The sequence below is a fragment of the Sphingobium sp. WR1 genome, assembly GCF_059693745.1.
Window position 1 is genome coordinate 54004 of sequence record NZ_JCATID010000001.1, and the last position, 56105, is coordinate 110108.

Annotated in this window: 57 protein-coding genes (1 of these 57 running past the window's edge); 23 read left to right on the plus strand and 34 right to left on the minus strand. The window is 66.4% G+C overall.

Going from position 1 to position 56105, the window contains the following annotated elements; all coding sequences use genetic code 11:
• Positions 1-700, minus strand: partial view of a TonB-dependent receptor gene (locus AC58EF_RS00310; protein WP_497273666.1) — the beginning only. The gene continues 1661 nt to the left of window position 1, outside the view; the window shows 700 of its 2361 coding nt (coding positions 1-700); it begins with the start codon at positions 698-700; its stop codon lies off the left edge, out of view.
• Positions 701-859: 159 nt separating this feature from the next.
• Between AC58EF_RS00310 and AC58EF_RS00315 the strand changes: the two genes are divergently transcribed.
• The gene (locus tag AC58EF_RS00315) at positions 860-1483 is read left to right on the plus strand and encodes a TetR/AcrR family transcriptional regulator (RefSeq protein WP_497273667.1); all 624 of its coding nucleotides are present in this window, start codon (positions 860-862) and stop codon (positions 1481-1483) included.
• Positions 1484-1507: 24 nt separating this feature from the next.
• Positions 1508-2038: a PilZ domain-containing protein gene (locus tag AC58EF_RS00320; RefSeq protein WP_497273668.1), complete on the plus strand. Its 531-nt coding sequence runs from the start codon at positions 1508-1510 to the stop codon at positions 2036-2038.
• A gap of 24 nt (positions 2039-2062) precedes the next feature.
• On the opposite strand, the gene metW is transcribed toward AC58EF_RS00320, so the two are convergent.
• Both metW and metX read right to left on the minus strand, forming a co-directional pair.
• The gene (metW, locus tag AC58EF_RS00325) at positions 2063-2656 is read right to left on the minus strand and encodes a methionine biosynthesis protein MetW (protein WP_497273669.1); all 594 of its coding nucleotides are present in this window, start codon (positions 2654-2656) and stop codon (positions 2063-2065) included.
• Positions 2653-3804 carry a homoserine O-acetyltransferase MetX gene (metX, locus tag AC58EF_RS00330; RefSeq protein WP_497273670.1) on the minus strand — a complete coding sequence of 384 codons (1152 nt, stop codon included), beginning with the start codon at positions 3802-3804 and terminating at the stop codon, positions 2653-2655. The genes metW and metX overlap by 4 nt, the downstream gene beginning before the upstream one ends.
• Positions 3805-3879: 75 nt before the next feature.
• On the opposite strand from metX, the gene AC58EF_RS00335 reads away from it, so the two are divergent.
• Positions 3880-4830, plus strand: a complete 951-nt coding sequence (locus AC58EF_RS00335; RefSeq protein WP_497273671.1) for a 2-hydroxyacid dehydrogenase — start codon at positions 3880-3882, stop codon at positions 4828-4830.
• A 90-nt stretch (positions 4831-4920) separates the two neighbouring features.
• Here the strand turns inward: AC58EF_RS00335 and queG are convergent, their stop codons facing one another.
• Positions 4921-5967: a tRNA epoxyqueuosine(34) reductase QueG gene (gene queG, locus AC58EF_RS00340; RefSeq protein WP_497273672.1), complete on the minus strand. Its 1047-nt coding sequence runs from the start codon at positions 5965-5967 to the stop codon at positions 4921-4923.
• A gap of 22 nt (positions 5968-5989) precedes the next feature.
• Here queG and AC58EF_RS00345 point away from each other — a divergent pair, with 22 nt between their 5' ends.
• Genes AC58EF_RS00345 through msrB form a run of 3 tightly spaced genes read left to right on the plus strand, consistent with a single transcriptional unit; the run spans position 5990 to position 8653 of the window.
• The gene (locus AC58EF_RS00345) at positions 5990-6970 is read left to right on the plus strand and encodes an ABC transporter ATP-binding protein (protein ID WP_497274154.1); all 981 of its coding nucleotides are present in this window, start codon (positions 5990-5992) and stop codon (positions 6968-6970) included.
• Positions 6967-8157: an ABC transporter permease gene (locus AC58EF_RS00350; RefSeq protein WP_497273673.1), complete on the plus strand. Its 1191-nt coding sequence runs from the start codon at positions 6967-6969 to the stop codon at positions 8155-8157. Before AC58EF_RS00345 ends, AC58EF_RS00350 begins: the two co-directional genes overlap by 4 nt.
• Positions 8158-8176: 19 nt before the next feature.
• Positions 8177-8653, plus strand: a complete 477-nt coding sequence (msrB, locus tag AC58EF_RS00355; protein WP_497273674.1) for a peptide-methionine (R)-S-oxide reductase MsrB — start codon at positions 8177-8179, stop codon at positions 8651-8653.
• Here the strand turns inward: msrB and AC58EF_RS00360 are convergent.
• The 11 genes from AC58EF_RS00360 to htpX all read right to left on the minus strand — a co-directional run bounded on the left by AC58EF_RS00360 (position 8634) and on the right by htpX (position 20943).
• Entirely contained in the window at positions 8634-10409 is a 1776-nt protein-coding gene (locus AC58EF_RS00360) for a hypothetical protein (protein ID WP_497273675.1), read from the minus strand. The two genes, msrB and AC58EF_RS00360, sit on opposite strands and share 20 nt — an antisense overlap.
• A gap of 13 nt (positions 10410-10422) precedes the next feature.
• Positions 10423-10842, minus strand: coding sequence for a GtrA family protein (locus tag AC58EF_RS00365; protein WP_497273676.1), 420 nt, complete (start codon positions 10840-10842; stop codon positions 10423-10425).
• 2 nt (positions 10843-10844) lie between these two features.
• The gene (locus AC58EF_RS00370) at positions 10845-12371 is read right to left on the minus strand and encodes an NAD(P)/FAD-dependent oxidoreductase (RefSeq protein ID WP_497273677.1); all 1527 of its coding nucleotides are present in this window, start codon (positions 12369-12371) and stop codon (positions 10845-10847) included.
• A 212-nt stretch (positions 12372-12583) separates the two neighbouring features.
• Positions 12584-12916: a UrcA family protein gene (locus AC58EF_RS00375; protein WP_497273678.1), complete on the minus strand. Its 333-nt coding sequence runs from the start codon at positions 12914-12916 to the stop codon at positions 12584-12586.
• Positions 12917-13092: 176 nt separating this feature from the next.
• A complete protein-coding gene (gene purH, locus AC58EF_RS00380) occupies positions 13093-14682 on the minus strand; it encodes a bifunctional phosphoribosylaminoimidazolecarboxamide formyltransferase/IMP cyclohydrolase (RefSeq protein WP_497273679.1) in 1590 nt (529 codons plus the stop codon).
• 245 nt (positions 14683-14927) lie between these two features.
• The gene (locus AC58EF_RS00385; RefSeq protein WP_497273680.1) at positions 14928-15494 is read right to left on the minus strand and encodes a DUF1993 domain-containing protein; all 567 of its coding nucleotides are present in this window, start codon (positions 15492-15494) and stop codon (positions 14928-14930) included.
• A gap of 103 nt (positions 15495-15597) precedes the next feature.
• Positions 15598-17346 (minus strand): heparinase II/III family protein, encoded by a 1749-nt coding sequence (locus AC58EF_RS00390; protein WP_497273681.1) that lies wholly within the window; start codon positions 17344-17346, stop codon positions 15598-15600.
• A gap of 14 nt (positions 17347-17360) precedes the next feature.
• The gene (gene rpe, locus AC58EF_RS00395) at positions 17361-18023 is read right to left on the minus strand and encodes a ribulose-phosphate 3-epimerase (RefSeq protein WP_497273682.1); all 663 of its coding nucleotides are present in this window, start codon (positions 18021-18023) and stop codon (positions 17361-17363) included.
• An 89-nt stretch (positions 18024-18112) separates the two neighbouring features.
• A complete protein-coding gene (locus AC58EF_RS00400; protein ID WP_497273683.1) occupies positions 18113-18604 on the minus strand; it encodes a PAS domain-containing protein in 492 nt (163 codons plus the stop codon).
• Between the two features lie 53 nt (positions 18605-18657).
• Positions 18658-19965, minus strand: a complete 1308-nt coding sequence (locus tag AC58EF_RS00405) for an RsmB/NOP family class I SAM-dependent RNA methyltransferase (protein ID WP_497273684.1) — start codon at positions 19963-19965, stop codon at positions 18658-18660.
• Between the two features lie 48 nt (positions 19966-20013).
• The gene (htpX, locus tag AC58EF_RS00410) at positions 20014-20943 is read right to left on the minus strand and encodes a zinc metalloprotease HtpX (RefSeq protein ID WP_497273685.1); all 930 of its coding nucleotides are present in this window, start codon (positions 20941-20943) and stop codon (positions 20014-20016) included.
• 88 nt (positions 20944-21031) lie between these two features.
• Between htpX and AC58EF_RS00415 the strand changes: the two genes are divergently transcribed.
• The 3 genes from AC58EF_RS00415 (at position 21032) to AC58EF_RS00425 (ending at position 22788) form a co-directional block, all read left to right on the plus strand.
• Positions 21032-21205 carry a DUF1674 domain-containing protein gene (locus AC58EF_RS00415; RefSeq protein ID WP_497273686.1) on the plus strand — a complete coding sequence of 58 codons (174 nt, stop codon included), beginning with the start codon at positions 21032-21034 and terminating at the stop codon, positions 21203-21205.
• A gap of 167 nt (positions 21206-21372) precedes the next feature.
• A complete protein-coding gene (locus tag AC58EF_RS00420) occupies positions 21373-21822 on the plus strand; it encodes a hypothetical protein (protein ID WP_497274155.1) in 450 nt (149 codons plus the stop codon).
• 87 nt (positions 21823-21909) lie between these two features.
• Positions 21910-22788 carry a UTP--glucose-1-phosphate uridylyltransferase gene (locus tag AC58EF_RS00425; RefSeq protein ID WP_497273687.1) on the plus strand — a complete coding sequence of 293 codons (879 nt, stop codon included), beginning with the start codon at positions 21910-21912 and terminating at the stop codon, positions 22786-22788.
• Positions 22789-22806: 18 nt separating this feature from the next.
• Here AC58EF_RS00425 and AC58EF_RS00430 read toward each other — a convergent pair whose 3' ends face one another.
• The 6 genes from AC58EF_RS00430 to AC58EF_RS00455 all read right to left on the minus strand — a co-directional run bounded on the left by AC58EF_RS00430 (position 22807) and on the right by AC58EF_RS00455 (position 27590).
• The gene (locus AC58EF_RS00430) at positions 22807-22938 is read right to left on the minus strand and encodes a hypothetical protein (protein ID WP_497273688.1); all 132 of its coding nucleotides are present in this window, start codon (positions 22936-22938) and stop codon (positions 22807-22809) included.
• Positions 22939-23073: 135 nt separating this feature from the next.
• Positions 23074-23658 carry a single-stranded DNA-binding protein gene (ssb, locus tag AC58EF_RS00435; RefSeq protein ID WP_497273689.1) on the minus strand — a complete coding sequence of 195 codons (585 nt, stop codon included), beginning with the start codon at positions 23656-23658 and terminating at the stop codon, positions 23074-23076.
• A gap of 176 nt (positions 23659-23834) precedes the next feature.
• A complete protein-coding gene (gene feoB / locus AC58EF_RS00440) occupies positions 23835-25694 on the minus strand; it encodes a ferrous iron transporter B (RefSeq protein ID WP_497273690.1) in 1860 nt (619 codons plus the stop codon).
• On the minus strand, positions 25691-25948 hold the full coding sequence (locus tag AC58EF_RS00445) for a FeoA family protein (protein ID WP_497273691.1): 258 nt from the start codon (positions 25946-25948) through the stop codon (positions 25691-25693). Before AC58EF_RS00445 ends, feoB begins: the two co-directional genes overlap by 4 nt.
• 87 nt (positions 25949-26035) lie before the next feature.
• A complete protein-coding gene (locus AC58EF_RS00450; protein ID WP_497273692.1) occupies positions 26036-26698 on the minus strand; it encodes a COQ9 family protein in 663 nt (220 codons plus the stop codon).
• Between the two features lie 10 nt (positions 26699-26708).
• On the minus strand, positions 26709-27590 hold the full coding sequence (locus tag AC58EF_RS00455; RefSeq protein ID WP_497273693.1) for a DMT family transporter: 882 nt from the start codon (positions 27588-27590) through the stop codon (positions 26709-26711).
• A gap of 71 nt (positions 27591-27661) precedes the next feature.
• Here AC58EF_RS00455 and AC58EF_RS00460 point away from each other — a divergent pair, with 71 nt between their 5' ends.
• Entirely contained in the window at positions 27662-28753 is a 1092-nt protein-coding gene (locus AC58EF_RS00460) for an alkene reductase (RefSeq protein ID WP_497274157.1), read from the plus strand.
• Between the two features lie 207 nt (positions 28754-28960).
• Here AC58EF_RS00460 and ribH read toward each other — a convergent pair whose 3' ends face one another.
• From ribH to AC58EF_RS00490, 6 genes are all read right to left on the minus strand, one after another.
• Entirely contained in the window at positions 28961-29383 is a 423-nt protein-coding gene (gene ribH, locus AC58EF_RS00465) for a 6,7-dimethyl-8-ribityllumazine synthase (protein WP_497273694.1), read from the minus strand.
• 12 nt (positions 29384-29395) lie between these two features.
• Positions 29396-30679 carry a 3,4-dihydroxy-2-butanone-4-phosphate synthase gene (gene ribB, locus AC58EF_RS00470; RefSeq protein ID WP_497273695.1) on the minus strand — a complete coding sequence of 428 codons (1284 nt, stop codon included), beginning with the start codon at positions 30677-30679 and terminating at the stop codon, positions 29396-29398.
• Positions 30680-30764: 85 nt separating this feature from the next.
• Positions 30765-31382, minus strand: a complete 618-nt coding sequence (locus AC58EF_RS00475; RefSeq protein ID WP_497273696.1) for a riboflavin synthase — start codon at positions 31380-31382, stop codon at positions 30765-30767.
• A gap of 36 nt (positions 31383-31418) precedes the next feature.
• Positions 31419-32372, minus strand: a complete 954-nt coding sequence (gene ribD, locus AC58EF_RS00480) for a bifunctional diaminohydroxyphosphoribosylaminopyrimidine deaminase/5-amino-6-(5-phosphoribosylamino)uracil reductase RibD (protein WP_497274158.1) — start codon at positions 32370-32372, stop codon at positions 31419-31421.
• Positions 32373-32419: 47 nt separating this feature from the next.
• Complete coding sequence (locus AC58EF_RS00485; protein WP_497273697.1) at positions 32420-32941, minus strand: hypothetical protein; 522 nt, start codon at positions 32939-32941, stop codon at positions 32420-32422.
• 82 nt (positions 32942-33023) lie between these two features.
• Positions 33024-33716, minus strand: coding sequence for an energy transducer TonB (locus AC58EF_RS00490; RefSeq protein WP_497273698.1), 693 nt, complete (start codon positions 33714-33716; stop codon positions 33024-33026).
• Positions 33717-33921: 205 nt separating this feature from the next.
• Here AC58EF_RS00490 and AC58EF_RS00495 point away from each other — a divergent pair, with 205 nt between their 5' ends.
• The gene (locus tag AC58EF_RS00495; protein WP_497273699.1) at positions 33922-34479 is read left to right on the plus strand and encodes a hypothetical protein; all 558 of its coding nucleotides are present in this window, start codon (positions 33922-33924) and stop codon (positions 34477-34479) included.
• Positions 34480-34621: 142 nt separating this feature from the next.
• Here the strand turns inward: AC58EF_RS00495 and AC58EF_RS00500 are convergent, their stop codons facing one another.
• The 3 genes from AC58EF_RS00500 to AC58EF_RS00510 all read right to left on the minus strand — a co-directional run bounded on the left by AC58EF_RS00500 (position 34622) and on the right by AC58EF_RS00510 (position 40431).
• Positions 34622-35887: a DUF445 domain-containing protein gene (locus AC58EF_RS00500; RefSeq protein WP_497273700.1), complete on the minus strand. Its 1266-nt coding sequence runs from the start codon at positions 35885-35887 to the stop codon at positions 34622-34624.
• An 87-nt stretch (positions 35888-35974) separates the two neighbouring features.
• Complete coding sequence (locus AC58EF_RS00505) at positions 35975-39145, minus strand: efflux RND transporter permease subunit (RefSeq protein WP_497273701.1); 3171 nt, start codon at positions 39143-39145, stop codon at positions 35975-35977.
• A gap of 116 nt (positions 39146-39261) precedes the next feature.
• Positions 39262-40431, minus strand: a complete 1170-nt coding sequence (locus AC58EF_RS00510) for an efflux RND transporter periplasmic adaptor subunit (protein ID WP_497273702.1) — start codon at positions 40429-40431, stop codon at positions 39262-39264.
• A 242-nt stretch (positions 40432-40673) separates the two neighbouring features.
• Here AC58EF_RS00510 and AC58EF_RS00515 point away from each other — a divergent pair, with 242 nt between their 5' ends.
• On the plus strand, positions 40674-40922 hold the full coding sequence (locus AC58EF_RS00515; protein WP_497273703.1) for a GlsB/YeaQ/YmgE family stress response membrane protein: 249 nt from the start codon (positions 40674-40676) through the stop codon (positions 40920-40922).
• Positions 40923-40983: 61 nt separating this feature from the next.
• Here the strand turns inward: AC58EF_RS00515 and AC58EF_RS00520 are convergent, their stop codons facing one another.
• The 3 genes from AC58EF_RS00520 to AC58EF_RS00530 form a co-directional block, all read right to left on the minus strand.
• Complete coding sequence (locus AC58EF_RS00520) at positions 40984-41238, minus strand: GlsB/YeaQ/YmgE family stress response membrane protein (protein ID WP_298400306.1); 255 nt, start codon at positions 41236-41238, stop codon at positions 40984-40986.
• Between the two features lie 205 nt (positions 41239-41443).
• Positions 41444-41743 (minus strand): CtrA inhibitor SciP, encoded by a 300-nt coding sequence (gene sciP / locus AC58EF_RS00525; RefSeq protein ID WP_497273704.1) that lies wholly within the window; start codon positions 41741-41743, stop codon positions 41444-41446.
• Positions 41744-41846: 103 nt separating this feature from the next.
• The gene (locus tag AC58EF_RS00530; RefSeq protein WP_497273705.1) at positions 41847-42146 is read right to left on the minus strand and encodes a hypothetical protein; all 300 of its coding nucleotides are present in this window, start codon (positions 42144-42146) and stop codon (positions 41847-41849) included.
• 152 nt (positions 42147-42298) lie between these two features.
• On the opposite strand from AC58EF_RS00530, the gene mnmA reads away from it, so the two are divergent.
• Positions 42299-43405: a tRNA 2-thiouridine(34) synthase MnmA gene (mnmA, locus tag AC58EF_RS00535; RefSeq protein ID WP_497273706.1), complete on the plus strand. Its 1107-nt coding sequence runs from the start codon at positions 42299-42301 to the stop codon at positions 43403-43405.
• A gap of 4 nt (positions 43406-43409) precedes the next feature.
• Here the strand turns inward: mnmA and AC58EF_RS00540 are convergent, their stop codons facing one another.
• Positions 43410-43850, minus strand: a complete 441-nt coding sequence (locus AC58EF_RS00540; protein WP_497273707.1) for a GFA family protein — start codon at positions 43848-43850, stop codon at positions 43410-43412.
• Between the two features lie 125 nt (positions 43851-43975).
• On the opposite strand from AC58EF_RS00540, the gene hisG reads away from it, so the two are divergent.
• The 10 genes from hisG (at position 43976) to AC58EF_RS00590 (ending at position 56067) form a co-directional block, all read left to right on the plus strand.
• Positions 43976-44638, plus strand: coding sequence for an ATP phosphoribosyltransferase (hisG, locus tag AC58EF_RS00545; protein ID WP_497273708.1), 663 nt, complete (start codon positions 43976-43978; stop codon positions 44636-44638).
• The gene (gene hisD, locus AC58EF_RS00550) at positions 44628-45917 is read left to right on the plus strand and encodes a histidinol dehydrogenase (protein ID WP_497273709.1); all 1290 of its coding nucleotides are present in this window, start codon (positions 44628-44630) and stop codon (positions 45915-45917) included. The genes hisG and hisD overlap by 11 nt, the downstream gene beginning before the upstream one ends.
• 85 nt (positions 45918-46002) lie before the next feature.
• Positions 46003-46449 (plus strand): transcription antitermination factor NusB, encoded by a 447-nt coding sequence (gene nusB, locus AC58EF_RS00555; RefSeq protein ID WP_497273710.1) that lies wholly within the window; start codon positions 46003-46005, stop codon positions 46447-46449.
• Positions 46450-46550: 101 nt separating this feature from the next.
• Positions 46551-47465 carry a thiamine-phosphate kinase gene (gene thiL / locus AC58EF_RS00560; protein ID WP_497273711.1) on the plus strand — a complete coding sequence of 305 codons (915 nt, stop codon included), beginning with the start codon at positions 46551-46553 and terminating at the stop codon, positions 47463-47465.
• A gap of 248 nt (positions 47466-47713) precedes the next feature.
• Positions 47714-49837, plus strand: a complete 2124-nt coding sequence (locus tag AC58EF_RS00565) for a sodium-translocating pyrophosphatase (protein WP_497273712.1) — start codon at positions 47714-47716, stop codon at positions 49835-49837.
• Positions 49838-49929: 92 nt separating this feature from the next.
• A complete protein-coding gene (locus AC58EF_RS00570; RefSeq protein ID WP_497273713.1) occupies positions 49930-51870 on the plus strand; it encodes an alpha/beta hydrolase family protein in 1941 nt (646 codons plus the stop codon).
• 117 nt (positions 51871-51987) lie between these two features.
• The gene (locus tag AC58EF_RS00575) at positions 51988-53112 is read left to right on the plus strand and encodes an 8-amino-7-oxononanoate synthase (RefSeq protein ID WP_497273714.1); all 1125 of its coding nucleotides are present in this window, start codon (positions 51988-51990) and stop codon (positions 53110-53112) included.
• Entirely contained in the window at positions 53109-53738 is a 630-nt protein-coding gene (gene bioD, locus AC58EF_RS00580; protein ID WP_497273715.1) for a dethiobiotin synthase, read from the plus strand. The genes AC58EF_RS00575 and bioD overlap by 4 nt, the downstream gene beginning before the upstream one ends.
• A gap of 103 nt (positions 53739-53841) precedes the next feature.
• Positions 53842-55881, plus strand: coding sequence for a M13 family metallopeptidase (locus AC58EF_RS00585; protein ID WP_497273716.1), 2040 nt, complete (start codon positions 53842-53844; stop codon positions 55879-55881).
• A 51-nt stretch (positions 55882-55932) separates the two neighbouring features.
• Entirely contained in the window at positions 55933-56067 is a 135-nt protein-coding gene (locus AC58EF_RS00590; protein WP_497273717.1) for a hypothetical protein, read from the plus strand.
• Positions 56068-56105: the final 38 nt, after the last annotated feature.

The following is a 56105-nucleotide window of genomic DNA, read 5'->3' on the forward strand; positions in this document are numbered from 1 at the left end:
CCCAGATATCCTTGTTGTAATTTTCCTGCCCGGTGGTGAGGTTCTTGCCGAAACCGCCGCGCGACAGCCGGGCGAAGGCGCCGCCGACACGGATCAGATCGCCGATCGGCGCGGACGCGGTGACAATGCCGTCGGCCTGATCATAGCTGCCGTACGTGCCTTTCAGCTTGAGCGAAAAATCCTGCGGCAGCAGCTTGGTCACATATTTGACCGCGCCGCCGATGGTGTTGCGGCCATAGAGCGTGCCCTGCGGCCCGCGCAGCACCTCGATCCGCTCTACGTCGTAAATGTCGAGCAGCGCGCCCTGCGGCCGGTTGAGATAGACATCGTCCAGATAGATGCCGACACCTTGTTCGAAGCCCGAAACCGGGTCCTGCTGACCCACGCCGCGGATGAAGGCGGTCAGGGTCGAGTTGGTGCCGCGCGATGCTTCCAGCGTGGTGTTGGGCGTCACATTGGCGAGATCGGTGATGTCGATCGCGCCGCCGCGCTCCAGCGCCTCGCCGGAAAAGGCGCTGACCGCGATCGGCACGCTGACCAGGGTTTCCTCGCGGCGGCGGGCGGTGACGACGATCGCCGCGCCTTCATCGTCCGAAGCCGCCTGCGGCGCGCTGTCCTGCGCCAGCGTGGGCAGCGCGACGACGCCGCTCCAGGCGGCGGAGGCAAGGGCAAGAGCGCGGATGGTCTGATGGGCCTTCATCGGGTCGGTCCTCTCCTGAAAAGCGGCGCCCGGTCTGCCGGATCGCCTGCGACAGGCAATGCGATAATGAAAGTTGAACCGACTTTCAACTTCAAATAAAAGGACGGTGACGGGAACGCCCCGCTGCGGCAAAAAGAACACAGAATCTGGAGAGTGGAGATGGGTGACGACAAGGGGCTGGAGTCGGCGAAGGACGACAAGATGCCGCGCACCGCCCGTGGCGAACGCACCCGGCGCGCCCTGCTGTCCGCCGCTGCCGAGGAGTTTGGCGAAAAGGGGTTCCACGACGGTTCGGTCAGCGGCATCACCCGCCGCGCCGGCTGCGCGCTGGGCAGTTTCTACACCTATTTCGATACCAAGGACGACATCTTCCGCGCGCTGGTGAACGACATGTCGGGGCAGGTGCGCGACTATGTGTCACCGCGCATCGCAGAGGCCCGTGACGGCATCGACGCGGAACGGATCGGCCTTTTGAGCTTTCTGGAGTTCGCCCGCGCCCACAAGGAAATCTATCGCATCATCGACGAGGCCGAGTTTGTCGACCAGGCCGCCTATCGCGCCCATTATGAAAATACCGCCACCCGCATGGCCGCGCGCCTCGCCCGGGCGGCCGAACGCGGCGATGTGCGCGCCGATGTGGAGGAGGTCCATGCCTGGGCGATCATGGGCATGAACGTGTTCCTGGGGCTGCGTTTCGGCGTCTGGGACGATAGCCGCCCGGCCGAGGAGGTGGCGGCCATCGCCAACGCCCTGATCGAGAAGGGTATCGGCCCGCAGCGCTGATGGCGTGCCCCGCATCGCATCGTCATGGCCGACTCCGCGCCGAACCGAGTGTTGGGCGCGACGAACGCAGCTTTGGGATGCAACCAATCGGGCGATCCCGAACTCATTCCCCAGGTGCAACATCATGCGAGACGGATCATGGACCTGCCCCCACGCGCCAAGCGCTCCAGCGTCTTCATGGACGCCATCCTCGATTTTGGCGACCCATTTGCCGCGCCACGGGTGGCGCGCATCCGGGATATTTCCGAAGGCGGCGCGAAGATTCAGGGCAGGGCGCCCGATATCGGCGCGCGCGTCGTGATCAGCCGGGGCGCGACGGACATACCGGGCCGTGTGGTGTGGACCGCCGACCATCATTTCGGCGTGGCTTTCGATGAACAGATCGACGTGGAAGCGGTGCTGAAGGCCGCGCCGCCTAAAGCGCCTGACAAGCCCGTCTATGCCGCCGCGCTCACATCGGGGCTGGCGCAGGTCCGGCGCAATGGCCCCCGCGCCCGGCCCTTGTTCCAGTCGGATCGCGCGTCCTTCGGCCTGCGCCCGGCGCCCGGCCGTTAAACCGGCCAGAACCGCGCATCCGGCCTATTTCCGCAGCAGAAACACCGCATGTTCGGCGAACAGATTGGCGTTCGCATGGGTGGTTTCCCGGTCGCCCTTGAGGAACCACTGGCCATCGATATGCCAGCCGCGCTCCTTCACCAGCGCGCGGAAATCGTCGACGGTCACATGATGGATGTTGAGCGTGTCATACCAGGTGTCGGGCAGCAGCCGCGTCACCGGCATCCGTCCGCCCCACAGCAGCGAGACGCGCCCGCGCCAATGGGCGAAATTGGGGAAGGAGACGAAGGCCTGCCGCCCGATCCTCAGCAATTCCTCCACCACCAGGTCAGGCCGCCGCGTCGTCTGCAATGTCTGGCTCAATATCGCATAGTCGAAACTGGCGTCGGGATAATAAATAAGGTCGGTGTCCGCATCGCCCTGCACCACCGACAGGCCGCGCCCGACCGCCGCCGCGACGTTGGAGCCATCGATCTCCAGCCCGCGCGCGTCCACCTGGCTATGGTCGCGCATCGCCGCCATCAGCGCGCCGTCGCCGCAGCCCACGTCCAGCACCCGCGCGCCCTGCCGCACCGTCCGCGCGATCAGGGCCAGGTCCGGCCGCAACATTTCGCTCATGCCCGGCCGCCCCGCAGGAAGCCGTCGACCACCCGGTTGAGTTCGGGCGATTCGAGCAGGAAGGCGTCATGGCCGAAGGGGCTGGACAGTTCGACGAAGCTGGCCTGCGCGCCGCCGGCGTTGAGCGCGTGGACGATGATCCGCGATTCCGCCGTGGGATAGAGCCAGTCGGTATCGAAGCTCACCAGACAGAAGCGCGCGCTGGTCGCCGCGAAGGCCTTGGCCAGCGACCCGCCATGATCCTCGGCAATGTCATAATAGTCCATGGCGCGGGTGATATAGAGATAGGAGTTGGCGTCGAACCGCTCGACGAAGCTCAGCCCCTGGTGGCGCAGATAGGATTCCACCTGGAAATCCGCGTCGAAGCCGAAGGTCTTGGCCCCGTTCGGATTTTCTGGGCGCCCCTGCAGGCGCCGCCCGAATTTCTCGGTCAGGCCGGCTTCGGACAGATAGGTGATGTGGGCCGCCATGCGCGCGACCGCCAGCCCCGCGCTCGGCACCTGTCCGTCGGCATAATAGTCGCCGCCGCGCCAGTTGGGATCGGCCATGATCGCCTGCCGTCCGACTTCGTGAAAGGCGATATTCTGCGCGCTGTGCCGCGCGGTGGAGGCGATGACGACGCAGCTTTCGACCCGGTCCGGGAAGAGGGTGGGCCAGGTCAGCGCCTGCATCCCGCCCATCGACCCGCCGATCACGGCGGACAGGCGATCGACGCCCAGATGGTCGAGCAGCAGCGCCTGCGCCCGCACCATGTCGGCGATGGTCAGCATCGGGAAGCGCATGGCGTGCGGCTCACCCGTCGCCGGATCGGGGCTGGCCGGGCCGCTCGACCCCATGCAGCTGCCGATGACGTTGGAGCAGATGATGAAATGGCGCGCCGGGTCGACCGGCTTGCCCGCGCCCACCAGCCGCCACCACCAGCCCGGCTTGCCGGTGACGGGATGCTCGGACGCGACATATTGGTCGCCGGTCAGCGCATGGCAGATCAGGATGACGTTGGACCGGTCCGCATTCATCGCGCCATAGGTTTCATAGGCGATGTCGACCGGACCGAGTTGCGCGCCGCTCGACAGGCGCAGCGGCCCGGCAAGGCGGGCCTGCCGGCGCAGGCCGAAACGGCTGTCTTGTGTGAGCGGGACGCTGGCCATGGCCCTGCGGCGCTAGGACCGCCGTCTCTCTCTGTCAATCTGGCACGACGCCGGCATTATCCCTAGAGGGAAGGAATGACCGATGCCCCGCTCCCCCCTGTCGTCGCCTATGGCCCGCTCTATCCCTATCTGACCGATCAGCTCGCCCGCCGCTTCACCCTCCATGCCGTAGCGGCCGATGCCGATCTGACCGCCCTCGCACCGGACGTGCGCGAAGCCCGGGCGCTGGTCAGCTTCGGCGCGGTCGGCGCTCCCGCCGCGATCATGGACGCGCTGCCGAAGCTGGAGATGATCGGCCTTTTCTCCGTCGGCTATGACAAGGTCGATATCGATCATGCCCGCGCCAGGGGCATTCGCGTCACCAACACGCCCGACGTGCTGACCGACGATGTCGCCGACCTCGCCGTCGGCCTGCTCTACGCGACGGTGCGCAACATCGCCGCCAACGACCGGCTGGTGCGCGCGGGCGACTGGACGCGGGGCGTCAGGCCCGCTTTGTCAGGGCGGGTGACGGGATCGCGCATCGGCATATTGGGCCTCGGCCGCATCGGCCGGGCGATCGCGAAGCGGCTGGAGCCGGTGGCAGGCGAAATCCTCTATCACAACCGGCGGGAAGCGAAGGATGCGACCTGGCGCTATGTCGCCGATCCGCTCGCCTTCGCAAGGCAAAGCGACGTCATCATCGTCGCCACCTCGGGCGGGCCGGAGGCGGCGAAGCTGGTCGACGCGGCGATGCTGGACGCGCTGGGACCGCAGGGCGTCGTCGTCAATATCAGCCGGGGCGGCGTGATCGACGAGGCGGCGCTGGTCGCGGCGCTGGCGGACAAACGCATCGCCGGCGCCGGGCTCGACGTGTTCGTGAACGAACCCCATGTGCCCGAAGCCCTGTTCGCCATGGACCATGTCGTGCTGCAACCCCATCAGGGCAGCGCCACCATCCATACGCGCAAGGCCATGGCCGACCTCGTCCTCGCCAATCTCGACGCGCATTTCGCGGGAAGGGCATTGCTGACGCCGGTGGTATAGAGGTGGATGGTGGACATTCTTGCCCTCGCCCTTGAGGGAGAGGGATGTGGCTTATTTCGGTCGCCAACGGACAGAGCATTCTCTGCTCAATCAGCCCGACAATTTCCCGATAGCCCATGTCGCCGCCTCCGCCACCACCGGATCGTCATCGCCCGTCAGCGCCTGCAATCGCCCGAGCAACCGCGCGTCGCCGCTGTTCCCCGCCGCGATCGCGGCGTTGCGGACCATGCGGTTGCGGCCGATGCGCTTGATCGGGGAGCCGGAGAAAATTTCGCGGAAAGTCGCGTCGTCCAGGTCGAGCAGGTCGCCGATCGCGGGCGCGGCCAATTCTGCCCGGCCGACGAAGGCGCGGTTGGCCGCGCCCAAGTCGGCGAACTTGTTCCATGGGCAGACCGCCAGGCAATCGTCGCAGCCATAGACGCGGTTGCCGATGCCTGCGCGCAGATCCTCCGGGATCGGCCCCTTATGCTCGATGGTGAGGTAGGAGATGCAGCGCCGGGCGTCGACCACATAGGGGGCGGGGAAGGCGTCGGTCGGGCAGGCGGTTTGGCAGGCGGTGCAGCTGCCGCAATGGTCGCGCTCCGGCCCGTCGGCTTCCAGCGCCATCTCGGTATAGATCGCCCCCAGGAACAGCCAGCTGCCATGGTCGCGGCTGACGAGATTGCTGTGCTTGCCCTGCCAGCCCAGGCCCGCGCCCTGCGCCAGCGGCTTTTCCATCACGGGGGCGGTGTCCACGAAGACCTTCAGCGCGCCGGGCTGCTGCTCCACCAGCCAGCGGGCGAGGCCTTTAAGCGCCTTCTTGACGACGTCATGATAATCCCTGCCCTGCGCATAGACGGAGAAGCGCGCCCGGTCGGACACGTCCGCCAGCGCCAGCGGATCGCGCCCCGGCGCATAGCTCATCCCCAGCATGATGACGCTGCGCACGTCGGGCCACAGCGCCCTGGGCGACCCGCGCTGCTCGGCCCGCTCCTCCATCCACAGCATCTCGCCATGATGGCCCGCATCGAGCCATTCGCGCAGCCGCGCACCCGCCCCGGGCGCCGCGTCGGCGGGCGCAATGCGGCAGGCAGCGAAGCCCAGCCGCGCGGCCTGCGCTTTCAACCGCTGTTCCAAGGTTTCGGTTTTCACGGGCATGGGTCCAGACTATCAGGGCGGGATGATCGGCGACACTCCGGCATCGTCCACCGCTCCGACACCTGCCTATGCCGTTGAAGGCCATGGGCTTGTCAAGACATTCGGCAGTTTCCGCGCGGTCGACGGCGTCGATATCGCGGTGCCTGCCGGATCGATCTATGGCGTCCTCGGCCCCAATGGCGCGGGCAAGACCACCCTGCTGCGCACGCTGCTGGGCATTGTCGACCCGGACGAGGGGCATCGCACCCTGCTGGGCGCAGAGCAGCCCCTGCGCATGGCGCCCGAGGTCGGCTATCTGCCCGAGGAACGCGGCCTCTATCCGTCGATGAAAGCCTATGAGGCGATCGCCTTCATGGGCGCTTTGCGTGGCCTGCCGCTCAAGATCGGGCGGGAGCGCGCGAAGGCGATGCTCGACGGCCATGGCATGGGCGCGTCGATCGACAAGCCGATCCGGCAATTGTCCAAGGGCATGGCCCAGACGGTCCAGCTGTTCGGCACCATCGTCCACGAACCGCGCCTGATCGTGCTGGACGAACCCTTTTCCGGCCTGGACGCAATCAACCAGGAGAAGCTGGAGGCGTTGATCCGGCAGCAGGCGCGCAGGGGCGTCACCATCCTCTTTTCCACCCATGTCATCGCCCATGCCGAGCGGCTGTGCGAGCGGATCGCCATCGTCGCGGGCGGCCGCATCCGCTTCGAGGGCACACCCGGCGCGGCGCGCGAGCGGCTGCGCCCGCAGGTGCGGCTGCGCACCCGGACCAGCGATGGCGCCTGGCGCCGGGCGCTGCCCGCCGACACCGTGGCGGAGGATGGCGTCTGGCATTTCGCCCTGCCCGACGGGGGGATAGAGCCGCTGCTGCGCGCGCTGATCGACGATCGGGCGGGGATCGAGAGTCTGTCGATCGAGCGGCCCGGCCTGCACGACGCCTTCGTCGCCATCGCCGGCGCGGCGGTGGTGCGGCAGATGGAGCAGGACGAAGCCCTGGTGGAGGAGGAGGCATGAAACAGCTCTGGCGCGCCGCCTTCGTCATCGCCCGGCGGGATTTTACCGCCGTGGTGCTCTCACGCACCTTCATCCTCTTCCTGCTCGGGCCGTTGCTGCCGATCCTGATCGGCTTCGCCTTTGGCGGGCTGGGCGAGAAAATCTCCAGCACCGATTTGCGCCCCGTCGTCGGCGTCGCCATGTCGGCGCAGGATAGCGCCGCGCTGGACCGCGCGCATGACCGGCTGACCGAGCGTATGGGCGATCAGGCGCTGCCCCGCCTGCGGCGCGTGGCCGCCAGTCCCAGCCCGCGCGTCCAGCTCGCCCGTGCCGATTCGGCGGTGGTGGCGATCCTGTCCGGCACCGTCGCCCGGCCGGTCCTGACCGGCAAATCGGAGGATCTGGATCGGTTGCAGGGCGACCTCAGCCTGATATCCAGCGCGGCCAAGGCCGAACATACGCTGCAACTGGTGAAGGTGGACCGGCAGGAGGTCGCCACCAGCCTGGGCGCGCAGGCGCAGGCCCGGCTGGTCATCGGCCGCGTCGCGCAGGTCGTGATGTTCTTCCTCACCATCCTGCTCGCGGGCATGATCCTGTCCAATCTGGTCGAGGAAAAAACCAACAAGATCATCGAGATATTGGCCGCCGCCATTCCGATCGACGCGATCTTCCTGGGCAAGCTGATGGCGATGCTGGCGATGAGCTTTGTCGGCATCGCCTTCTGGGGCGGCACGGCGTTCGGTATCTTCCTGCTGCTGGGGGGGCACGCGACCGGCCTGCCTGCGCCGGCGGTGGGATGGCCGGCCTTCTTGCTGCTCGCCATCCTCTATTTCGCCATGGCCTACACGCTGCTCGGCTCGCTGTTCCTCGGTATCGGTGCGCAGGCGGCGACGGTGCGGGAGGTGCAGACGCTCAACATGCCGATCACCATGGGCCAGATGCTGATCTTCTTCTTCGCCAGCTATGCGGTCGACCATATGGGATCGGCGGCGGAGGTCGCGGCCTGCATCTTCCCCTTCAGCTCGCCCTTCGCGATGATCGCCCGCGCGGCGCAGGACGCTAGGCTGTGGCCGCATCTCGTCGCGCTGGTCTGGCAGGCGGCCTTCGTCGCGCTCATCATCCGCGTCGGCGTGCTGCTGTTCCGCCGCCATGTGATGCAGTCGGGCGGGCGCTGGTGGCAAAATCTGTTCAGGCCGGCGACAGGCTGAACTGGCTATGGATCGTCGCATGAACCGGCGGCATTTCCTGGGTGGCGTCGCGACCGGCGTCACCGCTCTGGCCCTGTGGCAACTCCGTCCCGCACGGGCGGAGGCGGCCTATCCTTTCACCCTGACCGACGCGCAGTGGCGCCAGCGCCTCAGCCCCTGGGCCTATAAGGTGCTGCGCCAACAGGCGACCGAGCATCCCTTCACCAGCCCGTTGAACGACGAGCATCGCAAGGGCCTTTTCGCCTGCGCCGGCTGCGGGCAGAGGCTGTTCAGCTCCAGCACCAAGTTCGACAGCGGCACCGGCTGGCCCAGTTTCTGGGCGCCGTTGCCCAGGGCGGTCGGCACCAGCCGCGACCTGGGCCTTGGCGAGGTCCGCACCGAAGTTCATTGCGCGCGGTGCGGCGGGCATCTGGGCCATGTCTTCGACGATGGACCACGGCCCACCGGCAAACGCTACTGCATGAACGGCGTGGCGCTCAGCTTCCAGCCCGGTTGACCCGGTAGATGCGCAGTGGCCCCTTGCCGGGCAGCGGCGTCAGCCAGGCCGGCACCCGGCCATGCGAAAGCTGCGCGGCGAGGCCGTGGGGGGCGCTCTTGGCGTAGAGTATCGTTTCGTTCATGCGTGGACACAGCAGCAGATAATCCGCGCCGCGTCCGCCGCCCACCGCCACCACGTCCGCGCGCGCCGCCTGCGGGCTCGCCAAAAAGGCATGGGTCACGGCGTTGATGCCGATGACGTTGCGATGATGGCCGGTGCCGATAACGCTATGGCGCGTATGCGCCAATATGTCGGGGCCGATGTCGAGCGGCGCGAACAGCAGCGATGGCGGAAGGGCGTCGAGTGGCGCGAGCGCGGCTGGCGTTCGGCAGCTGTCCTTCTTGACCGTGGCAGGTTCTAGCGACGCGTCGAAAGCAGCCCAGGCGGACGATAGGCCCACCGGCGTCAGCAACGCCAGCGCGACCGCCAGCGGCACGCGCAGCAACGGCGTCGGCAGCATGTGCACCCGGCGGGCCAGCATGATCAACATCCAGGCGATGCCCGGCAGCGCGAAGATGTGCGCGACCGTCATCGCCCGCATCACCATTGCGGATACCAGACCCGCGCCCAGCATCAGCAGCGCCATGACGCGCCAGCGCGTGCGCGCGTCGTTCTCCTGTGTCGCGCGCGTGGCCCAGATCGTCGCTCCCAGCCCCAGCAGCGAAGGCAGCAGGCTGATGCCCACGAGCGAGAAGCCCTGTTCCCATAGCGGCCGCCCTTCCATCACATGCATATACCATTGGTTGTAGGCGAGCGGAGTCAGCTGGTGGAACGGCCCTTTGGTCAGGCAATCTGCGCCCAGCCATAGCAGGACTCCGGCCGCCGCGACGCCGCCCAGGCCGGTCACGATCAACCGGCCGGACAGGTGGCGCTGGTCCACCAGCCGGATGCTCGTCACGATGATCGCCCCGAACAGCACCAGCGGCCAGACAAAGACCGCCGAGAGCGCATCGCACTGCGTCTGCGCCAGCGCGCCCGCACCCTTGGTCGCGAGCGCCAGCAACGGCGCCGCCCCGCCCAGCATCGCCGCGAAACCCTGAAGGCGGGCGCCCTCCCGCGCGTCGATCCAGTGGCGCAGCACGAACAGCCCGCCGAACAGCGCGGCATAGGGCAGTCCCTCGGTCGAGATCTGGAGCCAGCAGGCGATGGCGATGCCCGCTACCGCGCCGCCGCGCGCGCGTCGCGCATCGATCGCGCCGCACAGCGCCAGCGTCGCCATCACCGCCTGCCAGCCATGATGGTCGATGCGGATCGGCGCGAACTGGATCAGGATGGTGGGTGTCATGAGCAGCAACAGCACGGCCAGCACCGCCACCTGCTCGCCACCGAGCCGTCGCGCAGCGCGCCAGACGATGGCGCACAGCAGCCCCAGCGTCAGCAGCGGGACGATTGCGCAGGCCAGTATTTCGGCGCTTGCCTGCCCCAGCAGCGGCCGGCCCAGCAGGATGATCGTCGCGATCGGCAGATCGACCAGCCGGGACCAGTGCATCGGTCCGCCGGTGGGCGGATTGATGCGATGCTGGCTGACGTCGAACCAGCCCTGCCCGCCGATCCAGTCGCGCACCTGTTGCAGGCGCATCGCGTCGTCGGTGTCCATGAAGTTGAGCTGGCTGATGTCGCTGGCGTATAGCGTCAGCATGACCACAGCGCATAAGGCCCATGCGGCCACGGCCAGCCAATGGACGGGCCAGCGGCGCGGGGTGTTGCCGGTCATGGCGAAACTTGTCTCAACCGCGGGCAAAGACGACATATTTGCGCACCAGATAGACGAGGGTGAAGCTCAGCAGCACCGCCGCCATCTTGGCCGGCAGGGCGGGCGACCCGAGATAGGCCAGCGCGGATACGGTTCCGGTGGTGACGGCAAGGCCCAGTCCCGCGCTCAGCAGAAATCCGGCCCGCTGCCCGTGGGTCGGTCGGCCGCCAATCTGCTCGGCGAAGACGAAGCGGACCGACAGGAGCCAGTGGATGACGATGCCTAGCCCATAGCCCGCCAGCGCCGCCCATCCCGCCGGCATGACCCAGCGGGACAGCGCCAGGAAGAACATGGTGTCGATCGACAGGGCGCAGAGGCTCACCAGCAGGTAGCGCGCGAGCATCAGCCGCACGGCGACCGCGCGGAGCCAGTCCGCCGGCCGGGCGCGGATCATGATCAGGCCGCCTTCAACCGCGACGGCACGGCGCGGACGCTGGCCAGCGCGGCCTGCTCGTCGGCGCCGATCTGGCCTTCCTCGCCCGCCTCATGATATTCGGCGTCCTCATTGACCTGCCACACGTCATGGACGCGCTTGCCCGCGACGATGTTGCGGACGGTCAGCATCGCCGTCATCATCGCATGATCCTGGTTGTTGTAGCGGTGCATACCGTTGCGGCCGACCATGTGCAGCGTCGGATAACGCGCTTCCAGCTCGGTGCGCATCGCCAGCACATTGTCGGCATAGGCGTCGTCATAGACCGGATAGGCCTTTTCCTGTCGCACCACTGCGCCGCCGACCACATCCTTGGGATCGCACAGGCCCAGCGCCGCCATTTCCGTCTTGGCCAGTTCGACCAGATCGGCGTCGGACGAGGACCAGAGGCCGTCGCCCTCGAAGCAGAAATATTCCAGGCCCACGCAGGCGAGGTCGGGATCGGGCACCATTTCGGGCGACCAGCTGCGGAAATTCTGGATGCGGCCGACCTGCACCCTGGGATCGTGGATGTAGATCCAGTTGTCGGGGAAGATATCCTCGCCCTTCACCATCAGCGCCACAGTCAGGAAGTCGCGATATTTGAGGTCCATCGCCTGCGGCAGCGTCGCCGGCAGCGGATGGATGCGGCCCGCCAGCTCGCGCATCGGCGCGGAACTGATGACATGGGCGGCGGTGATGACGACGTCGCCGTCCGGCCCTTCGGCGATCAGGCGCCAGTTCCCATTGGCCTGATCCTCTTCCAGCCGCTTGAAGCTGTGCGCCATCAGCACCTGGTTGCCGCCTTCGACCACCCGGTCGCGCGCGGCTTCCCACATCATGCCGGGGCCGAGGCGCGGATAGCGGAACGTCTCCAGCAGCGTCTTGGTCGCCATGCCGTCATTGGGCTTCTTGTTGAGGCCGAGCGAGCGCTTGAGGCCATCCTTGACCGCGCCCCAGAGCGACAGGCCCTTGATGCGCTGCGCCGCCCAGTCCGCCGACATCTCGTCGCACGGCATCCCCCAGACCTTTTCGGTGTAGGTCTTAAAGAAGATGGAGAAAAGCCTGTGACCGAAGGCGTTGACCGTCCAGTCTTGGAAAGATTTGACGTTGCGGTTGGGGAAGAGCCGCGCCTTGGCGAAGCTCGCCATGCAGAGGGTCGAACGCCACACGCCCAAATTCCACAGCGCCTCGAACGCGCGCAGCGGATAGCTGTAGAATTTGCCCTCATAATAGATGCGGCTCATCCGCGGGCGCTGGATGAAATCGTCGGGCAATATCTCGTTCCACAGATCGACCACTTGGCTCGACTTGGAAAAGAAGCGATGCCCGCCAATGTCGAATCGGAAGCCGTTCAGTTCCACCGTGCGGCTGATGCCGCCGACATAGACGGGGTCTTTTTCGATGACGGTGACGCTGAACCCCTGTTTGGTCAGCAGATAGGCGGCGGTCAGGCCAGCGGGGCCGGCCCCGATGATGGCGACGTCCACGGGTCGATCGATACGCGGCATGGCAATGAGGTCCCCCAGATGATCTTCGTGACCCGGGATTGAAGTAAATCTTCTAAGGACTGGTTAATGGCTGGTAAGGACAATCTGTAACATATGGACAAAGGGCCGCTCCGCTTGCGCGGAACGGCCCCCGGCAATCCTCTTCGTGGGGGGAAAGCATCCGCGATGCCGCCTGTCGATGGACGCGCGATCGCGGGGAAATACAGCTTTGGTCAGCCCTGGCGCTGGGCGAGCGCATTCAGGTCGCTGCGCGCGCCGTCGATCGCGGCGCCGAAGCAGTTGCGATAGTCGTCGGTGGCCGGAATGACCGACCCGTTCACATAGCCGCACACCTGTTTGGAGGCGCGAATCAGCCGATAATCGGCCCGGCGCATCCCGCTGGCGCTGGCCAGGTTGAGATCGGCCACGGATACGGCGAGCGAACGGGTTTCCGCACCCGTGTTGCCGTCAACGATCACATCCATGTCGTTGCTGCCAGCGCTCGCCACACCAGGCAACGCAATGGCTATCGTGGCGGCCAGCGCCACCAGCGTCTTTTTGGTCATCCAATGTCTCCTGTCGAACAGATTTTTCTGTCTTCCGCCCCACGTCTGACGTGGAAGTAGGGTCACGCCCTAAATAGGCGTGCCCAGCGAAGTTGAAAAGAGGCCACTTCACAAAAAGTGGCGGATTTCTGCCATTTTGCGAGTGCGAAGGGAATGTCTTCGCACCCGCGCAACCGTTAATGGCGGAAGTGACGCATACCGGTGAAGACCATGGCGAGACCGGCTTCGTCGGCGGCGGCGATCACTTCATCGTCGCGGATCGATCCGCCCGGCTGGATCACCGCGCTCGCGCCGGCTTCCACCGCCACCAGCAGGCCGTCGGCGAAGGGGAAGAAGGCATCGGAAGCGACCGCCGAGCCGATCGTGCGCGGTTCGCTCCAGCCGGCCTTTTCGGCGGCGTCCTTGGCCTTCCACGCGGCGATGCGGGCGGATTCGAGGCGGTTCATCTGGCCCGCGCCGACACCCGCGGTGCTGCCGTCCCTGGCATAGACGATGGCGTTGGACTTCACATGCTTGGCGACGGTCCAGGCGAACAGGCAGTCCTTCAGCTCCTGGTCGGTCGGCGCGCGCTTCGTCACGACCTTGAGCGCGTCGGGATCGATCCTGCCATTGTCGCGGGACTGGATGAGGAAGCCGCCGGCGATCGATTTCATCGTGCGACCCAGGCGCGCGGGATCGGGCAGGTCGCCAGTCAGCAGCAGGCGCAGATTCTTCTTCTTCGCGAAGATCGCCTTCGCCGCTTCGTCCGCGTCGGGCGCGGCGACGACTTCGGTGAAGATGCCGCTGATCGCTTCCGCCGTGGGGCCGTCGAGCGGGCGGTTGACCGCGATGATGCCGCCAAAGGCCGACACGCTGTCGCAGGCGAGCGCGGCTTCATAGGCTTCGATGAGCGTTTCGCCGGTGGCCACGCCGCAGGGATTGGCGTGCTTGACGATCACCACGGTCGGCGGGCCGTCGCGAAATTCGCTGACCAGTTCCAGCGCCGCGTCGGCGTCATTGTAATTATTATAGGACAGTTCCTTGCCCTGGATCTGCCGGGCCTGGGCGATGCCGTTCACGCCACCCGCCGCCTGGGTGTAGAGCGCGGCGATCTGGTGCGGGTTTTCGCCATAGCGCAACTCGGCCTGCTTGATCATCGGCACGGCGACGCGATCGGGGAAACGCTGACCCTGGTCGACATGCGCGAACCAGCCGGCGATGGCGGCATCATAGGCGGCGGTGGCGGCATAGGCCTTCGCCGCCAGCATCCGGCGGAAATCATAGCTGGTCGCGCCGCCCTTTTCCGCCATTTCCGCGATCAGGCGGGCATAGTCGGCGGGATCGGTGACGATCGCCACGCTTTCATGATTCTTCGCGGCGGAGCGGACCATGGACGGGCCGCCGATATCGATATTCTCGATGATCTCCTCGCGCTCCGCCCCCTTCGCAACCGTCGCGGCGAAGGGGTAGAGGTTGACCACCACCAGGTCGATCGCGCCGATGGCGTGCTCCTCCATCGAGGCGACATGCTCGGGATTGTCGCGCACGGCGAGCAGGCCGCCATGGACCTTGGGGTGCAGCGTCTTGACACGGCCGTCCATCATCTCGGGGAAGCCGGTGAGGTCGGAGATGTCCTTGACGTCCAGGCCCGCGTCGCGCAGCGCCTTCGCGGTGCCGCCGGTCGACACCAGTTCCACCCCATGATGCGCAAGCGCCTGACCCAGTTCGATGAGGCCGGCCTTGTCGGACACGGACAGAAGGGCGCGCTTGATGGTGACGTCAGTCATGGGAAAGAGCTTTCTTAAGGCAAAGGGCAGGATGACTTTGCGCCAGCCCTTTAAGCCCCAGCGGCGAAAAAATACAGCCCCAGACGCGCTTGTCCAACCGGCCCTAGAGCATGATGACATTTTCTTGAATCGTCATTGCGAGCGCAGCGAAGCAATCCATGGCGCGACACTGGATTGGTTGGGCTTCGCCCGCCTTCGGCTCGCTGCGCTCGCAATGACGGGTGGATCAATGTGAAGTCATCACTCTATGCTACGGGCAGCGTGTCCGGACGCAGAAGGGGCAGCATGTGCGCGACATAATCGGCCTTGCCGAGCGCGACGCCTTCCGCGCGAAGGATCGCATAGGCGGTCATGACATGAAAGTAGAATTGCGGCAGCGTCCAGTCGCGGGCGTAACTGTCCGCCGTCAGGTCGAAGATCATCCCGTTGGGCAGTTCATGGGCGAGCGGCTGCTGCGGGTCCATGTCCAGCGCGTCCTGCGCCAGCCCGTCGAGCATGGCGATCGTGTCGCTGATCCGCGCGCGGGCGTCGGCAATGGAGCCGGGATGCTCGCCCGCCTGCCGCCCTTCGTCGAGAAGCGTCTGGACCAGGGGCGGAAGGGGCTCGTCCTGAAGGCGATGGGCCCCTTCCCATGCCTGCACGCAGGCGAAGCGGATCTGGGTCGCGAGCGGAAACATATCCGGGGCAAGGCGCGCGGAAAGGAGGGCGTCCGCCTCATCCTCCGGCCTTTGCGCCTGCGCCTTTTCGAGCCAGGCGGAGAGCGCCTGAAGCATCTGCCGGTAGGTGGGAATGAGAAGGGAGGTCAAGGACATGGGCTGCTTTCTCGCTATGGCTGGGGCGGTTCCTTCGCCCCGCGACTGTTAGGCTTTGTTCCGGCCGGACGCCATGGCCAATCCCGGCCGACCGGTCGTGCCGTCACCCCATCCGCTTGAACAGCCAGCCGATGCTCGATCCACCGGGCAGCGCCTCGCCCGTCACCACCAGCTGCTTGCCCGGATGGGGACGGCCGTCGGCGTCAACCCACAGGCTGTCCTCGACGCTCAGTACGCCCGCGCCGGTGCGGAACTGCCACAGGCCGCCCAGATCGATGCGCAGCAGCGCCCCCTGGCTGTCGGCGGTCAAGGTCGGTTCGACGCCCGGCGCCAGGTGAAAACGGATTTGCACCGGCTGCCTGCCCGGCCTTTTGCGCCGTTCCGCCGGGGTCAGCATATCCTCGCCCCGGACTTCCTTGCCGTCGCCGCTCACCATCAACAGGCGGCGGTGGACATAGCCCAGCCGCCGGACATAGCCGTCATGGGACAGGTCCAGCCGGCTGCCATTGTCCATTTCCTGCCGGTTCAGCTCGACCTCGGTCACGCCCTTGCCCAGCGTGCCGTCGGGCAGCAGGGCGGTGGAGTTGCTGTCGTTCAGGACCAGGGTGCTGTGCGCCGCCGTGGTGCGCAGCCCCTGCGCCAGATCGCGCGCTATCCACGCCCCTTCCAGCCCCGCGCCGCCGCAATTGACGATCAGCCGCAGCGGCCCGTCGCTGATCTCGATCGCGCCGGTCGAGGCGCAGCCCGCCGCAGCCAGCCGCGCGACCGGCGGCGGGGCGGCGTCGATCTGCACTACGGTGCCGCCCGCGCTGATCCGCTGATAGCCCCAGTCGCGCGCCTGGCGCAGCGGCCGGGTGCGCACGCGGCTGGCGGCGATCACCGCCTCGACCGTCTGCGGGTCGATCGCGCCCGCGCCCTGCCAGCTGCCGAGGCCGCCGTCGCCATGGGTCAGGCCCAGCAGCGCCGGCACCGCGCGCGCCAGCCCGTCGGTCAGGCAGAGCGGCGGCTTTTCGCGCCGCACGTCATAGACGGCGCGCAGCATGGACAGGGCCATGATCGCCTCCAGCTGCGCCAGCGGCGATCGCGAGACGATGCCGCCATCGGGATGGAAGCTGCCGTCGATCGCGCGCTTGAGGCCCGCTTCGCCGAACAGGCGGCGCGCGTCGCCGCCGGGGATCAGCAGCCCGGCGGCCAATATGCCGCACCAGGCGGTCAGGCGCGGCAGGCCCATCGGCGCCTTGTCGGCGCTGCGGTCCAGATGACGGGCGGTGCGCGCGATGCAGTTCAGCACCAGCGAGCGATAGACGAGGTCGCTGGATGAGAGGATCAGCGGCGCATGGGCGGTCCAGAAGAGCAGCCGCCAGCCGGCATTGTCCGCGCGCCAGGCGGGTTCGCTGGGCGTTTCGGCATGGGCCGCCAGCCATTTGCGCATCACCGCCTCGGCGATCGGCGCGCCCTGGTCGCGGGTCGCGCTGCTGGCGAGGTCGCGCAGCCAGCGGAAACCGTGCAGATAGTTGGCAAAGGCCGGGCCGACCGACAGGCGGGCGAAGTCGAGCGCGGCGACCGGCTGTTTCTGCCCGCGGAACAGGAAATAGCCCGCCCGGATCGCCGCCCCGGCGCGGCCGTCGCCCGGCACCGCGTCATCGGGCACGGCGAGCAGCTTGAGCGGATATTTGCCCCGCAGCCTGCGCCCGTGGATCGGCGTCTTCCAGCTCAGCAGATAGAAGTGATTGGCGATTTTCTGCGCCAGCGACAGGCCCTTGTCATCCGCGACGCGGATGAGCCGCTTGCCCTGCTCGATGCCGTCATCGTCCGCTTCGGGCGGATCGTCCTGGCCTCGGCGGACGGACATGCGCCGCGGCTCGCTCACCCGCCCCGCAGCTTGCGGATATTGTCGGCATAGGCTTGCGCGCCGCCGCGGAAGGTGGCGGTGCCCGCGACCAGCACGTCGGCCCCGGCCTCGATCGCCCTGGGCGCGGTGGTGAAGTCGATGCCGCCGTCCACCTGAAGCCGGATGTCGCGGCCCGACTTGTCGATCATCTTGCGGATCGCCTCGATCTTGCGGAGCTGGTTCTCGATGAAGCTCTGGCCGCCGAAGCCGGGGTTGACGCTCATCACCAGGATCAGGTCGACATCGTCCATCAGATAGTCGAGCATCTTGGCCGGGGTGCCGGGATTGAGCACCACGCCCGCCTTCACGCCCAGCGACTTGATATGCTGGACGGTGCGATGGATATGCGGCCCGGCCTCGGGATGAACGGTGATGATGTCGGACCCGGCCGACGCGAAGGCCTCCAGATATTGGTCCACCGGGGAGATCATCAGATGGACGTCGAACGGCTTCGTCGTGTGCGGGCGCAGCGCCTTCACCACCGCCGGACCGATCGTGATATTGGGCACGAAATGCCCGTCCATGACGTCGACATGCACCCAGTCACAGCCCGCTTCGTCGATGGCGCGGACCTCCTCGCCCAGGCGGGCGAAGTCGGCGGAGAGGATGGAGGGCGAGATGAGGATCGGACGGGTCATTAACCGTTCGCCTTAGTCGCCGCTGGGGCCAAGGGCAACGGACATTTGCCCGCGCGTCGCGATTGTTCGGGAACGGCGCCGCAAAGCGTTCAAAGCATGACGAAAATGGTGGGGTCCAGCCGGGACGAAGGCAATGTGCCATGGGGCAGCATCTGCTTGACGCCGTGCAGCGCGATTACATTGCCCGCCGCGTCCAGCACCGGCGCGGCGATCAGCCGCATCGCGCAGCGCCCCGTGCCGTCGGCCTGGTCGATATCGACGTCCAGGGTGAAGCCGCGCTTGTGGCGGATCGCATAGGCGCGCAGCCGTTCCATCGGCTCGCGCGAGTCCGGCGTGTAGAGGGCGGCGGCCAGCGGGCGGGGGACGATGCTGTCGCGCTCCAGCCCGAATATGTCGTAGACGCCGGCGGTCCAGCGCAGGCTATTGTCCTTGAGGTCGCAGAACCACAGGCCCAGTCCCCGCTCGGCCAGCGCGGCGTCGTTGCGGGCGATGGCCGGATCGAGCAACACCGGCGAGAGATGCTCGCGCAGCGCATAGAGCGGCCAGCTATGGTTCAATGGCAATGGCTCGGTCGGACGCATGGGCGGCGCACCTTGTGGATGGGCGATCCTGTCTAGGCATCCATGGTTAAGGCTTAGTTCGTCTTTCTGGCAAGGCGGGCGATGAAGAAACCGTCGGCGCCGCCGCGATCGGCAAGCATGTCGGGCAGCGAGCGGAGCCAGCCCTCCCCGGTCGGGGCCATGCCGTCGGGCAGTTCGGTCGCTTCGGCGGGCACCAGCGCGAATTCGGCATGATCGGCCAGGAAGCGCTCCACCTGCGCCTCGCCCTCCACCCGTTCGAGCGAGCAGGTGGCGTAGACGATCCGCCCACCCGGCTTCAGCCAGCTCGCCGCGCGCTCCAGCAATTCGCCCTGCAATTCGGCCAGTTCCGCGATCTGGCGCGGGCCGATGCGGTGGAGCACATCGGGATGGCGGCGATATATGCCGGTCGCCGAACAGGGCGCGTCGAGCAGGATCGCGTCGACCGGCGCTTCCGGCTGCCATTGGCGCAGGTCGGCCTGCACGACGTCGGCGGACAGGCCGGTGCGGGTCAGATTCTCGCTCAGCCGCTCCAGACGCTTTTTCGACTGGTCAACCGACAGGACATTCCAACCCGCTGCGGCCAATTGCATCGTCTTGCCGCCCGGCGCGGCGCACAGGTCCAGCACGGTCCGGCCCTCTCCCGCACCCAGCAGCCGCGCGGCGCAGGCGGCGGCGATGTCCTGCACCCACCAGGCGCCCTCGGCAAAGCCGGGAAGGTCGGGAATGACAGCGCTCTCCGGCAGGCGGACATGACCGGGCGCGAAGGATGCGCCATTGAGTTCAGTTGTCCATTTCGCTGTCTCGTTCGGATCGCGCAGGCTGATGTCGACCGGCGGGCGGATGGCATAGGCATGGGCCGCCGCCTGCGGCATGGCATCGCCCCATTGTTCGGCCCAGCGCGCCATCACATCGGCGGGCAGGGTGGGGGGATCGGGCAGCACCGGCTCGCCGCGCGTCACCGTGCCGAACACGCCATGGACCAGCTTGCGCGGGCCGCCGTCGACCAGCGGCAGGGCGGTGGCGATCGCCGCATGGGCGGGTGTGCCCAGCACGAGCGTCTGGACGAGCGCGATACGCAGCACCATCCGCGCCTTGGCGTCGTCGGGCAGCGGCTGCTTCGTTGCGCCGTCGATCAGCGCGTCGAGATCGGGCAGATGGCGCAGCACTTCGGCGGCGATGGCATGGACCAGCGCGCGGTCGGCGGCGGCCAGGCCCTGCGCCGCGCCATGGAGCGCCAGTTCCAGCGGATCGCCCCGGCGCAGAACGGCGTCCAGCAGCCGCAGCGCGGCGCGGCGCGCGGGAAAGCCGGGAACATCGTCGGCGCGAGGCGCGGCGGAACGGGGGGCGGGACGGCGGGGCATGAAAGGCGGTTAGGCCAATTTGCCCCAAAAGCAACCTCCCTGTGAATATCAGCGGCCGTGCGGATCGAGCGCGCTGCGGCGGCGTTGTGGCGCGGCCATCGGCAAGAGGGTCGACGCAGGCGGGGCGGAGCCGATCGCGGACGTCCCCATCTCCGCCGCGATATCCTGCAAGGCGGCGATGCGCTTTTCGGTCGCGGGGTGGGTGGAGAACAACTCGCTGACATGGGTCGGCACGATATAGAGTTGCGCCGCCGCCGGATTGCGCTCGGCGACCGGGTTGGGGATCATCTCCGCCCGGCCCGAAATCTTGGCGAGGGCGGAGGCGAGCGCATGGGGATTGCCGCTGATTTCCGCCCCGGCGCGGTCGGCGCCATATTCGCGGGTGCGGCTGATCGCCATCTGCACGATCATCGCGGCGAAGGGCGCGACGATCACCGCCAACAGGCTGGCGACGATATTGCCATGGCTATTTTCCTGGGCAGACCCACGGAAAAAGAGGCCGAAATTGGCCAGCATCGAAATGGCGCCCGCGATCGTCGCGACCATCGTCATGATCAGGGTATCGCGATTCTTCACATGGCCCAGCTCATGCGCCATCACGCCGGCCACTTCCTCGCGGCTCAGCATGGCGAGCAGCCCCGTGGTCGCGGCCACGGCGGCGTTTTCGGGATTGCGCCCGGTGGCGAAGGCGTTGGGCGCATCCTGATCGATGATGTAGACGCGCGGCATCGGCAGCCCGGCGCGCTGCGCCAGTTCGCGCACCAGATTGTGGAAGTCCGGCGCGCTTTGAGCGTCGACCTCCCGCGCGTCATGCATCCGCAGCACGATCTTGTCGGCGTTCCAGAAGGTGAAGAGATTCATGCCCGCCGCCACCAGCAGCGCGATGATCGCGCCGCCGCTGCCGCCCAGCGTATAGCCCAGCGCCATGAACAGCGCCGTCAGCGCCGCCAGCAACATGGTCGTCTTCATTCCGCTCACTTGCAATGCTCTCCTTTGCCGCCCAGATAGCGGACAGGATATGAATATGGGGTGGACCGGCCCCTATGCAATCGAAAGGCCGCTATCCATGGGACGTTTCAACGGCAAACGCCCGGCGCATGTGAAAGCGCCGGCGCATCTTTCCAAAAGCCCGCCGGTGCCCCGGCCCGACCCGATCGACGCGCCCTCGCGCCATGACGAGGAACTGAGCCCGGTGCGCTATGGCGACTGGGAGCGGAAGGGAATCGCGATCGATTTCTGATGCTTGGCGTCACGGCTCCATTCGCCGTCGATTTAGCACGTCTGCCGTTGGCCCGTGCCGCTGGTGCGAGGAGCCTTCCCGCCCGCTCTGGTCTTCTTCCCCGGCTTTTGTGCAGGATTCGAGGAGCAAAGGAGTGTGCGGGCGTGGGTGTGCATCTTGTTTCGGATATGGACGTGAACGTGAAGCCGGTATCGGCCTATGCGCCGGAGGATGCGGCGCTGCTGTGCGGCGTGGGGCGGCTCGTCTGTGCCTGGACCATGCTGGAACAAAGCCTGGAGGCGAAGATCGGCATGTTGCGCGAGGCGATGGGCGACGTGCGCACCGTGGGCGCGCGCACCCGGCCGACCATGACCAAGCTGATGACCGAATTGCGCACGATGGTGGCCATGCGCGACCGCCGCAACGCCAGCGCCCTCACCGAAATTTCTGCGATCGAGCGCGACATGCAGCGGATCGACCGGTTCCGCGCGCTCATCATCCAGGGTTTCCAGCAGCCCGAACCCGGCGGTTTCGCCTGCCGTGACCCGCGCAACAATCAGATTCACATCAGCCTGGAACAGCTCGACGCGGAAATTACCGCGCTCGAAGAAATTGCGCAGCGCCTTCTCACCGTCTGACGCATTGTTGCGCGCGCAAGCGCTTACCTCTACCATTTCCAAGCGATTCTAGACGCATTTTCCGCGTTGCAGCGAGAATGGAGCAGCATGTCTCACAAGCCTATTCGCAAAGCCATCTTCCCTGTCGCCGGCCTTGGCACCCGGTTCCTGCCCGCCACCAAGGCGGTGCCCAAGGAATTGCTGCCGGTCGTCGACCGGCCGCTGATCCAATATGCGGTCGATGAGGCCCGCGAGGCCGGCATCGAGCAGATGATCTTCGTCACCGGCCGCGGGAAGGGGGCGATCGAGGATTATTTCGACATCGCCTATGAGACCGAGGCGACCCAGCGCGAGCGGGGCAAGGATCTGGGGGCGCTGGAAGGCACCCGCCTGATGCCCGGCAACGCGGTCTTCATCCGCCAGCAGGAACCGCTGGGGCTGGGCCATGCCATCTGGTGCGCGCGCGACATCGTCGGCGACGAACCCTTCGCCATCCTGCTGCCCGACGAATTCATGCGGGGCGCGCAGGGCAATGGCTGCCTCAAGCAGATGGTCGACGCCTATCACAAGGTCGGCGGCAACCTGGTCTGCGCGCTCGAAATCCCGATGGACGAAACGCCCAGCTATGGCGTCATCGATCCGGGCGCGCGCGACGGCGTGCTGACCGAAGTGAAGGGGCTGGTCGAAAAGCCCAAGCTCGGCACCGCGCCGTCCAACCTGATCGTGCCGGGGCGCTATATCCTCCAGCCGCAGGTGATGAAGATACTGGAAACGCAGGAAAAGGGCGCCGGCGGCGAAATCCAGCTGACCGACGCCATGGCCTCGCTGATCGGCGACCAGCCCTTCCATGGCGTGACCTTTGATGGTCGTCGCTTCGACTGCGGATCGAAGGCCGGCTATATCGAGGCGAACCTGGCGCTCTCGCTGGAGCGCGAGGACCTCAAGGACCATATCCGCGCCTTCGCGCAGAAAGAACTGGCCCGCTGAACCGCGGATTGCTGCCCGTCAGAGGGCGGGCAGCAACCGGACGACCAGCAGCGCCAGGCCCGACAGGGCGATTGCGCCGCCGATCGCCAGTTCAACCGGATGGACGATCTGCCGGATGGGGACAGCGATGGCTTTTTCGATCTTGCTCATGCCTCGCAATATAAGCGCTGGACCGATCCTGTCCCACCTATCCTTCCGTTCAGACTGACCGGCCGGATCGATCAAACGAAAAAGGGCGGCTCCCTCTCTGGAAGCCGCCCTTTTTCGCGTCCGGCGCCAATGCCCTCAGAAGGGCACTTCATCGTCCAGGTCGTTGTCGAAATTGGGGCTGCCGGCGCCGCCACGGCTGCCGCTGCCGCCCGATGAGGAGCGCCCGCCGCCGAAGCCGCCGCCGCTCTGGCCGCCGCTCGAACCACCGCCGAAATCATCATAGTCGCCGCCGCCAAAGCCGCTCGACCCGCCGCTCCAGTCGCTGACGCCCTGCTGCGAGCGGCCGCCGCCCTGGCCGCCACCGCCCGGCGCGCCGTCCAGCATGGTCAGCACCGCGCCCGGACCCGACAGCGCCACTTCGGTGGTGTAGCGGTCATTGCCCGACTGGTCCTGCCACTTGCGGGTGCGCAACTGGCCCTCGATATAGATTTTCGACCCCTTGCGCAGGAAGCGCTCGGCGACACCCACCAGCCCTTCGCTGTTGATGACGACATTGTGCCATTCGGTGCGCTCCTTGCGCTCCCCGGTCATGCGGTCCTTCCAGCTTTCGGACGTGGCGATGCGCAGGTTGCAGATGCGACCGCCATTCTGGAAGCTCTTGACCTCCGGGTCGGCGCCGAGATTGCCGACCAGAATGACCTTGTTGACCGAGCCTGCCATGATTCCTCCGAAACGCGTTAAACGGCCGTTATAGAGCGCCCGCCTTGCCCTTCAAGAACAAAGAGCCAACGCGGACGGGAGCCTGTTCCGATCAGACAGGATCGGGACAAGCCCCCTCATTCTTTGTTTTTCGCGATTCCCGAGTCGTCAGATTTTCAATCTGACTTGAAATCGCTCTATGCCAAACCGAGCGCGGTCGCCGTCCAATAGGTCAGCCCGGCCGCGACATAGGCCAGCGCGAACAGATAGCCGACCATGAATAGCGGCCATTTCCAGCCATTGGTCTCGCGCTTGGTGACGGCGATGGTCGAGATGCACTGGGGCGCGAACACGAACCAGGCGAGGAAGGCGAGCGCGGTCGGCAACGGCCACTGGTCCTTGAGACGATCGCCCAGGCTCCGTTCCAGCTTCGCCTCGTCATCGCCCGCGTCGATCGAATAGACGGTGGCGAGCGCGGAGACGGCGACCTCGCGCGCGGCCATGGCCGGGATCAGCGCGAGGGAAATGTCGCGGTTGAAGCCGATCGGTTCCAGCACGACGTTGAGGCCGCTCGCGATCCGGCCGGCGATCGAATGGTCGACCTGGCTGGTCGGATCGCCGTCGGGCACGCGCGGGAAGCTGAGCAAAATCCACAGGATCACGGTCGAGGCGAAGATGATCGTGCCCGCGCGCTTCAGGAAGATGATGGCGCGCTGCCAGAGGCCCAGAAGAATATCCTGCGGCCGGGGCCACTGATATTTGGGCATTTCCATCAGGAAGCCGCCGCTCGCGCCCTTGGTCACGGTCAGGCGCAGCAGCAGCGCCACGACCATCGCGCCGATGATCCCCGCGACATAGAGGCAGAAGAGGACGAAGCCCTGCAAACCGATGCCCCAGCCGATGTCGCGGGCCGGGATGAAGGCGCCGATGATTACCGCATAGACCGGCAGCCGCGCCGAACAGGTCATCAGCGGCGCGATCAATATGGTGGTCAGGCGGTCCCTGGGATCGGAAATGGTGCGGGTCGCCATGATCCCCGGCACCGCGCAGGCGAAGGAGGAGAGGAGGGGGATGAAGGCGCGGCCCGACAGGCCGACCTTCGCCATCAGCCCGTCCATCAGGAAGGCGGCGCGGACCATATAGCCCGTCGCCTCCAGCATCAGGATGAAGAAGAAGAGGATCAGGATCTGCGGCAGGAACACCACCACCGATCCCACGCCATGAATGACGCCGTCGACCAGGAAGGAGCGGATGATCCCGTCGGGCAGCGTATCGCGCGCCATGCCGGCGGCGCTTTCGGCGAAGCCCTCGATCATCGCGATCGGCGCTTCGGACCAGGCATAGACCGCCTGGAACATGATGAAGAGCAGGCCGAGCAGCAGGATCAGGCCGAAGACGGGATGCAGCGCGACCCGGTCGACCGCCGCGGTCAGGCGGCGCGAGGGGGTTTCGCGCACGATCGCGGCGCGGGCGATGCGGCCCGCTTCCTTGCGGACGGCGTCGAAGTCGCGCTCGGGACCGGCGGGATAGGCGGGCGGCGCGCTGTTCAGCAGGCCTTCCAGCTCGGACCGCAGATGATCCAGGCCACGTTTGCGCACCGCCACGGTCGACACGACCGGCACGCCCAGTTCGCGCGACAGGATATTGGCGTCCAGTTCCAGCCCGTCGCGGGTGGCGAGGTCGACCATGTTCAGGGCGACGATCGTCGGCAGGCCGAGCGCGATCAATTCCAGCGCGAAGCGGAGATGATTGTCCAGATTGGCGGCGTCGACCACGATCACCAGCGCATCGGGGCGTTTTTCGCCCGACTGCCTGCCCATCACGACGTCGCGCGTCACCTGTTCGTCGGGGCTGCCGGGGTCGAGGCTGTAAGTGCCGGGCAGGTCGACCAACTCGACCGGGCGGCCGTCCGACAGCGACAGGCGGCCCGCCTTGCGCTCCACGGTGACGCCGGGATAATTGCCCAGCTTCTGCCGCGCGCCGGTCAGGGCGTTGAACAGGGCGCTCTTGCCCGCATTGGGATTGCCGACCAGCGCGATCAGGGGCAGGCCGCTCATGCCGCGTCCCCCTGCGGTCCGGTGCGCACGGTCACGGCGGCGGCATGGCTACGGCGCATCGCGATGGTCATGCGGCCGATCCGGCAGGCGATCGGCCCGCGCCCGAAAATGCCACCATGATGCAGCGCTTCGACGCTCGCCCCTTCGCACAGGCCGAATTCGCGCAAGCGCTGCCCTTCGGACGGGGTTAGGGCGGACCAGTCGATCAGGTCGACATAGGCGGGTTGCCGCAACGGCAGGTCGGTCAGGCGCAAGGGAAGGATACTCGCAGACGATTTCTGCGAGTGACTATCAATACCTTTACCAAATGGCCAGCGCGAATCGGTCTTCGGCGCGGCAGATCATATCGCGGGATAGCGCAGGCGGCCGATGAAGCGCGACAGGCTGAGCCGTTCGCCGCCGCCCACGCCCTTGAACTTCGCCTTGGCCCTTTCGAACTGCATCACATTCTCGATCCGGCGGGCGAGGAAGGCGCGGCTGTCGGCATGGCCCTCGCTCTCGTCATCGACGAAGACCAGCAGGGTGGAGGCATAGACGGCGGTCAGCGTCGTGCGCTTGCTGTAATGGCTGAAGTCGGTGGCGGTGTCGCCCGCCGCGCGCCACATGATGTCGGCGGCGCGCCAGGCCAGCTTCGCCGCCCGCGCGGCGTTGGTTGGCAGCGCCACTATGGCCAGCGCCCGCCGCAACGCTTCCCGGTCGGGGGCCAGCAGGGCGAGCCGCGCCTCGATCAGCGCGGTGATCTTCTTGCGGATCGACAATGTCGCCAGCTGCTCCGCCGGCACGGCTTCCAGCATCCGCGCGTCGATGCTGGCGAACCAGGCGTCAATCATGCCGATCGCGCCCTCGTCGAAGGCCAGTTGCGCGATGTCGGCATCGACGCCCTTCTCCTGCGCCGCCATCGTCACCGCCTGCGGCCGCCAGCCGTCGAAGGCGGCATGACGCGCGAGCACGGGCGCCAGCAGGGCGCGGATTTCGTCGAGGGTGAGATCCTGGATATCGTTCATGACAGCCAATCTAGGCGCGTCCCGGCAAGCGCACAAGCACCAGCGCCGCCGCGACCGCCGCCGTGCCCAGCATGTCGGCGGGGCTAAGCCATTCGTCGAACAGCAGCCAGCCGAAAATCGCCGACACCGCAGGTTGCAGCAGCAGGCTGAGGCCCAGCACCAGCGGCGAGAACCAGCCGATCGCATAGGTGAGCAGCCCCTGGCCGACCAACTGGCTCGACAAAGCGAGCAGGATGAGCGGCGTCCACTGGACCGGCATCACCGTCTCGCCCAGCGCCAGCGCGCAGAGCAGCAGCAGCGGCGCGCTGGCCAGGCTCGACCCGGCCAGCACCGACCAGCTGTCCAGCCGTCCACGCGCGCCCTGCACGATCAGCAGATAGGCGGTGTAGAATATGCCCGCCAGCAGGCAGAGTAGGTCGCCCTGCAAGTTGCGGATCGACAGTTCATAGCTGCCGCCCATCATCACCAGTGCCCCCGCGCTTGCCAGCAGCAGAGCAGCGGCTTGCATCCGCGTCGGCCGTTGCCCCATCACCAGCAGCGCCCAGGCCGGCAACAGCAGCCCGCTCAGATTGCCGAAGATCGTCGCATTGGCGACCTTGGTATAGAGGATGCCGATATGCCAGGCGGCAAGGTCCAGCGCGAAGACCACGCCCGACAGGATCAGCGCGGTCCATTCGCGGCGCGTGGGCGGAACCCGCCGCAGGCCCGGCAGCGCCAGCAGCAGCAGGAAGGGCAGGGCGATCATCAGCCGCCAGAAGGCGGCCGCCACCGGCCCGACATCCGACAGGCGCACCAGCACCGGGCCCAGCGGCAGGATCAGGTTCGCCAGGATCAGCGCGGGAAAGGCCGTGCGGGGCATGGCTATGTGCGCGGCGGGGGTTGAAGTCGACATGGCGGCTCCCTAGCTCGCTTTGCGCATCAAGTCCCGTTGCATTTTGCAACTATATGATGAGGGAGAATTTCGTGGCGACCTTGTTCGATTCCATCCAGCTTGGCGCGGTATCCGCACCCAACCGCGTGTTGATGGCGCCGCTGACTCGTGGCCGTGCGACCCGCGCCCATGTGCCGACGCCGATCATGGCCGACTATTATGCGCAGCGCGCCTCGGCCGGCCTCATCATCAGCGAGGCGACCGGCATTTCGCGGCAGGGACTGGGCTGGCCCTATGCACCGGGCATCTGGTCCGACGAGCAAGTGGAGGCGTGGAAGCCGATCACCCGCGCCGTGCATGACAAGGGCGGCCGGATCATCGTCCAGCTCTGGCATATGGGCCGGGCCGTTCACAGCAGCGTGACCGGCGAACAGCCGGTATCGGCGAGCGCCACCGCCGCGCCGGGCGACGCCCACACCTATGAAGGCAAGAAGCCCTATGAAATCGCGCGTCCGCTGGATGTGGAGGAGATTCCGGGGATCATTGCCGACTATGCGCGCGCCGCGCATAATGCGATCGCCGCCGGCTTCGACGGAGTGCAGATTCATGCCGCCAACGGCTATCTGATTGACGAATTTCTGCGCGATAACAGCAATTTCCGTACCGATGCCTATGGCGGTAGCGTCGAGAACCGCGTCCGCCTGTTGCGCGGGGTGACGCAGGCGGTGGTGGATGCGATCGGCGCCGATCGCGTTTCGGTGCGCCTGTCGCCCAATGGCAACACGCAGGGCGTCGACGATAGCGATCCCGCCACCCTGTTCGCGGCGGCCGCCGATGTGCTGGACGCGATCGGCATCGCCTTCCTCGAACTGCGCGAGCCGGGACCGGACGGCACTTTCGGCGCAACCCAGGTGCCGCGCCAGTCGCCGCTGATCCGCGAGCATTTCAAGGGGCCGCTGGTGCTGAACAGCGATTATGATGCGGCGCGCGCGCAGGCCGACCTTGCCAGCGGCCTTGCCGATGCGATCAGCTTCGGCCGCCCGCTGCTCGCCAATCCCGATCTGGTGGATCGCCTGCGCGTGGGCGCGCCGATCAATCCGGCCGCGATGGCGACTTTCTACAGCCAGGGCGCGGAGGGCTATACCGACTATCCAACGCTGGACGAGGAAAAGGCGGCGGCCTGAGGCGGCTATAAATCCTCCCCTGTAAGGGGAGGGGGACCGCTCGCGAAGCGAGTGGTGGAGGGGTGTCACCCTAACGATGGGATGACACCCTTCGGTCCCCTTACAGGAGAGGATGACAAAGTAGATCGTTCTTAGGACATCCACCCTGACGCAAAAAGGGACGGCTCCACCGGGAGCCGTCCCTTTTTTCATCCACCAGCGCGGCGATCAAGCGCCGAACTTCTCGCGCAGCGCCAGCATGGCGATGGCCGCCTTGGCCGCTTCGCCGCCCTTGTCCTTCTGGTCGGGCCGCGCGCGCACCAGCGCCTGTTCCTCATTCTCGACGGTCAGGATGCCGTTGCCGATGGGGATGCCGTCCATGGAAAGCGCCATCAGGCCGCGCGCGCTTTCGTTCGACACCACTTCGAAATGATAGGTTTCGCCGCGGATCACCACGCCGATCGCGACGAAGCCGTCATAGCGGCCGGTTTCCGCCGCCAGCGCCACCGCGCCGGGGATTTCCAGCGCGCCCGGCACCGTCACCACTTCATATTTATGGCCGGCATCGTCCAGCGCCGCCTTGGCGCCTTCGATCAGCAGGTCGTTGAGATGGTCGTAGAAGCGCGCTTCGACGATCAGGAATTTCGCCATGCTGATATCCTCTTACAGTTCGATCGCGCGCTGCCCAACCACGGACAGGTCATAGCCGTCAAGCGCGATCAGGCTGTGATGCGTGTTGCTGAGCAGCACCATGTCGTGCACGCCCAGTTCCGCCAGGATCTGCGCGCCCACACCATAGTCGCGCAGTTCGTCCATGCCCGTCCCCTTCTGTCCGGCATGATGTTGCAGGATGCGGCTGACGAAATCGCCGGGCGTCTGGCCGGTCAGGATGACGATCAGGCCGGCTCCTTCCTGCGCGATGATCTCCATCGACCTGGAGAGCAGCCCGGAACGCGGGCCGGTGGCGCCATAGACATCGTCCAGCAGCGACAATTGATGCATACGCACCAGGGTCGGCTGGTCGGGCAGGACATGCCCCTTCTGCAAGACCAGCTGCTCGGTATGGGTCGCCTTGTTGAAGAAGCTGATCGCTTTCCAGTCGCCGCCCCATTGGCTGTGGAAGACGGTTTCGGCGCGGCGCTCGACCATATGGTCATGCCGCCGGCGATAGGCGATCAGGTCGCGGATCGTGCCGATCTTCATCTTGTGTTTCTGGGCGAAGGGGATGAGGTCGTCGAGGCGCGCCATCGTGCCATCGTCCTTCATCACCTCGCAAATGACGCCCGACGGGTTCAGGCCGGCGAGGCGGGCAACATCGACCGCCGCCTCGGTATGGCCGGTGCGGACCAGCACGCCGCCATCCTTGGCGATCAGCGGGAAGACATGGCCCGGCGTCACGATGTCGGCGCTGCCCTTCGCCCCGTCGATCGCGACGGAGATGGTGCGGGCGCGGTCGGCGGCGCTGATGCCGGTGGTGACGCCCTCGCGCGCCTCGATCGACACAGTGAAGGCGGTTTCATGGCGGGTGCCGTTGTTGCGGCTCATCAGGTCCAGACCCAGATGCTCGACCCGGTCCCTGGTCAGCGCCAGGCAGATGAGGCCGCGGCCATGGGTGGCCATGAAGTTGATCGCGTCGGGGGTGGCCATCTGCGCGGGGATGACCAGATCGCCCTCATTTTCCCGATCCTCGTCGTCGACCAGAATGAACATGCGGCCGTTGCGCGCTTCGTTGATGATTTCCTCGGGGCTGGCGAGCGCGGTGCCGCCCTCGCGCTTGAGGATGTAGGATTCCAGCTTGCCCAAAGTTTCGGCGGTCGGGTTCCAGTCGCTTTCGCCCAGCTTGCGCAGGCTGTTGGCGTGCAGCCCGGCGGCGCGCGCCAGGCCGGATCGGGACATGCCGCCATCGGTGACGAGGCTGCGGACAGTATCGAGAAGCGCGGACGACATGAAAACGACTCCTTTCCCGGTTGGGATTGAGGCCGTATATCACATCACAATGTGATCAATGCAAGTTGCAATCACATCGGGTGGGCTATTTACTGTGATTGGCGCGAAGGCTCTGCATCCGGTCGAGATAGCGGGCCAGCACGTCGATCTCCAGATTGAAGGCGCGGCCTTCGGGCAGCTGGTCGAGCGTCGTCGCGGCGGCGGTGTGCGGGATGATGTTCAGGCCGAAATGCACGCTGCCGTCGGCCTGATCCTCGACGCTGTTCACTGTCAGGGAAATACCGTCGAGCGTGATCGATCCCTTTGCCGCCAGCGCGGCGGCGAGTTCGGCCGGCGCGCGAATGACCAGGCGGGTCGAATCGCCCTCGCGGGTCGCGGACACCAAATGGCCGATGCCATCGACATGGCCGGTGACGATATGGCCGCCCAGTTCGTCCCCGACCTTGAGCGCGCGCTCCAGGTTCAGCCGGCCACCCTCTTCCCACAGGCCCGGCGCGGTGCGCGCGACGGTTTCGGCCGACAGGTCGACCGCGAACCAGTCCGCGCCCTTTTCCACCACGGTTAGGCAGGCGCCCGAGCAGGAGATAGACGCGCCGATCGCGACGCCGTCCATGGCATAGGCGCAGCCGATGATGAGCCGCAGGTCGCCCCGCTGCTCCAGGCTGCGGATGGTGCCGATGTCGGTGATGATGCCGGTGAACATGATCGATCCTATAAGAACGGAGCAATGGAAGGGGGCTTAGGCGCTCCGAACCCGCTCGTAAACCTCCAGCCGATCGACCCCCAGCGACCGGGCGTCGGCCATGCGCCAGTGGCCATGGGCGTCGGGCAGTTCCTCCAGGCCGATGTCGCCGATCCCGGCCAGCCCCGCGCCGATGACGATCGGCGCGCGATAGAGCAGCAGCCGGTCGACCAGATCGGCGCGCAGGAAGGCGGCGGCCGTTTCCGCCCCGCCCTCGACCAGCAGATGGTCGACCCGTTCCAGCGTCGCGATATCCTCCGGCGCGCCGATCCGCGCCCAGCCCCTGGGCGCATCCCTGCGCGTCAGCAGCAATCGGCGGGGCGAGCGGTCCTCCAGCCCGCGCAGCCGCACGTCGAGGCGCGGCGCATCGGCGCGCAGCGTGCCGCCGCCAACCAGGATGGCGTCATGCCGCGCCCGCTCCATATGGGCGTGGGCGCGCGCGTCCGGCCCGGTGATCCAGCGGCTCGCCCCGTCCTTGAGCGCGATCCGCCCGTCGAGCGACAGGCCCAGCTTCAACGTCACATGCGGGCGCCCCAGCGTTTGACGCAGCACGAAGCCCGCCATCGCCCGCGCCGCCTCGTCCGCCATCAGTCCCATCTCTACCGTGACGCCGCGGTCGTGCAGCCAGGCGGCGCCCTGCCCGTCGGTGCGCGGATCGGGATCGCGCAGCGCGATCACCACGCGGTCGACGCCGGCGCGGGCCATCAGATCGGCGCAGCGCGGCCCGCGCGGGGACAGATGGAAACAAGGCTCCAGCGTTACATAGGCCGTTGCGCCGCGCGCCCGGTCCATCGCCTGCTCCAGCGCCTGCGCCTCGGCATGGGGGCGGCCGCCCTTCTGGGTCCAGCCGCGTCCGACGACATGGCCGTCGCGAACGACCAGGCAGCCGACATTGGGATTGGGGGTGGAAAGGCCGCGCCCGCGCCCCGACAAAGCGATCGCGGCGGCCATATAGCGCCGGTCGCCAGAAGAACCCGGGGCGGTGGACGCCATGATCGTCAGGGGTGGGCGGCCGCCGCCGGCTGCGCGCCGGGCTTCGGCGCGCCCTTTTCCGCCGCCTCCGCCTTGGCCAGGCGCTCGTCGAGCAGCGCGTCGATCGCTTTCACCGCTTCCTTGCGCTTGGCGGTGTTGCGGGCTTCCTCCTCGCGCCATTCGATGCCGAAAGCGTCGGCATAGCCCTGCATCTTCTTCTGCTGCTTGATCAGCGCCGCCTCGCGCTTGGCGAAGTCGATCTTCTGTTGCAGAATGATCGCCGCGTCGGACCGATTGGCGTCCCAGCTTTCGACATAGATGATCTTGTTGCGCGTCGGCATCGTGTTGGTGTTCGCATCGATGACGAAAGTCCAGACGATCACCCAGGTCAGCGCCACGGACAGGCCCAGCAGCGGCCATTTATGCTGGCGCTGCTGACGGAAATAGCTCCAGAAGTCGCCAAGCGCGCTCTTGGGAGAAACGGGACGGGGAAAGATCGCCATGCCGCCCTTATAGGGCAGTGCCGCGCCGGATGCAAAATGGTCCATGCTTCCTCCCTTTCCCTATGCCCCTTCCCGCAGGCGGGAAGGGCTGGATGTGCGACGCCGAAGGCTGGGAGGGCGTGGTTCCCTATCGATCCGTCAGGGTGAACCGCACCGTCAATATCTTGGATGACGTCACTGCCACCCCGTCGCGAGTCGCTGGGCGGAAGCGCCATTTGCGCAGCGCGTGACGCTGGGTGGCGAGCCAGAAACTCTCGTCGGTCGCCGACATTTTCTCGATATCGGCGACACGTCCTTCCGGGCTGATGGTCACACGCACCGTCACCGCGCCCTCCAGGCCCTGCCGGATCATCGCGCCGGGATAGTCGGGCTGGAAACCGGCCATGGCGCGCGGATCGATCGACGGTTCGGTCAGGACCGGAGCGCGGGGCGGCTCGACGGGCGGCACGATGATGGTCGGACCGGGGTCGATCGCCGTGCCCGATCCGGGCTCGGCGGTCATCGGCGGATCGCCCTTGGGCAGGATGACGACCGGATCGGTGACGGTCGGCCTTTGCTGGTTCTGCGGCTGGGTCTGGATCTTAGGATCGGCCTGCTTCTCGACGACGGGTTCGGGCGGCGGCGGAAGCGGAATATTCTTCGTAGTCAACGGCTTGGAAGGGCCGAACACCTCGATCACCTCCTTGGGGATCAGCAGGAAGGCGCCGATGACCAGCGCATGTACCGCTACCGTTCCGCCCACGCCAAGCGGCGACCGCCGCCCCGCACCATAGCGCGATTCCCCATTATTACCCGCTGTCTGAACTGCCATGAGTCGCATCGTCCGGCTCCTCTGTCTGCATCCTCTCCTCCGGTCCCTCCGGTCACGCGCCGGATGGGATTCGAAGATGAAATGATACAACATCATTATGTGATATGTTGCAACATTCAATTTGGGCCTGCAACATTCGGGTCGCATCGTGACATATGAAGGCAAAGCGCGGATGCGATCTCGCTACGAACAGGAATCCCTTTCAGGAGCCTTCATGCGTTTCCGACATCTTCTGTTCCTTGCGCCGCTTGCGCTCTCCGCGCCGCTCCTCGCCCAGCCTTCCGGTGGAACGGCTGGCCCCTGGGCGGCGGATGTCGACCAGGACGGCCGGATCACGCGCGACGAAATGGCCGCCTATATGAACCGCCGCTTCGGATTGATGGATCAGGATGGCGACGGGCTGGTCCCGGTGCAGGCGATGCAGCGGATGCTGGGGCATGAGCGCGACCGGATATCTGCGCAAGTTGGACCGCGGGAGGGCCGTGGTCCCGGCAAGGGACGCGGCGGGCACCGGAACGAAGGCGGCCCGCCGCCGGGCGGCCATCGACCCGATGGCAACCGCGCCGAAACAGGCGGTCCTCCCCCGCCGCCGCCCGGCCGCGCCATGCCCTATCCCGAAGACGGCAATGACGATGGTCAGATCGACCGCACCGAATTTGTCGGGCCCGCGCTGGCGATGTTCGACGATCGGGATCGCGACGGCGACGGCGTCCTGACCGCCGAGGAACTGCCGCTGCAGGCCGGAGGGGATGGGCCACGGTCCGGCGACTGAACCTGTCCGAACAGGAATCGGCCGCCTTCTCTCCTCTGCGCGGCCGGTTCCGCCGGGGCGCGTCGATTGGCCCGATGCGCCCCGGCACTTATTGGGGAAATGCGCCAGGGCGCATTTCGGGACGGCGCCAGCCCCCGCCTCCTCAGAAGACCATATCAACCGCGTGAATGGCGAGACCGACCAGCCCGCCGACCAAAGTGCCGTTGACCCGGATATATTGCAGGTCGCGCCCGACCGCATTTTCCAGCCGCGCCGTCACCGTGCCCGCATCCCAGCCGCGCACCGTGTCGCTGACCAGCCGGACGATCGCATCGCCATAGCTGGCGGTGGCGCCCACCGCCGCGCGCCGCACGAAGCGGTTGATGACCAGCCGCAGCCGCGCTTCCTGCTGCAAGGTGCCGCCCAGCGTCCGCAGCGCCTCGCCCAGCCGGCCCGCCATCGCCTTGCCCGGATCGCGCACCGCGCGCAACAGCCCGGCGCGCGCCTGCTCCCACAGCCCGTCGATCCAGCGCTGCATCGCCGGATTGTCGACGATCTCGTCCCGGATCGTCGCCACCCTGGCCTGCATCTCCAGATCATATTGCAGGTCGAACGCCAGCTTCGCCATGCCTTCCTCCGCCTTCAGCCGCAGCGGATGGCCGGGGTCCTCGGCCATGTCGGACAACAGCTTGCGCAAGCCATTGAGGATCGCATTGGCCAGATTTTCGTCCAGCCCGGTCCAGCGCAGGACCTTGCCCGCGCGCTCCTGCACCATCTGGCGAATCAGATGTTCGTTGGCTTCCAGCGTGCGGTCGGCCCAATGGACGATGCCGTCCATCACCGGGCCATGACGCCCGTCGCGCATCGCCGCCTCGATCGCCTGGCCGATCAGCGGCCCCAGGTTGATCGCCCGCAGCCTTTGGCCGATCGCGCCCTTGACCATGCCGCCCAGCCGTTCCTGGTCCAGCGCCTCCAGCACATCGGCGATCAGTCGTGACGCGCCCTCGCGCAGTCGCCCGTTCCCGGCTGATGGACTGGCAAGGAAACGTCCGGCCGCACCCGCCACATCCATATGCCGCATTCGCCGCGCGACCACGGCGGGGGTCAGGAAATTGTCGCGCAGGAACAGGGCCAGCGTGTCGCCGATCCGGTCCTTGTTGCGCGGGATGATCGCGGTATGGGGAATGGGCAGACCCAGCGGATGGCGGAATAGCGCCGTCACCGCGAACCAGTCGGCCAGGCCGCCCACCATCGCCGCCTCGGCAAAGGCCTGGACGAAGCCGATGGCGGGATGGATGTGGGCGGTGGCGCGCGCGGCGATGAACAGCGCCGCCATCGCCACCAGCATCCCCGTCGCCACCAATCGCATACGCCGGGCCGGGTGGGGGGCGAAGACGTCCTTGGACCGGGGCAGGCGAAGCAGGGTCATGGCGGTTAAACGGTTACGCTGCCGTTTCGTTCAGGCAAGCGCTTCTTTTTTGCCGGAGCATCTTCATTTGACGCTCCGGCTCATGCCTCATTCGGCTGGATGCACCTGGCCCGGTACCGGCTTGCCATTGTCGCCGGGCTTGTAGGTCAGCAGGCCCTTGCCCAGGCGCGGGCCGACCCAGCTTTCGAGACCGATCGCCAGGCTGAACACCGCCGGCACAATTACCAGCGTCAGCACGGTCGACAGGATCAGACCGCCGATCACGGTGATGCCCATCGGCGCGCGCCAGGCGCCGTCTCCCGACAGCGCCAGCGCGGTCGGCACCATGCCCGCGACCATCGCGACGGTGGTCATGACGATCGGCTGGGCGCGCTTGTGGCCGGCGTCGACGATCGCCTCCTTCTTGGGCACGCCCTTCTCCATCTCCTCCAGCGCGAAGTCGATGACCAGGATGGAGTTCTTGGCGACGATGCCGAGCAGCATCAGCAGGCCGATGAACACCGGCATGGAGATGGGATTGCCCGTAAGATGAAGGGCGAGCGCTCCGCCCAGCGGCGCCAGCAACAGCGATCCCAGGTTGACGAAGGGCGGCATCAGCCGCTTGTAGAGCAGCACCAGCACCGCCAGCACCAGCATGATGCCGGAGAAGACGGCGATGACGAAATTCTGGATCATTTCTGCCTGCCACTTGGCATCGCCCGCATTCAGCTTCTGCACGCCCTGTATCTTGCCGGCGACGATATCCTTCATCAGCGGCAGGGCGTTGATCTTCTGCATGGCCTGGCTGGTGACGATGCCGGGCGCCAGATCCGCGCCCACGACGACGCGGCGGATCTGGTTGTAGCGGCGGATCTGCGTGGGTCCCGCGCCGAAGCTGATGTCGGCGACGACGCGCAGCGGAACCGATCCGCCCGACACGGTCGGCACCGGCATGTTCTGGATCGTGGCGATATCCTTGCGGCTGTCTTCGGCCAGGGCGACGCGAATTGGAATCTGGCGGTCGGACAACGAGAATTTCGCCACATTCTGGTCGATGTCGCCGATCGTCGCGATGCGGATCGACTGGCTGAGCGCCATCGTCGTCACGCCCATGCTGGCGGCCAGGTCCAGCCGCGGTTTGATGATGATTTCGGGGCGCTGCATGTCGCCTTGCACGCGGGGCGCGCGCAGTTCGGGGATGCCGGCCATTTCGCGCACCAGCCGGTTGGCGGTCTGTTCCAGCAGCACCGGATCGTCCGACCCGAACATCATGATGATGTCGCGTCCGAAGCCGCCGCCCGACTGCGACTGGAAATTGACCCGCGCGTCGGCGATGGTCTGGAATTTCGGCGCGACCTTGCGCTCCCAATCGACCGAGCTGATGGGCCGGTCCTTCTTCAGGGTCAGGAAGATGTCGGCGCCGGTCGGTTCGATATCGGCGAAGGCGGCTTCGACCACATCCTTGTCCGCCGCCAGCAGGTCGGCGACCTTGCGCGTGATCGCGGTCGTCTGCTGCAGCGTGCTGCCTGGCACCGTCTCGATCTTCACCTGACTGAAGTCGGTGTTGATAGTCGGCTGGAAGGTCATGGGCAGCGTCGCGAAGGCCCAGAGGGTGCAGGCGAAGGCCAGGAAGCCGAGGCCCAGCGTCCAGACGCGGTGATCGGTGAAGAAGCCGGCGATCCGGCTGCCGGCGCCGCCGCGCGCACGGCGCGCCTTCGCCTTGCGATCGTCCAGCGACCAGCGCAGCACGCTCATATAGCGGTCCATCAGCCAGCCTTCGCCATGGCTTTCCTCGCCATGGGCCTTCAGGAAATAGGCGGCGATCATCGGTGTGATCAGGCGCGCGACCGCCAGGCTCATCAGCACCGACACGACGACGGTCATGCCGAACTGGATGAAGAACTGACCCGACAGGCCCGGCATCAGCGCGACCGGCAGGAACACCGCGACGATCGCCATGGTGGTCGCCAGCACGGCAAGGCCGATCTCGTCCGCTGCGTCGATCGACGCCTGATAGGCCGACTTGCCCATGCGCATGTGGCGCACGATATTCTCGATCTCCACGATCGCGTCGTCGACCAGCACGCCCGCCACCAGGCTGAGCGCCAGCAGCGAAATGCCGTTCAGGGTGAAGCCCATCATGTCCATGAACCAGAAGGCGGGAATCGCCGACAGCGGGATGGCGAGGGCGGAAATCATGGTCGCGCGCCAGTCGCGCAGGAACAGGAAGACGATGACGACGGCCAGCACCGCGCCCTCGATCATCGCCGCCATGGCGCTGTGATATTGTTCCTTGGTATAATCGACGCTGGTGTAAAGCTGCTTGAACTGGACCTTGGGATTTTCCTTTTTCAGCTGGTCCAGCACCTTCATTGCCTCGTCATAGACGGTGACGTCGGACGATCCCTTGGCCTTTTCGATGCTGAAGCTCGTGACCTGCCGTCCGTTCATCAGCGCCAGGCTACGCTGTTCGGCATACATGTCGCGCACGCTGGCCAGGACCGACAGCTTGACCGTGCGGGCGCCGGAAATGGCGATCTGGGTGTCGCCCAGTTCGCGCGCGTTGCGAGCGTTGCCCAGCACGCGGATCGACTGTTCGGCGCCTGCGATCTCGGTGCGGCCGCCCGCCGCGTTCAGGTTCACCTGCTGGAGCTGCGCGTTCACCTGCGCGGCGGTGACGCCATAGGCCTGCAATTTCGCGGGGTCGAGGATGACGCGGATCTCGCGGCTGACGCCGCCGCCGCGGTTGACCGCCGCCATGCCGCTGATCCCCAGCAGCCGCTTGGCGATGGTGTTGTCGACATACCAGGACAGTTCCTCCAGCGTCATGTCGGTCGCTTCGGCGCTGAAATAGGCGATCGGGCCGCCATCGATATCGATGCGCTGGACCTGCGGTTCGAGAATGCCTTCGGGCAGGTCGCTGCGGATCTGGTCGACGGCGTTCTTGACGTCGTTGACCGCGCGGTCGACCGGCGTGCCGATCTGGAACTGGATGTTCGATAGCGACTGGCCTTCGGACGCGAAGGAGGTGATCTCGTCCACGCCGCTGATGCCGCGCACCGCCGCCTCGATGCGTTGCGTGACCTGCGTTTCCAGCTCGGTCGGCGCCGCGCCGGGTTGCAACACGGTCACGCTGACCATGGGGAAGCTGACGTCGGGGTTGTTGTTGACGTCCATCCGCATGAAACTGATGATGCCCGCCAGCACCAGGGCGGCGAACAGTACCAGCGGCGTTACCGGATTACGGATCGCCCATGCGGAAATATTGCGAAAATCCATGACGCGCTTCCTTCGCCGGACGCCGCTCGCGTCCCCTCGTCTACTGCGGCGCGCGTTTCCCGCGCGCGAAATGATGGCGCGGCGCCGCCCAGCGCCGCCGCTGCCCTATCCCGGGCCTATCCGACCTTCATCGGCTCGGGCTTGACCTTCTGACCGGGGGTCAGGAAGGCGCCGGCCGACGTCACGATCTTTTCCGTGCCGTCGATGCCGCCCGTCACCGCGACGCCAGCGTCGGACACCTGGCCGACGGTCACGTCGCGCCGTTCCACCTGGCCCTTGGCGTTGACGATATAGACATAGCTGCCCTTGGCGTCATTCTGCACCGCCGATTCCGGCAGCAGCGGCGCGCTGCCCGATCCGCTGGTGATCATGGCTGAGGCAAAGCCGCCCGGCCGGATCGCCGGATTATAGGGGACGGCGACCCGTGCAATGCCCTGGCGGGTTTGCGGGTCGACGATCGGCGACACCTGCCATACCCGGCCGGCGAATTTTTCCTTGCTGCCGATCGGCGTCACCGACGCGCTGTTGCCGGCGCGCAGCGTGGCCAGATCGGCTTCGGCCACCTGCGCCTGCATCTCCATCTCGCCATCCTTGGCCATGCGGAACAGGACGCCGCTGCCCGCCTGGACGATCTGGCCCGGTTCGACCGTGCGGGTCAGCACCAGCCCGGCGGCGGGCGCGCGAATGTCCAGCCGTCCAGTGCGGGCCTGCTGCTCGGCCAGCTGCGCCGCGGCGACGCGCACGCGCGCTTCGGCCTGATCGCGGGTGGCGGTGCGCTGGTCGATGTCGGCGGCGCTGATGAAGCCGCGGCCGACCAGTGCCTTGGCGCGATCGAGCTGCGCCTGGGCCAGCTTGGCGTCGGCGCGCGCGACTTCGACCTGGGCGGCGAGCGAGCGCCCCTGTTCGGTCTGGACCGAGCGTTCGACGGTGGCCAAAACCTGGCCGGCGCGGACCCAGTCGCCCGGTTGCACCAGCACCCGCGTCACCATGCCGCCTTCGCCGACCACGCCGACCGGCATGTCGACCCGCGCCGCGAGCGATCCCGTCGCGCTGACCGTGCGCGAGACCACCGACTGGCCGGGGCTGGTCACGGTGACGACCGGGACCTGCGTTATAGGGGCGGATGTGTTCGCGCTGTCGCCCCCGCGCATGGAAATCCATGCCGCGATCGCGACCAGCACGACGGCTATGCCGCCGCCGATCAGCAGACGCCTGCGGCCCCGACGCGATTCCGCATCGCCGATGATGACCGCCGAGTCGCCCAATAATTGGGTTTCGTAATTCATGCCGATTCCATCTCTCCGGCGCTTCGCTCCTGTTCGGCAACTGTGTTATATGAATATAGCACCGCTCTCAACCCCCAATATCATGCGCAAAGGGGGGAGGGCAAAGCGATTATGCGCGGCGGACGGAGGCGGATTGGCGGCGATCCGTTCATCACCCGTTTCGGAAACGTATCGACTTGCCAAAAGCACCTGCTTATGGCGCAATGCACGATGGTGCGGGGGGATGATGAAAGGGACGCGCCATGGATTTGCTTGGATGGATCATCGTCGGCCTGCTGGCCGGCGCCGTCGCAAGGCTGGTGATGCCGGGCCGCGATCCCGGCGGTTGCGTGGTCACGATATTGCTGGGCATTGCGGGGGCGCTGCTGGCGGGCTTCGTCGGGCGTCTGGCCGGTATCTATGGGCCGGGGGAAGGGGCGGGATTCATCGCCGCCATGCTGGGCGCCATCGCCGTGCTCGCCCTCTATCGCCGGTTCGTGGGTGGTCGGTAGTCGGGGCCGAAAAAGGCCGCGCCCTCTCGGACGCGGCCCCTGGATCGAACCCTGTCGGTCTTTAACGGACCGATCCGCGCCGGACCAGATTGACGATCGCCAGCAGAATGATGGCGCCGACGAGCGACACCAGGAAGCTGTAGAGCGTCAGACCGTCGTTGATCGAACCGCCGCTGAAGATCAGACCGCCGATGAAGGCGCCGACGATGCCGACGACGATGTTGAGCAGGATGCCCTGCTGCGCATCGGTGCGCATGACCATGCTGGCGAGCCAGCCAATGATGCCGCCGACGATAAGCCACAAGATGATGCCCATATTACTCTCCTTGACCACGCCCCCTTCGGGTTGGGTGAGTGTTCAACGGAGGAAGGGGCATCGCGTTCCACAGACGAAAATGATTCCGGTTGGGAAACCATTTTGCCTTGGCGCGATGATGCGACGAATGCGAAAATTCCGCACGGACGAAAAAGGGCCGCCCGGTGCGTCGGGCGGCCCTTTTTCAGGCATCCTCCGGTCGGCGTCAGTATTTCTGCTGCCGTTCGTAGAGCGACTTATAATATTGGATGCGCGTGACGCGCAGGCCGTGCATACCTGACCGGTCGACCGCGCGCTGCCAGCCGGCAAATTCCTCCAGCGTCAGATTATAGCGCGCGCAGGCTTCGTCCACGGTCAGCAGGCCGCCATTGACGGCGGCGACGACTTCGGCCTTGCGCCGCACGACCCAGCGGGTCGTGTCCCTGGGCGGCAAGCTCTCCAGGGTAAGCGGCTCTCCGAGCGGGCCGACGACCTGTGCGGGTCTGATTTTCTGGTTCTCGATCATTCTTACCCTCAATATGCGGCACTGGCGTTGCCGAATTCAGCAGTGAAACCTTTATCTGGAGCAGCCCTGAACATCGGCTAAACCGCCACGGTAAACACTGCCTTCATCTTCCTTGTCCCCCCACGAGACGGCGTGCGATCAGCGGATTGAAGCTGCCCGCAAGCCGAACGGCCTCGATCGTGCCGCCGGAACGTGGCGCGAAGATATCGGCCAGTTCCTGGATCCAGTCGTCATCCCCATCCTGCCCCCGCAGGACGCCCGCGACCGCCTTCGCGGTGGGGCTGGCCGCCTGCGCGGCCGCGGTTGCGGCCCTCAGGAACGGCCAGACCGGCGCGCGTGGCCAACCCGGAACCTTGGCGCTGGCGGGCGTCAGCCCGCCGCCTCGGAGGAAACTCAAGTCCATGCACAGTCTTGTAGAAGGGAATGGATAACCGTCGGTAAATCCGGCCGGCGCTTTATCGCTCGCTTTGACCCATTCGGTCGCTAAATCGTGGATTGGGCGTCATAATTCGTTAACTTTTGCGATTGGGCCGCTGCTGCATTATATGCGCGCCCATGCAGCCCCAGTTTCAGCTTCCCCAGCCGCTCAAGGAGCGGCGCATCGTCGTCGCCATGTCGGGCGGCGTGGACAGCAGTGTCGTCGCCGCGCTCGCCGCCAAGACCGGCGCGGAGGTGATCGGCGTCACGCTCCAGCTCTACGATCATGGCGCCGCCGTCGGCCGCACGGGAAGCTGCTGCGCGGGCCAGGATATACGCGACGCGCGCGCGGTCGCCGACCGCATCGGCATCGCCCATTATGTCTTCGATTATGAAAGTCGGTTCCGCGATTCCGTGATCGCCGACTTCGCCGATGAATATATGGCCGGACGCACGCCCATTCCGTGCGTGAAATGCAATATGGGGGTGAAGTTCACCGACCTGTTCCAGATTGCGCGCGACCTGGGCGCCGACTGCCTTGCGACGGGCCATTATGTCCGGCGGATCGAAGGGGCGCAGGGGGCCGAACTGCACCGCGCCGCCGATCCGGCGCGCGACCAGAGCTATTTCCTCTTCGCCACGACCCAGGCGCAGCTCGATTATCTGCGTTTTCCTCTTGGAGGATTGCCCAAGCCGCAGGTGCGCGAGATCGCGGCCGAACTGGGTCTGTCGGTTGCGCTCAAGCCTGACAGCCAGGACATCTGCTTCGTGCCCGACGGCGACTATGCGAAGATCGTGCGCAAACTGCGCCCCGATGCGGACGAGGGCGGCGACATCGTCCATGTCGACGGCCGGGTGTTGGGGCGGCACAAGGGGCTGATCCATTACACGGTCGGCCAGCGCAAGGGGCTGGAGATTGGCGGCCAGCCCGACCCGCTCTATGTCGTGCGGCTGGATGCCGAGGGCCGCCGCGTGATCGTGGGGCCGAAGGCGGCGCTCGCGGTGTCGGGCGCGGTGCTGAGCGACATCAATTGGCTGGGCGGCGACCACACCGGGCCGCTGACCGCCAAGGTCCGCTCCATGGCGAAGCCCGTCCCGGCGCGGCTGGATGGCGACCGCCTGATCTTCGACGCGCCTGAATATGGCGTCGCGCCGGGGCAGGCGGCGGTCCTCTACGCCGGCGAGCGCGTGCTGGGCGGCGGCTGGATCGCTAGCACGCAAGGCGCGATGGCGGAAGCGGCGTAACCAGTTAGTCGGCAGGAATGAAACGAAGCGTGCCGGCTCGTCGGGCCGGTTGTCCGGTATCTGTAGGGTGGTTCACGCCGTCCAACACCGGCACTTCGGTAAAGTCGAATGGGCTGACGCCATCAAGGCAGGCGACATTCACACCATATTGCTGCTGATTGGAGCGGCGCTGATGATGCGTGTAGATGCCGCAGCGGGAACAGAAGAAATGTTGCGCCGCGCCGCTGTTGAAGCGGTAGCTCGTCAACATCTCTTCGCCGCGCAGGAAGCGGATGCCGCCGAGGGCCGCTGAAACGGCGACAGCGCCCCGCATCCGGCAATAGGAACAGGTGCATCGGCGAATGCTGTTGAAGCCATCGCTCAGCGTCACTTCGAACCGAACGGAACCGCAGTGGCATTGGCCGCTACATATGTGCGCGTCGTCTTCCATGTCGCTCTTGCTCAATGTCTAGGATCATGATTATGGCGATGTCCTGAGACGTGGACAAGGATGAGCGAAGGTTGACAACTTCTTTCCCGCCTCCCCCAAACCTTGCCCTTTTACGCCCTCGCGCGTAAGGCGCGCGCGTCATGACTCGCCCACTCACCTTCGCCATCCCCAAGGGCCGCATCCTCGATGAGGCGCTGCCCCTGCTCGCCAAAGCCGGTATCGAGCCGGAGGCGGAATTTCATGACAAGAAGAGCCGGGCGCTGCGCTTCGCCACCAACCGGCCTGACGTGTCGATCATCCGCGTGCGCGCCTTCGACGTCGCCACCTTCGTCGCCCATGGCGCGGCGCAGATCGGCATCGTCGGCTCCGACGTGGTCGAGGAGTTCAGCTATTCCGAACTTTACGCGCCCGTCGACCTCGACATCGGCCATTGCCGCCTGTCGGTCGCCGAGCCGGTCGACGCCGCCGACGAGGATCAGGCCGCGATGAGCCATGTCCGCGTCGCGACCAAATATCCGCACCTCACCCGCCGCTATTATGAGGCGCGCGGGCTACAGGCCGAATGCGTGAAGCTGAATGGCGCGATGGAACTGGCCCCTTCGCTCGGCCTGTCGCGCCGGATCGTCGACCTGGTGTCGTCGGGCGCGACGCTCAAGGCCAATGGCCTGGTCGAAACCGACATCATCATGCAGATTTCGGCGCGCCTCATCGTCAACCGCGCCGCCTACAAGATGCGGTCGGCCGAATTGTCGCCGCTGGTCGAGGCCTTTCGCGCCGCTGTGGGGGTGAAGGATGCCACTTAAGCTTTCCACCACCGACGCCGATTTCGCGTCCGCTTTCACCGCGCTGGTCGACGCCCGCCGCGAGGCGGACGAGGATGTCTCGCGCGATGTCTCCGCGATCCTGAAAGCGGTCCGCGCCGGGGGCGACGCCGCGCTGGCCGACTATACCCAGCGCTTCGACCGCCACGACCTGAACGTCAGCGGCTGGGCCGTGACCCCGGCGGAAACGCGCGCGGCGCTCGACGGCATCTCGACGACCTTGCGCGACGCGCTCGAACTCGCCGCCGCGCGCATCACCGCCTATCATGAAAAGCAAAGGCCGCAGGACAGCGACGGCGTGGACTCGGCCGGCGTGCGCCTCGGCGCTCGCTGGAGCGCGGTCGACGCCGCCGGCCTCTATGTGCCGGGCGGACGCGCCGCCTATCCCAGCTCGCTGCTGATGAACGTCATCCCCGCCAAGGTTGCGGGCGTCCGCCGCATCGCCATGGTGACGCCGACCCCGAACGGAGAGATCAACCCGCTCGTCCTTGCCGCCGCGCAGATTGCGGGGATCGAGGAAATCTGGCGCGTCGGCGGGGCACAGGCGGTGGCCGCGCTCGCCTATGGCACCGACCGGATCAGGCCCGTCGACGTCATCACCGGTCCCGGCAATGCCTGGGTCGCCGAAGCCAAGCGCCAGCTTTACGGCGTGGTCGGCATCGACATGGTCGCCGGCCCGTCGGAGATCGTCGTCGTCGCCGATGGCCAGAACGACCCGGAATGGACCGCCGCCGATCTTCTGAGCCAGTCGGAGCATGATCCGACCAGCCAGTCGATCCTCTTCACCGACGATGCGGCCTTCGCCGATGCCGTCGCCGCCGCCGTCGATCGCCAGATACCGACCCTGTCCACCAGCGCCGTCGCCCGCGCAAGCTGGGACGCCAATGGCGCAATCATTCTGGTCCGCGATCTGGACGAAGCCATGCCGCTGGTCGATCGGCTCGCGCCCGAGCATCTGGAACTGGCAGTGGACGATCCCGACCGCTATTTCGCGCAGGTGCGCCATGCCGGCTCGGTTTTCCTTGGTCGCATGACCCCCGAGGCAGTCGGCGATTATGTCGCCGGGCCGAACCATGTGCTGCCGACCGGCCGCCGCGCGCGCTTCTCGTCGGGCCTGTCGGTGCTCGATTTCATGAAGCGCACCAGCTTCCTGAGCCTCACGCCGGACGCCATCGGCGCGATCGGCCCCGCCGCCGTCGCGCTGGCGCAGGCGGAAGGGCTTCCCGCGCACGCCGCCTCGGTGGCGCTGCGTTTATCTTGACACAACAGCCGTTCGGTTCGAGCTTGTCGAGAACATCGCGCAGGGTTCTCGACAAGCTCGAACCGAACGGAGTAGGGGGCACCCCATGAACGACCGCTCCAAATCCCGCTCCGCCGCGCGCCTTGCCGCGGTTCAGGCGCTCTACCAGCTCGAAATGGAGGGCACGCCCGTCCATATCCTGCTGCACGAATTCCATCAGCATCGCCTGGGCGCCACGATCGAGGACGTCACCTACGCCCAGGCGGAAGAATCCTTCTTCGACGATATCGTGTCCGGCGTGGACCGTCGCCGCGACGAGATTGACGGCCTCATCACCGCCCGCCTGTCGAGCGGCTGGAGCCTCGATCGCCTCGACAAGCCGATGCGCCAGATATTGCGCGCGGGCACCTATGAACTGCTCGCCCGCCCCGATGTCGGCACCGGCACCGTCATCAGCGAATATGTCGACGTCGCCCACGCCTTCTATGACAAGCGCGAGGCCGGCTTCGTCAACGGCCTGCTCGACGGCGTATCGAAGGACGTGCGGAAATAGGTTTACCCCCCGTTCGTTTCGAGCGAAGTCGAGAAACCGGGCGCCGCGCCAATCGGTTCTCGACACGCTCGAACCGAACGGATGGTTTTCAGGGAGGGATTATGTCCGCCGAATCCCGCTTCCTCACCCTGCTGCGCCTGCTTGCCCATGATCCGGCGGCGCAGGGGCTGGTGGACGATGTCGCGATCCTGCCCATCGGCGACAGCCGCCTGATCCTCACCAGCGATACGATGGTCGAGGGCGTCCATTATCTCCCCACTGATCCCCCGGAAGATATCGGCTGGAAGCTGGCGGCGGTGAACCTGTCCGATCTCGCCGCCAAGGGCGCGACGCCGGTCGGCTGCCTGCTCAACTATGCGCTGTCGGGCGATGATGGTTGGGACGCCGCCTTCCTCGAAGGGCTGGGCGACGCGCTCGACCGCCACGCCATGCCGCTGCTGGGCGGCGACACGGTGAAGATGCCCGCCGGATCGGCCCGCTGCTACAGCCTGACCGCGATCGGCGAAGCGACGGGGCCGGTTCCCGCCCGCACCGGCGCGCGGCCGGGCGATCGCCTCTATGTCACCGGCCCGGTGGGGGATGCGGGGATCGGCCTCGCCCTCGCCAGCGCCGATCCGTCCGCCGCCGGCCCGCTGGTCGAAGCCTATCGCCGCCCGCGCCCGCGCCTGGCCGAAGGCGCGCTGCTCGCGCCGCTCGCCACGGCGATGATGGACCTGTCCGACGGGCTGCTGATCGACGCTTCGCGCATGGCGCAGGCGAGCGGGGTCGCCATCATCATCGACCATGTCCCGCTTTCCCCCGCACTGGAAAAGGTGCGTGGCGCCAGCACCGCCGTCCAGATCGCCGCCGCGCGCGCGGGCGACGATTATGAGCTGCTTTTCGCCCTGCCCCGCGGCGTGGCGCCCCCCGTTCGCGCCATTCCCGTCGGCCATGTCGCGGATGGCGCGGGCCTTCGGCTGATGATCGACGGAGCGGTCATTCCGCTGCCCGACAGGCTCGGCTGGGAACATGGATAGGGCTTGCCCAGCCGCGCTTGATCCACATCATCCGCCACCGGCTTGACGCGCGCCGTCCGGCCTGTAGCTTGATCCCACCCTATTCTCAGCCGGTTGGAGCGCATCGATGCGTGACGCCCTGATGCTGATTGACGCGGTGCCCGATGCCGGACCCTTCCTGTCCGGCCGCCCGTTCTTGCGCCCTTCGCCCGTCCGTCATTCCCTGCGGAGCGGCCGATGACAGCAACAACAGGGGGAGAGGAACAAGCATGTTGATAGTTTATGTCGCCATAGGGTGCGGCCTTCTGGCCGTGCTCTACGGACTGTTCACCAGTCGCCAGGTGCTGGCCGCATCGCCCGGAAATGACACCATGCAGGCGATCGCCGGCGCGATCCAGGAAGGGGCGAAGGCCTATCTCGGCCGCCAATATACGACGATCGCGATTGTCGGGATCGTTGTCGCGGTCATCGTCGCGCTGTTCCTAGGCCTCACCTCCGCGGTGGGGTTCCTGATCGGGGCGGTCCTGTCGGGGGCGGCGGGTTTCATCGGCATGAACATCTCGGTGCGCGCCAATGTCCGCACCGCCGAAGCCGCGCGCGGCACGCTACAGAGCGGCCTCACCGTCGCCTTCCGCGCGGGCGCGATCACCGGCATGTTGGTGGCCGGCCTCGCCCTGCTCGCGATCAGCACCTTCTTCTGGTATCTGACCGGCCCGGCCGGCCATGCGCCCGACGACCGGCTGGTGATCGACAGCCTCGTGGCGCTGGCCTTCGGCGCATCGCTCATCTCCATCTTCGCCCGCCTTGGCGGCGGCATCTTCACCAAGGCGGCCGATGTCGGCGCGGACCTGGTCGGCAAGGTCGAGGCCGGCATCCCGGAGGACGACCCGCGCAACCCGGCCGTCATCGCCGACAATGTGGGCGACAATGTCGGCGACTGCGCCGGGATGGCCGCCGACCTGTTCGAAACCTATGTCGTCACCGTCGGCGCGACCATGGTGCTGACCGCGCTGCTGGTCAGCGGCGTCGACAACGCCTTCCTGATGAAGCTGATGGCGCTGCCGCTGATCGTCGGTGGCGTGTGCATCATCACCTCGATCATCGGCACCTATATGGTCCGCCTGGGCGCCAGCCAGTCGATCATGGGCGCGCTCTACAAGGGTTTCTGGACCACGGCGATCCTGTCCATCCCCGCAATCTACGGCGTCAGCGTCTGGGTGCTGGGCGACATGCACGCGGTATTCGGCGCGGATCTCGACGGGATCGGGGGCTATACCGGTATGGCGCTCTTCTGGTCGATGATGGTCGGCCTCGCCGTCACCGGCCTGCTGGTCGTCATCACCGAATATTATACCGGCACCAATTATCGCCCGGTCCGCTCCATCGCCAAGGCATCCGAAACCGGCCATGGCACCAACGTCATCCAGGGGCTGGCGATCAGCCTGGAATCGACTGCGCTGCCGACTTTGGTGATCGTGGTCGGCATCATCGTCGCCCATCAGTTGGCGGGCCTGATCGGCATCGCGTTCGCCGCGACGGCGATGCTGGCGCTCGCTGGCATGGTGGTCGCGCTCGACGCCTATGGTCCCGTTACCGACAATGCCGGCGGCATCGCGGAAATGTCGCACATGGACGACAGCGTCCGGGTCAAGACCGACGCGCTCGACGCCGTGGGCAACACGACCAAGGCGGTGACGAAGGGCTATGCCATCGGATCAGCGGGCCTTGCCGCGCTCGTCCTGTTCGGCGCCTACACCGAAGACCTCAAATTCTACAATAGCGCGTTAGGCCTCGTCCAGCCGGTCGATTTCAGCCTGTCCAACCCCTATGTCATCGTCGGCCTGCTGCTGGGAGCGCTGCTGCCCTATCTGTTCGGGGCAATGGGCATGACCGCGGTCGGCCGTGCGGCCGGCGACGTGGTAAAGGACGTGCGCGACCAGTTCGCCACCAACAGGGGCATCATGGAGGGGACGTCGCGCCCCAACTATGCCCGCACCGTCGACCTCGTCACCCGCGCCGCGATCAAGGAGATGATCGTCCCTAGCCTGCTCCCCGTGCTGGCGCCGATCATCGTCTATTTCGCGATCGCGGCGGTCGCCGGCATCGACAATGGCTTCGCGGCGCTGGGCGCGCTGCTGCTGGGCGTCATCGTCTCCGGCCTGTTCGTTGCCCTGTCGATGACCTCGGGCGGCGGGGCCTGGGACAATGCCAAGAAATATATCGAGGACGGCCATCATGGCGGCAAGGGCAGCGAAGCCCATAAGGCCGCGGTGACGGGCGACACGGTCGGCGATCCCTACAAGGACACCGCTGGCCCGGCGGTCAATCCGATGATCAAGATCACCAACATCGTCGCGCTGCTGCTGCTCGCCGCGCTGGCGCATGGAGCGTGATGCAAAGTCCTGATTAAACTGTCGATTTCAGATGACGCCCGATCGGCCCCGTCCTATCAGAAGGACGGGGCCGATGTTTTTCAGGGGGGATGATGAAGCGCGTTATCGGGCTGCTGGCGGGGGGCGCCGGCCTGTGGATCATGGCGGCATCGGCGCAGACGGCGCCGGCACAGCCATTGACGATCCAGGATTTTGCTGCGCTGCCGCTGATGGATCGGCCGACGCTCTCGCCGGACGGCCTGCATATCGCCAGCCGCGCGGCGGTGGCGGGCGAACAGCGGATGGTGATTGCCGATGTCTATGAAGGCCCCAATCGCATCCGCACGCTTGGCCTGGGGGAAAATGATCTCAACTGGTGGAAATGGGTCAATGACGACTGGCTGATCGCCGGCGTGGGCAATGAAACCAATGTTCAGGGTATGCCCTGGTATCTGAGCCGCGTCGTCAGCGTGAAGCGCGACGGCAGCAAGTTCAATCTGCTGGCCAAGAATGTCGCCGCGCAAAATGCCGACGACGTCATCTGGGTCGCGCGTGACGGCACGCCCCGTATCCTCCTTTCGTACCAGACCTCCATCTACTACAGCGAACCTGGCTTCTGGCCGAAGGTGGACGAAGTCGACATCACGACCGGCCGGATGCGCAACGTCGTCGCGCCCAGGGAGTTCGTGCGCGGCTGGTACGCCGACGCCGCCGGCAATGTCCGCATGGGCATCGGCTATAATGACAGTATGCGCACGTCCAAACTGCTCTACCGTCCCGACGGGAAGTCCAGCTTCCACGTCGTCGACCGGGCTGACCGGCGACGCGACGAATCGCTGGTGGTGCCGCTGCTCTTCACCGCCGATCCCGGCCGGGCGATCGCCAGCGACGATCATGAAGGCACAGATGCGCTGTACGAACTGAATCTCGCCACGCTCGAACTGGGGCGGAAGATTTTCACCGCGCCCGGCTTCGACATTGGCTGGGTCGAGGAGGACGCCGCCGGCACCGGCCTGGCTGGCGTGCGCTATACCGGCGACGCGCCGATGGTGCACTGGTTCGACGCCAATCTTGCGAAAATCCAGGCGGATGTCGACAAGGCGGTCGGCGAACGCCGCGCCCGTATCGTTTCCACCAGCCGCGACGGCCAGCGCATGATCGTGCATGTCGGCACGTCCGACCAGCCCGGCGCCTATTATTATTACGACACCGCCGCCGGCGCGATGAGCCTTTTGTCCCGGGTCAGCGATCGCTTCCCGGTCAAGGCGCGCCTCTCACCTGTGAAGACGATCCGCTACAAGGCGCGCGACGGGCTGGAGATCGCCGCCGTGCTGACCTTGCCGGCCGGCAAGGACCCCAAGAATCTCCCGCTCATCCTGATGCCCCATGGCGGTCCCTTCGCCCGCGATGCGGAGGAATGGGACTGGTGGGTGCAGTTCCTGGCCTGGCGCGGCTATGCCGTGCTTCAGCCCAATTATCGCGGCTCGTCGGGTTATGGCACAGCCTTCGCCGAAAAGGGGGAGGGGCAATGGGGCCTCGCCATGCAGGACGACCTCAACGACGCGGTCGACTGGGCGGTGAAGCAGGGCATTGCCGACGCCGGGCGCGTGTGCATGGTCGGGGCCTCCTATGGCGGCTATGCGGCGATGCGCGCGGCCCAGCGCGACGGGGCGAAATATCGCTGCGCCGTCTCCTATGCCGGCGTCTCCGATCTGGCGGCGATGATGCGCTATGACAGCCGTTTCCTCAACCATGGCGGCCGCAAGGACTGGATGAAGGAACAGGCGCCTGATTTCGCCGCCGTTTCGCCGATCAACTTTGCCGCCCAATTTTCGACACCCATCCTGCTGATGCATGGCAAGAAGGACCGGCGCGTGCAGGTGGGTCAGTCGCGCGAAATGGCGGAGAAGCTGAAGGGCGCGGGCAAGGTGACGGGGCGCGACTACATCTATGTCGAACAGCCGCTCGCCGACCATTTCTTCACGCGCGAGGCGGATCGGCTGGAATTTCTCGAAAGGCTCGATGCGTTCCTGAAAGAGCATAATCCCGCCTGAACCGCGGCGACGCCCTCATGCCTCCCGCTTGCGGGAGAGGATGACAAATATGGTGGGAAACGGGGGAAGCCAAGGGCTTGCTTGCCCCTCCCGCTGGCCGGGCCTATAGCGCGCGCCATGACTGCCGAACTCTTCCGTTCCCAGCTTGCCGCGCTGGAGCAGCGCGGACGGCTGCGTCGCCTGTCCCCCCGCGCCGGGCGCGATTTCGCCTCCAACGACTATCTCGCTTTGGCCGGCGATCCGATGATCGCGCAGGCCGTCGCCGACGCCGTCGCGCGCGGCGTGCCGCTGGGGTCGGGCGGCTCGCGCCTGCTGCGCGGCAACGCGCCCGAGCATGAAGGGCTGGAGGCGAAGGCGGCCGACTTCTTCCGCACGCAGGCGGCGCTGTTCGTCGCCAATGGCTATGTCGGCAACCTCGCCCTCTTTTCCACCTTGCCGCAGCGGGGCGATCTGATCGTCGCGGACGCGCTGATCCATGCCAGCGTCCATGACGGCATCCGCATGAGCAAGGCCGCTACGGTCTTTGCCGCGCATAATGACGTGCAGAGCTTCGCCGATCTCATCGCCGCCTTTCGCGCCGAAGGCGGCAAGGGCCGTATCTGGATCGCGGTCGAGACGCTCTATTCGATGGACGGCGACATGGCGCCTCTCGCCGACCTCGCCAAACTTGCTGCGCAGCATGATGCGATGCTGTTGCTGGACGAGGCGCATGGCACCGGCGTCTTCGGACCCGGCGGACGCGGCCTGTCGGCGGGTCTCGACGGGCTGCACAATGTCATCACCCTCCATACCTGCGGCAAGGCGATGGGCGCGGAGGGCGCGCTGATCTGCGGCCCGCGCATCCATGTCGACTATCTCATCAACCGCGCCCGCCCCTTCATCTATTCGACCGCCCCGTCGCCGCTGATGGCAGTCGCCGTATCCGCCGCGCTCGACCGGATCGAGCGGGCCGACGACCTGCGCGAACGGTTGAAGACGCTGCGACAGGATGCGGCGGAGGCGATTTGCGGCCCGCTGGGCTTGCCCAATCCGCGCAGCCAGATCGTGCCGGTCATCCTGAAGGAGGATGCCCGCACCATGGCCGCCGCCGCCGCCTTGCAGGAGGCGGGGTTCGACGTGCGCGGCATCCGCCCGCCGACCGTGCCGGCGGGCACCAGCCGGCTGCGGGTGTCGCTGACGCTCAATGTCGGCCGGCCGGACGTGCTGGCGCTGGGCGAGATGCTGCGCCGGCTGGTCCGATGAGCATTGTCGTCGTCACCGGCACCGACACCGGCATCGGGAAGACCGTCTTCGCCGCCGGCCTCGCCGGTGCGCTGGGGGCCTATTACTGGAAGCCGATCCAGGCGGGCGTCGATCCGCAAGGCGACAGGGAGACGGTCACCGCCCTGTCCGGCCTTCCCCCCGAGCATATCCTGCCCGAAGCCTATCGCCTCGCGACGCCGGCCTCGCCGCATCTCGCCGCCCGGATCGACGGGGTGGAGATTCGCCTCGATCGCCTCGCCTTGCCGCAGGTCGACGGGCCGCTGGTGATCGAAGGGGCAGGGGGCGTGCTCGTCCCCGTCACCGAAACGCTGTCGATGGCGGACCTGTTCGCCCACTGGGGCCGGCCGGTGATCCTCTGCGCCCGCACGGGGCTTGGCACGATCAACCACAGCCTGCTCAGCATCGAGGCGTTGAAGGCGCGTGGCGTTCCCATCGCCGGCATCGCCTTCATCGGCGATCCGCACAAAGAGAATGAACGGATCATTCCGCGGATCGCCGGAATTGCCTCGCTTGGCCGCCTGCCGCGCCTTGATCCGCTGGACCCGGCCAGCCTGGCGCGAGCCTTCGCGGCGCATATCCGACTTTCCGAACCTTTCAACCGCTGATAATTTTCGACCAACGACATGGACATCCTTGTTTGACGGGCGTTCAAGTCCCGCCATGCCGGGCAAAAGTCCGTCCGACCTGTCACAAGCAAGGGAAGCTTTGATGAAGAACCTCCTCCTGGGCGCCGCCGCGACCGCGCTCGCCCTGGCCGCCACCGTCGCCCATGCCGATCAGGCCGCCACGCCGGCGGCCGCCTCCGCCGCCAAGCCCACTTATGGCACATTCGGCTTCGACACCGCCGGTATGGACAAGTCGGTGAAGCCCGGCGACGATTTCTACGACTATGCCAACGGCACCTGGGCGAAGAACACGCCGATACCGGCGGACAAGTCCAACTATGGCGCGTTCAACACGCTGGACGACCTGTCGCGCACCCGCACCAGGGGCATATTGGAAGCCGCGCAGGGCGATCCGAGCAGCAAGATCGGCAATGCCTATGCCGCCTATATGGACGGCGCCACGGTCGAGGCGAAGGGGCTTGCACCGATCAAGCCCTGGCTGGCCGAGATCAAGGGCGTGACCGACCGCGCCTCCTACGCCAGGGTCGCGGCCAGGGCGGCGCGTTCCGGCATTCGCGGCCCCTTCCGCTTCTATGTCGGGCAAGACGACAAGGACCCGGAAACCTACATCCTCTCGATGACGCAGGGCGGCCTGGGCCTGCCCGACCGTGACTATTATCTCGATCCGGGCGAGAAGATGGCGGCGATCCGCACCGCCTATGTCGCCCATCTGGAAAAGATGCTGACCCTGGCCGGCGAAGCCGACGCCAAGGCGCGTGCGACCGCGCTGATGGCGTTCGAGACGGAAATCGCCAAGGTTCACTGGACCCAGATCGACAGCCGCGACGCCGACAAGACCTATAACAAGATGACACTGGCGCAGCTTCAGCAGTCCGCGCCCGGCTTCGACTTCGCGGCCTTCTATGCCGCCAATAACCTCAAGCCCACCGAACTGCTCGTTGCCCAGCCCAGCGCCGTGACCGGCGAGGCCGCACTGATCGCCAGGGCGCCGGTGCAGGTGCTCAAGGACGGTCTGCTGCTGTCCAGCCTGCACGCCTATGCCGACTATCTGCCCGACAGCATAGCCAACGCCGACTTCGCCTTCTACGGCACCACCCTGTCGGGCACGCCCGAGCGGGAGGAGCGGTGGAAGCGCGGCGTCACCTTCCTCAAGGAATCGTTGGGCGAGGAAGTGGGCAAGGTCTATGTCGCCCAATATTTCCCGCCCGAAACCAAGGCGGCGATGGACCAGCTCGTCAAGAATGTGCTGAGCGCCATGGGCCGCCGCATCGACGGCCTGCCCTGGATGAGCAGCGAGGCGAAGGCCCGCGCGCACAAGAAGCTGGCCGCCTTCACCCCCAAGATCGGCTATCCCGACAAATGGCGCGACTATGCGGGGCTGGAGGTGAAGCGCGACGACCTGTTCGGCAATGCGATGCGCTCGAACGCTTTCGAGTTCGACTATAATGTCGGCAAGCTCGGCAAGCCCATCTATCGCTGGGAATGGGGCATGACCCCGATGGAGATCAACGCCTATGCCAATTTCGGCATGGTGGAGATCGTCTTCCCCGCCGCCATTCTGCAACCGCCCTTCTTCGATCCGCACGCCGACCCGGCGGTCAACTATGGCGGCATCGGCGCGGTGATCGGCCATGAACTCAGCCATCATTTCGACGACCAGGGCGCGAAATATGACGAGACCGGCAAGCTCAACCAGTGGTGGACCGATCAGGATGTCGCCAATTTCAAGGCGCTGACCCAGAAGCTGGGCGCGCAATATGACGCCTATGAACCCTTCCCCGGCGCGCATGTGAAGGGCGCGTTCACCATGGGCGAGAATATCGGCGACCTGGGCGGTCTCGCCGTCGCGCTCGACGCCTATCACGCCTCGCTCGGCGGCAAGAAGGCGCCCGTGATCGACGGCCTGACCGGCGACCAGCGCTTCTTCCTGGGCTGGGCGCAGGTATGGCGGCGCAACTATCGCGAGGCGAATCTGCGTCAGCGGCTTGTCACCGATCCGCACGCCCCGTCGCAATATCGCGCCGATATCGTCCGCAATTTCGACAGCTGGTATGATGCCTTCAAGCCTGCGCCGGGCGGCAAGATCTACCTTTCGCCCAAGGATCGCGTGAAGATCTGGTAAGCAAAATCGGTCGGGCCGGATTCGCGCGAATCCGGCCCGCCTTTCATTGCAATGACGAAATATTTCGCGGTTGCGGCAGAACGTCGCGACGCGCCGACGAATCGTTTTGTCTGCGACAAGCTATCTTTCGAATCGAACGACTCGCCGTTCGGGGCTTTCCCCGGCGGAACTGTTTCAACAGCGTGACGTCTGATCATCAAATCTGGTCACGCAAGGAGAAGCAT

Coding starts and splice junctions, on each gene's coding strand:
- AC58EF_RS00315 (WP_497273667.1), top strand. CDS start 860: ATGGGTGACGACAAGGGGCTGGAGTCGGCGAAGGACGACAAGATGCCG.
- AC58EF_RS00320 (WP_497273668.1), top strand. CDS start 1,508: ATGGCCGACTCCGCGCCGAACCGAGTGTTGGGCGCGACGAACGCAGCT.
- metW (WP_497273669.1), bottom strand. CDS start 2,656: ATGAGCGAAATGTTGCGGCCGGACCTGGCCCTGATCGCGCGGACGGTG.
- metX (WP_497273670.1), bottom strand. CDS start 3,804: ATGGCCAGCGTCCCGCTCACACAAGACAGCCGTTTCGGCCTGCGCCGG.
- AC58EF_RS00335 (WP_497273671.1), top strand. CDS start 3,880: ATGACCGATGCCCCGCTCCCCCCTGTCGTCGCCTATGGCCCGCTCTAT.
- queG (WP_497273672.1), bottom strand. CDS start 5,967: ATGCCCGTGAAAACCGAAACCTTGGAACAGCGGTTGAAAGCGCAGGCC.
- AC58EF_RS00345 (WP_497274154.1), top strand. CDS start 5,990: ATGATCGGCGACACTCCGGCATCGTCCACCGCTCCGACACCTGCCTAT.
- AC58EF_RS00350 (WP_497273673.1), top strand. CDS start 6,967: ATGAAACAGCTCTGGCGCGCCGCCTTCGTCATCGCCCGGCGGGATTTT.
- msrB (WP_497273674.1), top strand. CDS start 8,177: ATGAACCGGCGGCATTTCCTGGGTGGCGTCGCGACCGGCGTCACCGCT.
- AC58EF_RS00360 (WP_497273675.1), bottom strand. CDS start 10,409: ATGACCGGCAACACCCCGCGCCGCTGGCCCGTCCATTGGCTGGCCGTG.
- AC58EF_RS00365 (WP_497273676.1), bottom strand. CDS start 10,842: ATGATCCGCGCCCGGCCGGCGGACTGGCTCCGCGCGGTCGCCGTGCGG.
- AC58EF_RS00370 (WP_497273677.1), bottom strand. CDS start 12,371: ATGCCGCGTATCGATCGACCCGTGGACGTCGCCATCATCGGGGCCGGC.
- AC58EF_RS00375 (WP_497273678.1), bottom strand. CDS start 12,916: ATGACCAAAAAGACGCTGGTGGCGCTGGCCGCCACGATAGCCATTGCG.
- purH (WP_497273679.1), bottom strand. CDS start 14,682: ATGACTGACGTCACCATCAAGCGCGCCCTTCTGTCCGTGTCCGACAAG.
- AC58EF_RS00385 (WP_497273680.1), bottom strand. CDS start 15,494: ATGTCCTTGACCTCCCTTCTCATTCCCACCTACCGGCAGATGCTTCAG.
- AC58EF_RS00390 (WP_497273681.1), bottom strand. CDS start 17,346: ATGTCCGTCCGCCGAGGCCAGGACGATCCGCCCGAAGCGGACGATGAC.
- rpe (WP_497273682.1), bottom strand. CDS start 18,023: ATGACCCGTCCGATCCTCATCTCGCCCTCCATCCTCTCCGCCGACTTC.
- AC58EF_RS00400 (WP_497273683.1), bottom strand. CDS start 18,604: ATGCGTCCGACCGAGCCATTGCCATTGAACCATAGCTGGCCGCTCTAT.
- AC58EF_RS00405 (WP_497273684.1), bottom strand. CDS start 19,965: ATGCCCCGCCGTCCCGCCCCCCGTTCCGCCGCGCCTCGCGCCGACGAT.
- AC58EF_RS00415 (WP_497273686.1), top strand. CDS start 21,032: ATGGGACGTTTCAACGGCAAACGCCCGGCGCATGTGAAAGCGCCGGCG.
- AC58EF_RS00420 (WP_497274155.1), top strand. CDS start 21,373: ATGGACGTGAACGTGAAGCCGGTATCGGCCTATGCGCCGGAGGATGCG.
- AC58EF_RS00425 (WP_497273687.1), top strand. CDS start 21,910: ATGTCTCACAAGCCTATTCGCAAAGCCATCTTCCCTGTCGCCGGCCTT.
- AC58EF_RS00430 (WP_497273688.1), bottom strand. CDS start 22,938: ATGAGCAAGATCGAAAAAGCCATCGCTGTCCCCATCCGGCAGATCGTC.
- ssb (WP_497273689.1), bottom strand. CDS start 23,658: ATGGCAGGCTCGGTCAACAAGGTCATTCTGGTCGGCAATCTCGGCGCC.
- feoB (WP_497273690.1), bottom strand. CDS start 25,694: ATGAGCGGCCTGCCCCTGATCGCGCTGGTCGGCAATCCCAATGCGGGC.
- AC58EF_RS00450 (WP_497273692.1), bottom strand. CDS start 26,698: ATGAACGATATCCAGGATCTCACCCTCGACGAAATCCGCGCCCTGCTG.
- AC58EF_RS00455 (WP_497273693.1), bottom strand. CDS start 27,590: ATGTCGACTTCAACCCCCGCCGCGCACATAGCCATGCCCCGCACGGCC.
- ribH (WP_497273694.1), bottom strand. CDS start 29,383: ATGGCGAAATTCCTGATCGTCGAAGCGCGCTTCTACGACCATCTCAAC.
- ribB (WP_497273695.1), bottom strand. CDS start 30,679: ATGTCGTCCGCGCTTCTCGATACTGTCCGCAGCCTCGTCACCGATGGC.
- AC58EF_RS00475 (WP_497273696.1), bottom strand. CDS start 31,382: ATGTTCACCGGCATCATCACCGACATCGGCACCATCCGCAGCCTGGAG.
- ribD (WP_497274158.1), bottom strand. CDS start 32,372: ATGGCCGCCGCGATCGCTTTGTCGGGGCGCGGGCGCGGCCTTTCCACC.
- AC58EF_RS00485 (WP_497273697.1), bottom strand. CDS start 32,941: ATGGACCATTTTGCATCCGGCGCGGCACTGCCCTATAAGGGCGGCATG.
- AC58EF_RS00490 (WP_497273698.1), bottom strand. CDS start 33,716: ATGCGACTCATGGCAGTTCAGACAGCGGGTAATAATGGGGAATCGCGC.
- AC58EF_RS00495 (WP_497273699.1), top strand. CDS start 33,922: ATGCGTTTCCGACATCTTCTGTTCCTTGCGCCGCTTGCGCTCTCCGCG.
- AC58EF_RS00500 (WP_497273700.1), bottom strand. CDS start 35,887: ATGACCCTGCTTCGCCTGCCCCGGTCCAAGGACGTCTTCGCCCCCCAC.
- AC58EF_RS00505 (WP_497273701.1), bottom strand. CDS start 39,145: ATGGATTTTCGCAATATTTCCGCATGGGCGATCCGTAATCCGGTAACG.
- AC58EF_RS00510 (WP_497273702.1), bottom strand. CDS start 40,431: ATGAATTACGAAACCCAATTATTGGGCGACTCGGCGGTCATCATCGGC.
- AC58EF_RS00515 (WP_497273703.1), top strand. CDS start 40,674: ATGGATTTGCTTGGATGGATCATCGTCGGCCTGCTGGCCGGCGCCGTC.
- AC58EF_RS00520 (WP_298400306.1), bottom strand. CDS start 41,238: ATGGGCATCATCTTGTGGCTTATCGTCGGCGGCATCATTGGCTGGCTC.
- sciP (WP_497273704.1), bottom strand. CDS start 41,743: ATGATCGAGAACCAGAAAATCAGACCCGCACAGGTCGTCGGCCCGCTC.
- AC58EF_RS00530 (WP_497273705.1), bottom strand. CDS start 42,146: ATGGACTTGAGTTTCCTCCGAGGCGGCGGGCTGACGCCCGCCAGCGCC.
- mnmA (WP_497273706.1), top strand. CDS start 42,299: ATGCAGCCCCAGTTTCAGCTTCCCCAGCCGCTCAAGGAGCGGCGCATC.
- hisG (WP_497273708.1), top strand. CDS start 43,976: ATGACTCGCCCACTCACCTTCGCCATCCCCAAGGGCCGCATCCTCGAT.
- hisD (WP_497273709.1), top strand. CDS start 44,628: ATGCCACTTAAGCTTTCCACCACCGACGCCGATTTCGCGTCCGCTTTC.
- nusB (WP_497273710.1), top strand. CDS start 46,003: ATGAACGACCGCTCCAAATCCCGCTCCGCCGCGCGCCTTGCCGCGGTT.
- thiL (WP_497273711.1), top strand. CDS start 46,551: ATGTCCGCCGAATCCCGCTTCCTCACCCTGCTGCGCCTGCTTGCCCAT.
- AC58EF_RS00565 (WP_497273712.1), top strand. CDS start 47,714: ATGTTGATAGTTTATGTCGCCATAGGGTGCGGCCTTCTGGCCGTGCTC.
- AC58EF_RS00570 (WP_497273713.1), top strand. CDS start 49,930: ATGAAGCGCGTTATCGGGCTGCTGGCGGGGGGCGCCGGCCTGTGGATC.
- AC58EF_RS00575 (WP_497273714.1), top strand. CDS start 51,988: ATGACTGCCGAACTCTTCCGTTCCCAGCTTGCCGCGCTGGAGCAGCGC.
- bioD (WP_497273715.1), top strand. CDS start 53,109: ATGAGCATTGTCGTCGTCACCGGCACCGACACCGGCATCGGGAAGACC.
- AC58EF_RS00585 (WP_497273716.1), top strand. CDS start 53,842: ATGAAGAACCTCCTCCTGGGCGCCGCCGCGACCGCGCTCGCCCTGGCC.
- AC58EF_RS00590 (WP_497273717.1), top strand. CDS start 55,933: ATGACGAAATATTTCGCGGTTGCGGCAGAACGTCGCGACGCGCCGACG.